Annotated in this window: 40 protein-coding genes and 1 pseudogene (2 of these 41 running past the window's edge); 23 read left to right on the top strand and 18 right to left on the bottom strand. The window is 69.8% G+C overall.

Annotation, left to right across the window (positions count from 1 at the left end):
* From K8625_RS02585 to K8625_RS02575, 3 genes are all read left to right on the top strand, one after another.
* Positions 1-95: the 3' end of an EI24 domain-containing protein gene (locus tag K8625_RS02585; RefSeq protein WP_223748104.1), read on the top strand. It extends 721 nt beyond the left edge of the window; only the last 95 of its 816 coding nucleotides appear in the window; the start codon falls outside the window, past its left edge; its stop codon occupies positions 93-95.
* Between the two features lie 218 nt (positions 96-313).
* Positions 314-3,553, top strand: coding sequence for an MXAN_5808 family serine peptidase (locus K8625_RS02580; RefSeq protein ID WP_223781736.1), 3,240 nt, complete (start codon positions 314-316; stop codon positions 3,551-3,553).
* A gap of 174 nt (positions 3,554-3,727) precedes the next feature.
* A complete protein-coding gene (locus K8625_RS02575; protein WP_223748102.1) occupies positions 3,728-4,615 on the top strand; it encodes a hypothetical protein in 888 nt (295 codons plus the stop codon).
* Positions 4,616-4,624: 9 nt separating this feature from the next.
* On the opposite strand, the gene K8625_RS02570 is transcribed toward K8625_RS02575, so the two are convergent.
* Positions 4,625-5,350 carry a glycerophosphodiester phosphodiesterase gene (locus K8625_RS02570; RefSeq protein ID WP_223781735.1) on the bottom strand — a complete coding sequence of 242 codons (726 nt, stop codon included), beginning with the start codon at positions 5,348-5,350 and terminating at the stop codon, positions 4,625-4,627.
* A 113-nt stretch (positions 5,351-5,463) separates the two neighbouring features.
* Between K8625_RS02570 and K8625_RS02565 the strand changes: the two genes are divergently transcribed.
* Positions 5,464-5,688 (top strand): twin-arginine translocase TatA/TatE family subunit, encoded by a 225-nt coding sequence (locus K8625_RS02565; protein WP_141329496.1) that lies wholly within the window; start codon positions 5,464-5,466, stop codon positions 5,686-5,688.
* 109 nt (positions 5,689-5,797) lie between these two features.
* Here the strand turns inward: K8625_RS02565 and K8625_RS02560 are convergent, their stop codons facing one another.
* The 3 genes and pseudogenes from K8625_RS02560 to K8625_RS02550 form a co-directional block, all read right to left on the bottom strand.
* On the bottom strand, positions 5,798-6,613 hold the full coding sequence (locus K8625_RS02560) for a hypothetical protein (protein WP_223748100.1): 816 nt from the start codon (positions 6,611-6,613) through the stop codon (positions 5,798-5,800).
* Positions 6,614-6,619: 6 nt separating this feature from the next.
* Positions 6,620-7,717: a hypothetical protein gene (locus tag K8625_RS02555; protein ID WP_223782050.1), complete on the bottom strand. Its 1,098-nt coding sequence runs from the start codon at positions 7,715-7,717 to the stop codon at positions 6,620-6,622.
* Between the two features lie 1,656 nt (positions 7,718-9,373).
* Positions 9,374-9,472 (bottom strand): annotated as a pseudogene (locus K8625_RS02550) (zinc-ribbon domain-containing protein); the annotation flags it as partial.
* A gap of 165 nt (positions 9,473-9,637) precedes the next feature.
* On the opposite strand from K8625_RS02550, the gene K8625_RS02545 reads away from it, so the two are divergent.
* Positions 9,638-10,297, top strand: a complete 660-nt coding sequence (locus tag K8625_RS02545; protein WP_141332526.1) for a polyhydroxyalkanoate synthesis regulator DNA-binding domain-containing protein — start codon at positions 9,638-9,640, stop codon at positions 10,295-10,297.
* Positions 10,298-10,300: 3 nt separating this feature from the next.
* On the opposite strand, the gene K8625_RS02540 is transcribed toward K8625_RS02545, so the two are convergent.
* Both K8625_RS02540 and K8625_RS02535 read right to left on the bottom strand, forming a co-directional pair.
* Complete coding sequence (locus tag K8625_RS02540; RefSeq protein ID WP_223748098.1) at positions 10,301-11,104, bottom strand: ParA family protein; 804 nt, start codon at positions 11,102-11,104, stop codon at positions 10,301-10,303.
* Between the two features lie 35 nt (positions 11,105-11,139).
* Positions 11,140-11,448 (bottom strand): hypothetical protein, encoded by a 309-nt coding sequence (locus K8625_RS02535; protein WP_141332524.1) that lies wholly within the window; start codon positions 11,446-11,448, stop codon positions 11,140-11,142.
* Between the two features lie 165 nt (positions 11,449-11,613).
* On the opposite strand from K8625_RS02535, the gene K8625_RS02530 reads away from it, so the two are divergent.
* From K8625_RS02530 to K8625_RS02515, 4 genes are all read left to right on the top strand, one after another.
* On the top strand, positions 11,614-12,528 hold the full coding sequence (locus tag K8625_RS02530; RefSeq protein ID WP_223748097.1) for an ArsA family ATPase: 915 nt from the start codon (positions 11,614-11,616) through the stop codon (positions 12,526-12,528).
* Positions 12,525-13,637, top strand: coding sequence for an ArsA family ATPase (locus K8625_RS02525; RefSeq protein WP_223781734.1), 1,113 nt, complete (start codon positions 12,525-12,527; stop codon positions 13,635-13,637). Before K8625_RS02530 ends, K8625_RS02525 begins: the two co-directional genes overlap by 4 nt.
* Before the next feature lie 196 nt (positions 13,638-13,833).
* Positions 13,834-14,973, top strand: a complete 1,140-nt coding sequence (locus K8625_RS02520) for a tol-pal system YbgF family protein (protein WP_223781733.1) — start codon at positions 13,834-13,836, stop codon at positions 14,971-14,973.
* A gap of 74 nt (positions 14,974-15,047) precedes the next feature.
* Positions 15,048-16,241, top strand: a complete 1,194-nt coding sequence (locus tag K8625_RS02515) for a M48 family metalloprotease (protein WP_223781732.1) — start codon at positions 15,048-15,050, stop codon at positions 16,239-16,241.
* 130 nt (positions 16,242-16,371) lie between these two features.
* Here the strand turns inward: K8625_RS02515 and K8625_RS02510 are convergent, their stop codons facing one another.
* The gene (locus tag K8625_RS02510) at positions 16,372-16,896 is read right to left on the bottom strand and encodes a tetratricopeptide repeat protein (protein ID WP_141332029.1); all 525 of its coding nucleotides are present in this window, start codon (positions 16,894-16,896) and stop codon (positions 16,372-16,374) included.
* 4 nt (positions 16,897-16,900) lie between these two features.
* A complete protein-coding gene (locus K8625_RS02505) occupies positions 16,901-18,391 on the bottom strand; it encodes a hypothetical protein (RefSeq protein WP_223748093.1) in 1,491 nt (496 codons plus the stop codon).
* Between the two features lie 190 nt (positions 18,392-18,581).
* On the opposite strand from K8625_RS02505, the gene ruvX reads away from it, so the two are divergent.
* Positions 18,582-19,052, top strand: coding sequence for a Holliday junction resolvase RuvX (ruvX, locus tag K8625_RS02500; RefSeq protein ID WP_223748092.1), 471 nt, complete (start codon positions 18,582-18,584; stop codon positions 19,050-19,052).
* Positions 19,053-19,062: 10 nt separating this feature from the next.
* Here the strand turns inward: ruvX and K8625_RS02495 are convergent, their stop codons facing one another.
* On the bottom strand, positions 19,063-20,646 hold the full coding sequence (locus K8625_RS02495) for a glycosyltransferase family 39 protein (RefSeq protein WP_223748091.1): 1,584 nt from the start codon (positions 20,644-20,646) through the stop codon (positions 19,063-19,065).
* A gap of 615 nt (positions 20,647-21,261) precedes the next feature.
* Here K8625_RS02495 and K8625_RS02490 point away from each other — a divergent pair.
* The 3 genes from K8625_RS02490 to K8625_RS02480 are packed head-to-tail and all read left to right on the top strand — an operon-like array spanning position 21,262 to position 25,995.
* The gene (locus K8625_RS02490; protein WP_141332033.1) at positions 21,262-23,325 is read left to right on the top strand and encodes a PrkA family serine protein kinase; all 2,064 of its coding nucleotides are present in this window, start codon (positions 21,262-21,264) and stop codon (positions 23,323-23,325) included.
* A gap of 26 nt (positions 23,326-23,351) precedes the next feature.
* The gene (locus K8625_RS02485) at positions 23,352-24,461 is read left to right on the top strand and encodes a DUF444 family protein (RefSeq protein WP_141332034.1); all 1,110 of its coding nucleotides are present in this window, start codon (positions 23,352-23,354) and stop codon (positions 24,459-24,461) included.
* 40 nt (positions 24,462-24,501) lie between these two features.
* On the top strand, positions 24,502-25,995 hold the full coding sequence (locus K8625_RS02480; protein WP_223748090.1) for a SpoVR family protein: 1,494 nt from the start codon (positions 24,502-24,504) through the stop codon (positions 25,993-25,995).
* A 24-nt stretch (positions 25,996-26,019) separates the two neighbouring features.
* Here the strand turns inward: K8625_RS02480 and K8625_RS02475 are convergent, their stop codons facing one another.
* Positions 26,020-27,054, bottom strand: a complete 1,035-nt coding sequence (locus K8625_RS02475; RefSeq protein ID WP_194869484.1) for a serine/threonine-protein kinase — start codon at positions 27,052-27,054, stop codon at positions 26,020-26,022.
* 206 nt (positions 27,055-27,260) lie between these two features.
* On the opposite strand from K8625_RS02475, the gene K8625_RS02470 reads away from it, so the two are divergent.
* The 6 genes from K8625_RS02470 to K8625_RS02445 all read left to right on the top strand — a co-directional run bounded on the left by K8625_RS02470 (position 27,261) and on the right by K8625_RS02445 (position 40,936).
* Positions 27,261-28,157, top strand: a complete 897-nt coding sequence (locus K8625_RS02470; protein WP_223748089.1) for a sigma-70 family RNA polymerase sigma factor — start codon at positions 27,261-27,263, stop codon at positions 28,155-28,157.
* A 250-nt stretch (positions 28,158-28,407) separates the two neighbouring features.
* Entirely contained in the window at positions 28,408-29,757 is a 1,350-nt protein-coding gene (locus K8625_RS02465) for a S8 family serine peptidase (RefSeq protein ID WP_223748088.1), read from the top strand.
* Between the two features lie 29 nt (positions 29,758-29,786).
* Positions 29,787-31,643: a Hint domain-containing protein gene (locus tag K8625_RS02460; protein WP_223748087.1), complete on the top strand. Its 1,857-nt coding sequence runs from the start codon at positions 29,787-29,789 to the stop codon at positions 31,641-31,643.
* Positions 31,644-31,805: 162 nt separating this feature from the next.
* Positions 31,806-35,546, top strand: coding sequence for a choice-of-anchor A family protein (locus K8625_RS02455; protein WP_223781731.1), 3,741 nt, complete (start codon positions 31,806-31,808; stop codon positions 35,544-35,546).
* Between the two features lie 192 nt (positions 35,547-35,738).
* Positions 35,739-39,659, top strand: a complete 3,921-nt coding sequence (locus tag K8625_RS44090; protein WP_370641869.1) for a M36 family metallopeptidase — start codon at positions 35,739-35,741, stop codon at positions 39,657-39,659.
* 98 nt (positions 39,660-39,757) lie between these two features.
* A complete protein-coding gene (locus K8625_RS02445; RefSeq protein ID WP_141325769.1) occupies positions 39,758-40,936 on the top strand; it encodes a M23 family metallopeptidase in 1,179 nt (392 codons plus the stop codon).
* A gap of 15 nt (positions 40,937-40,951) precedes the next feature.
* Here K8625_RS02445 and K8625_RS02440 read toward each other — a convergent pair whose 3' ends face one another.
* Positions 40,952-41,545, bottom strand: a complete 594-nt coding sequence (locus K8625_RS02440) for a TIGR02265 family protein (RefSeq protein ID WP_223748084.1) — start codon at positions 41,543-41,545, stop codon at positions 40,952-40,954.
* A 253-nt stretch (positions 41,546-41,798) separates the two neighbouring features.
* Between K8625_RS02440 and K8625_RS02435 the strand changes: the two genes are divergently transcribed.
* The 3 genes from K8625_RS02435 (at position 41,799) to K8625_RS02425 (ending at position 46,944) form a co-directional block, all read left to right on the top strand.
* Positions 41,799-44,309, top strand: a complete 2,511-nt coding sequence (locus K8625_RS02435; RefSeq protein WP_223781730.1) for a glycogen/starch/alpha-glucan phosphorylase — start codon at positions 41,799-41,801, stop codon at positions 44,307-44,309.
* Positions 44,310-44,697: 388 nt separating this feature from the next.
* Positions 44,698-45,807 carry a triacylglycerol lipase gene (locus K8625_RS02430; RefSeq protein ID WP_223781729.1) on the top strand — a complete coding sequence of 370 codons (1,110 nt, stop codon included), beginning with the start codon at positions 44,698-44,700 and terminating at the stop codon, positions 45,805-45,807.
* Positions 45,808-45,876: 69 nt separating this feature from the next.
* Positions 45,877-46,944, top strand: coding sequence for a hypothetical protein (locus tag K8625_RS02425; protein WP_223781728.1), 1,068 nt, complete (start codon positions 45,877-45,879; stop codon positions 46,942-46,944).
* Between the two features lie 66 nt (positions 46,945-47,010).
* Here the strand turns inward: K8625_RS02425 and K8625_RS02420 are convergent, their stop codons facing one another.
* The 7 genes from K8625_RS02420 to K8625_RS02390 form a co-directional block, all read right to left on the bottom strand.
* Positions 47,011-47,769 carry an ABC transporter ATP-binding protein gene (locus K8625_RS02420; protein WP_223781727.1) on the bottom strand — a complete coding sequence of 253 codons (759 nt, stop codon included), beginning with the start codon at positions 47,767-47,769 and terminating at the stop codon, positions 47,011-47,013.
* Positions 47,766-48,740, bottom strand: a complete 975-nt coding sequence (locus K8625_RS02415) for an iron chelate uptake ABC transporter family permease subunit (protein WP_223781726.1) — start codon at positions 48,738-48,740, stop codon at positions 47,766-47,768. Before K8625_RS02415 ends, K8625_RS02420 begins: the two co-directional genes overlap by 4 nt.
* Positions 48,730-49,689, bottom strand: a complete 960-nt coding sequence (locus K8625_RS02410) for an ABC transporter permease (RefSeq protein ID WP_223748078.1) — start codon at positions 49,687-49,689, stop codon at positions 48,730-48,732. The genes K8625_RS02415 and K8625_RS02410 overlap by 11 nt, the downstream gene beginning before the upstream one ends.
* On the bottom strand, positions 49,689-50,690 hold the full coding sequence (locus K8625_RS02405; RefSeq protein ID WP_223781725.1) for a siderophore ABC transporter substrate-binding protein: 1,002 nt from the start codon (positions 50,688-50,690) through the stop codon (positions 49,689-49,691). Before K8625_RS02405 ends, K8625_RS02410 begins: the two co-directional genes overlap by 1 nt.
* 224 nt (positions 50,691-50,914) lie before the next feature.
* Entirely contained in the window at positions 50,915-52,867 is a 1,953-nt protein-coding gene (locus K8625_RS02400) for a M3 family metallopeptidase (RefSeq protein ID WP_223748076.1), read from the bottom strand.
* A 205-nt stretch (positions 52,868-53,072) separates the two neighbouring features.
* Positions 53,073-56,000, bottom strand: coding sequence for an Ig-like domain-containing protein (locus K8625_RS02395; RefSeq protein WP_223781724.1), 2,928 nt, complete (start codon positions 55,998-56,000; stop codon positions 53,073-53,075).
* A gap of 94 nt (positions 56,001-56,094) precedes the next feature.
* Positions 56,095-56,898 (bottom strand): SDR family oxidoreductase, encoded by an 804-nt coding sequence (locus tag K8625_RS02390; protein WP_046715710.1) that lies wholly within the window; start codon positions 56,896-56,898, stop codon positions 56,095-56,097.
* A 115-nt stretch (positions 56,899-57,013) separates the two neighbouring features.
* On the opposite strand from K8625_RS02390, the gene K8625_RS02385 reads away from it, so the two are divergent.
* On the top strand, positions 57,014-57,671 hold the 5' end (the start) of the coding sequence (locus tag K8625_RS02385; RefSeq protein ID WP_223748073.1) for a U32 family peptidase. It continues 1,964 nt past the right edge of the window; only the first 658 of its 2,622 coding nucleotides appear in the window; it begins with the start codon at positions 57,014-57,016; the stop codon falls past the right edge of the window.

Genomic DNA, 57,671 nt, shown 5'->3' with positions numbered 1-57,671 from the left:
TGGCCATCGTCGCGGGCACCCTCCTCTACCGGGGGTTCCTGAAGGCGGGCCTCCTGCCGCCCCCTCCCGGGGCCAGCCGGGGGGCGCTGCCCTGAAATAAACGCCTCCACCGGCTGTCGGAGCCAGCAGGGCGGGAACGCAGTGCCCGCCAGGGACGTTCTGCCTCTTCAGCGGAGAGTCGACGCCTTGAAGCACCAGAAAGCCGTGATTAGGCTTGCCCGGCCGCTTCAATGCCCAGCTACCGTTTCAAGGGTTCGGATTTTCTAGGCATTTCACGTCACACCCCGGAGTGCCGCACGGTGCTCCAGCTTGGATGAATCACATGCCGCGTTTTCTCCGCCGCATCTCCGCCGTAGCCGTGCTCCTCGGAGCATGGGCCCTCGTGGGCAGCCATCGCGCGCCGATACCGCTGATGATGGGCGCGGCGGAGGCCGGGCAGGGGCAGGGCACCTGGGACGGCAGCCTGCCCTCCGCCAAGGGCGAGAAGGCGCCTCATGACCTCAACAGCCTTCGCGTGCTGACCAAGGTCATCCTCTACGTGAAGGAGAACTACGTCGACCCCAAGCGCATCAAGCCGAAGGAGATGATGATCTCCTCGCTCGAGTACGTGGAGAAGAGCGTCCCGGACGTGCTGGTGGACGGCAACCCGGAGACGGGCAAGCTGGCGGTCAACGTCAACGGCAAGTCGCGCGAGTTCGACATCGCGCACGTCGACTCGCTGTGGAAGATGTCGTTCGCGCTCAAGGACGTCTTCGATTTCCTGTCGAAGAACATGCGCCCCATCGAGGACACGCGCGACATCGAGTACGCGGCCGTCAACGGCATGCTGTCCACCCTGGATCCGCACTCGGTGCTGCTGCGCCCGGAGCTGTACCGGGAGATGAAGCTGTCCACCAAGGGCGAGTTCGGCGGCCTGGGCTTCGTCATCCAGATGCGCGAGGGCAACCTCACCGTCGTCAAGGTGCTGCCCAAGACGCCCGCGCACCGCGCCGGCATCCAGAAGGATGACCGCATCAAGAAGATTGGCGAGGAGTCCACCGTCAACATGGACCTCAACGAGGCCGTGTCCAAGCTGCGCGGCCCGGTGGACAGCCGCATCACCATCACCGTGGAGCGCGACGGCTGGGAGAAGCCGCGCGTGATGACGGTGGCGCGCGCCATGATCTCCATCGAGAGCGTGCAGCACAAGATGCTCTCCGGGAACGTCGGCTACATCCGGCTGAAGAACTTCCAGGGCAACACCACGCGCGACCTGGAGGCGGCGCTGGGCGAGCTGCGCAAGCAGGCGGACACCAAGGGCGGCTTCAAGGGCCTGGTGCTCGATTTGCGCGGCAACCCGGGCGGGCTCCTGGAGCAGGCCATCCAGGTGTCGGACACGTTCCTGTCGAGCGGCACCATCGTCGCGACGGTGGGCCTGTCGGACAAGCTGCGCGAGGAGAAGCGCGCGCGTCCCACGGAGGGCGAGGACGCCTACCCCATCGCGGTGCTGGTGAACGCGGGCAGCGCGTCGGCGTCCGAAATCGTGGCGGGCGCGCTCAAGAACCTGAACCGCGGCGTCATCATCGGCCGGCAGACGTTCGGCAAGGGCAGCGTGCAGGTGCTGTACGACTTCCCGGACGACAGCGCGCTGAAGCTGACCATCGCGAAGTACCTGACGCCCGGCGACGTCTCCATCCAGGAGGTCGGCATCGTCCCGGACATCCAGCTGGTGCCCACCCGCGTCACCGACGAGCGCGTGGACGTGTTCGCGTCGCGCCGCTCCATGGGCGAGGCGGACCTGGACCAGCACTTCGGCAACCCGGACTCCACCACCGTCGCCAAGAAGCGCGAGGACGTGCTGGACCGCGAGAAGCCGCGCGAGAGCCTCAAGTACCTGAAGGTGGACCCCAAGCAGCAGGAGAAGCTGGCCGCCGCCGCCAAGGAGGAGCCCAAGCCCAAGGCCGCCGCCACCGAGAAGGTGGACAAGAAGCCCCACGGCGAGAACGACCCGCTGCTGGACGTGGCGGGCCAGGGCGAGGACCTGGACGACCAGCTCGACGCGGAGTCCCAGGATGAGATCAAGGAGGACTTCGAGGTGCAGTTCGCGCGCGACTACGTGCTGCGCGCGCCGGCCACCACCCGCCAGAAGATGCTGGAGCAGGGCAAGTCCTTCATCGAGCAGAAGCGCCGCGAGGAGGAGACGCGCATCAACAACGCCATCGCCGCGCTGGGGGTGGACTGGAGCGCCGGTCCCACGCCGAAGAACGTGCAGCTGACCGGCACGCTGACGCCGTCCCCGGACGCGAAGATCATGGCCGGCGAGCTGCTGGAGATGGTGGTGACGGCGGAGAACAAGGGCGGCGAGCCGCTCAAGCGCGTTCGCGCCTGGACCGAGAGCGACAACGCGTTCCTGGACCGCCGCGAGTTCATCTTCGGCGCGCTCAACCCGGGCGAGAAGAAGTCCTGGAAGGTGAAGGTGCGCCTGCCCAAGGACCTGACCAGCCGCCGCGACGACGTGACGGTGCGCTTCTTCGACGACCAGGGCGCGCTGCCGGAGACGCGCGTGTCGGAGCTGAACTTCGCCGAGCTGCCGCGTCCGTCCTTCGCGTTCAACTGGCAGGTCATCGACGACTGCGCCGCCTGCAACGGCGACGGCGTGGTGCAGCGCGGTGAGTCGGTGGCGGTGCTGCTGGACGTGACGAACGTGGGTCCGGGCACGGCGCTGGACTCGTTCACGCAGATCAAGAACGGCGGCGACGCGAACATCTTCATCGAGAAGGGCCGCTTCAAACTCGGCGAGCTGAAGTCGGGTGAGACGAAGTCCGCGCGCTTCCAGGTGGAGGTGAAGAAGGGCTACAAGGGCGACACCTTCCCGCTGAAGCTGGCCATCATCGACGAGCCCCTCGAGGAGTTCGTGATGGAGAAGATGGAGCTGCCGGTGAAGGACGCGGCGGTGGCCACGATGGAGCCCAGGAAGGGCTCGGTGCGCATCGCGGAGAAGGTGGAGCTGTTCGGCTCGCCGGTGGAGAACGCCCGCCCGGTGGCGAAGCTGAACGCCGCCGCGGTGCTGCCGGTGGAGGCCTCGACGAAGGGCTTCCTGCGCGTGGAGCTGGAGAAGAACCGCTTCGCCTTCGTGCGCGCCCAGGATGCTCGCGAGGTGAAGGCCGGCAAGCCCGTGGCGCCCAAGATGGCCTGGACGACGACGCGCCGTCCGCCGGACATCAAGCTGGACGCGGACCCGTCCTCGGGCGGCCTGGTGGCCAACGGGGAGAAGTTCACCCTGTCCGGCGTGGTGACGGACCCCAACGGCCTGTTGGACGTCTACGTGCTGGTGAATGACCAGAAGGTCTTCTTCAAGGGCGTGGACCCGGCCAAGGGCGAGCCCAACACGTTGAAGTTCTCCACCGAGTTCACGCTCAAGGAGGGCAACAACAACGTGCTGGTGGTGGCGCGCGAGAGCACCGACTTCGCCAGCCGCCGCACCCTGGTCATCCGCCGCCGTCCGGCGGAGGTCGCCCAGACGGTGCCCGCGCCGGGTCAGCCGGCCGGGACGGTGAAGCCTCGGCAGCAGTAGTCCTCCGGCCCACGGGCCGGACGCAGCCTTCCGGGCGGTCCGTTCCGCCAGTCCTCCTCACGGAGACTGGCGGGAGGGGCCGCCCGTTTTGTTGACGCTCCTCGCGAGCAGGCGTTAGCGTCCGACGCCGTGGGGCGCCCCCGGCCGGCGGGTGCTCGGGAGGCGGTGACTCGAATGCGGACGTTCAGTCGGTGGCTCGCCCTGGCGGCGTGTGTCTCGGGAGCGACCGCGTACGCGGACCAGAACGACCTGCGCATCTCCGAGTTCGGGGACCCGACGACGGCGAACTCCTCCGCCAACGCGGACTTCCAGGCCTTCGCGCGCATCATGGGCGCCGCCATCACCTCGGCGAACCTGATGCCGCCGGAGACGACGGGGCACTCGGCCTGGGCCATCAACGCGGAGCTGTCCGTGGTGTCGCTTCCGGACAGCGTGCGCATCCCCACCGAGAACCCGGAGCAGCCCTCCACGGTGCTCATCCCCTCCTTCCACGTGCGCAAGGGCCTGCCCTTCTCGCTGGAGCTGGGTGGGCGCGTGGGCTGGGTGGAGAAGAGCAGCCAGGTGGTGGCCACCGGCGAGGTGAAGTGGGCCGTCAACGAGGGCTTCACGTGGCTGCCGGACGTGGGCGTGCGCGGCCACGTCACCAAGCTGTTCGGCACCAGGGACTTGAGCCTCACGGTGATGGGCCTGGACCTGGGCGTGGGCAAGCAGTTCCCCCTGGGCGGCATGGTGACGCTGACGCCCTACGGCGGTCTGGACCTGGGCTTCGTGGGCGCCACCAGCAGCCGCATCGACTTCCAGCCGAACCGCTCCTACGAGGACTCCACCGGGAACGACTCACGCGCGGCGCTGGAGGGTACGGCGCCGTACCGGAAGGTGTCCTTCGGCGACAACGTGAACCAGCGCTTCTACGGCGGCGTGCGCTTCATCGGCGGCGTGCTGCAGTTGGGCGCGGAGCTGTCGATCACCCGCACGGGCAGCGTCGAGGACCCGGGCGCGAGCGAGGACCGGGGCCTGCCGGGTGTCTTCGCGTTCAGCACCACGCTGGGCCTGGACTTCTGAGCGGCGCCCTCAGGCCGCGGCGCGCAGGGCTTCGCGCACCGCGCCCGGCCTGTTGGTGATGAGGTAGCTGACGCCCATGCGCTCGAGCTCGCTCGCGCGGGCGGCGTCATCCACGGTCCACGCGGCCACGCGCAGCCCCGCGGCTCGCCAGGTGGCCACCCGCTCCGGCGTGCAGTCCACGTGGTACGGGTGCACCGAGTGCGAGGACACCAGCGGGCTCACCGCGTAGGCCTGCACGCCCCAGCGCCGGTCCGGGTCGATGAGGTAGCCCCGGCGCAGCTCGGGCGCGACGGCGAGCAGTCGGAAGAGGCACAGCGGGTTGAAGCTGGAGATGACCACGCGCTCGGCCATGTCCAGGTCGCGCACGAGCCGGGCCACCTTGCGCGCCAGGCCGTCGTCATCGAAGCGCTCGCACTTGAGCTCGATGTTGACGATGAACTGTGGGGGCAGTGACAGCAGCACCTCCTCCAGCAGGGGAATGCGGGCCGGAGCGAAGCCGAGGGGTGAGCCCACGTCGGCCTTCTGGAGCTTCCACCAGGGGGTGGTGCGCACCTCCCAGGGCAGGCGGGCCAGGCGCTCCAGGCGCTCGTCGTGACAGACGACGACCTCGCCCGAGCCGCACACCATGGCGTCCAGCTCCACGCCGTCGGCGCCCTGACGGGCGGCCTCGGTGAAGGCTTCCAGGGTGTTCTCGGGGGCGTCGGCGGAGGCGCCTCGGTGGGCAAGCAGGAGCATGGGCGCAGTGTGCGACGGAAGCGGCCGCCGCGTGCAGCCGAAGTGCGGGCAGGCGTCCACGGCTGGACGCGCGGCTTGCCTCCCCCGCCCCTTTGCTGCACTGTGCCCTCATCATGGGCCTCGGCCTCGGAGAATTCATCGTCCTCGGCTTCATCCTGCTGGTGGTCTTCTCGGCCGCCCGGATGGGTCAGCTCGGCAACGCGGTGGGCAAGTTCGTCTACTCGTTCCGCAAGGCGTCCAAGGGCGAGGACCTCATCGACGCCAAGTCGCTGCCGTCCTCACGTCGGGGCTCCACCGACGCCGAGTACACCGAGCAGGACGCCCCGCGCCGCCGCTAGGTCGGCCGCCCCTCCCCGCTGCTTCTCGACTGTCCGCGCGGGCCCGCGCCGTCGTGTCCAACGTGGGTTCCCGGCGCTCGGGGCCTCGTGAAGCGGAAGGCGCCTCGATTCAGTCCGGACCGTGGTGCCCGATGCGAGTTCCGGGGACTTCCGTCGCGCGAGGGCTCGCGGGGCGGAGGGACTCGGGGCCCTCGGCCAGGAGCCGGGAGGCCTGCTCGCGCAGCGAGGCGTGCACGGCGTTGTCCGAGATGAGCTCGCGCAGGTCCCCCGTGTTGAGCAGCGGGACGATTTTCGCGCCCACCTCGGGAGGCAGGTACGGGTTGAAGACGAGCGCCCGGCGCACCGCGTGGCGCACGGACCAGCGCGGGGACCTCCAGATTTCGAGCAGCGGCTCGGGACGCGCGGGACGGCGCGCGGCCACGCGCACCACCAGCTCCTCGGTGAGGCGGGGGTTGATGAGGACGTTGCGCAGGACGGAGGGGTTGCTCACCGTGGCCAGGCGCGACAGCGTGTCCGGATCCCTCGTCAGTCGGGCCTGCTGCTTGAGGTGCCCGAGCGACTGCGAGAAGGCGTTGGCGTCCGCGCGCGCCGCGGCATCGGGGTTCATCTCGCGCTTCGCGGGGCCCTGCGCGAACAGGTCCGCCACGGTGTCGAGCGACTGCACATGCGCGAGCCTGCGCAGCGCGCCCACGTGGGGGATGTGCTCGGCCTCCTGCGCGAGCGCGGCCATGAAGTCGGACAGCACGCAGGTGGCGGGCTCCCAGCCCTGACGGGCCAGGGAGATGAGGTGCCCTACCAGTTCATTCGCGTCGAGCGGGTCTCCGCGCGACAGCTCCCTCGCGGCCGCCTTGCGACGCACCGACGCACCGCCACCGAGCGCGTGGAGGAATCGGGCGACGTTGCGAGCTTCCTCCAGCGAGGGCATGGCGGCTCACTCCGTGGGCTTGGCCTGGGCCGGCGCGGTGGGCTCGGCGGGAGGAGGAGTGGCCGCAGCGGGCGCGGGGACGGCCTCCACCGTGACTTCGAGGCGGAAGCCATCGAGGGCGGCCGGGTACTCGTGGAAGACGAGCAGGAAGGGCGCCCTGGCGCCGGGGGCCACGGAGACGGCGGAGGAGTCCATGCGTTGGCGCAGGGCCTGGGCCGACTCGGTGTTGCCCACCGCGAAGAGTTCCTCGGGCGTGGCCACCGAGCCCGCGAGGCCCTCGACGGAGCGCACGCGCTGGTTCCCATCGAAGAGGGCGCCGCGCACGCGCAGGTGCGTCGCCGAGCCGGTGCGGTTCTCCGCGTCCCCTCGGATGAAGAAGAGCGGCTTGCCGGACTGCGTCTCGTACAGGCCGTTGGACACGTCGAGAGCCACCAGCGGCGTGGGCGCGGGGACGACGAGTGAGCGCAGGCGCTCGGGAGAGAGGACGGAGAAGTCCACCCGGCCCTCGTGCAGGTAGACCCAGCCCAGCGCGCCCAGACCCACCACGAGGGCGGCGGCGACCACCAGGTTGACGAACAGGGCCGTCACCTTGCGCGCGCGACTGGGCGGGCGGGCCTGGGGGATTCCGACGTCCTCGGGCCGGGCCGTGGGCTTGGCCACGGAGACCACGGGCGCGGAGGACATGCTCGGGTCCAGCTCCAGCACCTCGCGCTGCCCCACCCCGCTCCCCACGCGTCCCAGGGTGACGCCTCCACCCTGGCCCGCGTCCACGGGAGGCACGTCGTCCAGGAGCGAGCCCAACGAACCGCCGTGCGAGCCATCGTGGTCGAGAGCGCCTGGTGACACGTCACCGAACAGCGCCGCGCGCCCGGTGTCCGAGGCCTCGAGCCCCGCGTGCTCGCCGAAGGCCTCGCCACCGTCCGAGTTCAGGTCGAACAGGTCCTGCGCGCCGGGAGGCGACGAAGGGGGATGTCCCGGTGACGCGGCGGTGGGCGAATGGCCTGGGTGCGTCGCGTCACCCAGGTCGAGGGAAGCAAACGGGTCTGCGGCCGAGGAAGGACGCCCCGGGAGCGTCGCGTCGCTCGGGGCGAGGAAGGGGTCCACGGGAGCAGGAGCAGCAGGTGGACGGCTCGGCTGCGTCGCATCGCGCGGGTTGAGCGGCGCGGCCCCGCGAGCAGCCGCGGCGGGAGGCTGCCCGGCTTGCGTCGCATCACTCGGATTGAGCGGCGCGCCGCCTCCACGAGCAGCCGAGGCGGGAGGCTGCCCGGCCTGCGTCGCATCATTCGGATTGAGTGGCGCGGCACCCCCGCGAGCAGCCGAGGCGGGAGGCCGTCCGGCCTGCGTCGCATCACTCGAGTTGAGCGGCGCGGCCCCGCGAGCAACCGTGGCGGGAGGCCGTCCGGCCTGCGTCGCATCACTCGGATTGAGCGGCGCGCCTCCTGCGCGAGCGGGCGCCGGGGGCGGACGCCCGGCCTGCGTCGCTTCGTTCGGAGCCAGGGCCGCGAAGAGCTCCACGCGACCAGGAGCAGCAGGCGGACGACCCGACTGCGTCGCGTCGCTCGAGTCAAGGGCCGCGAACGGGTCCGGCGGCTGCCCCGCCTGCGTCGCATCACCCAGGTCGAGCGAAGCGAACGGGTCCGCCGGAGAAGCCGGAGGTCGACCCGCCTGCGTTACATCCAGGTCGAGCGAGGCGAACGGATCCGACGGTGGAGCCGGAGGACGCCCCGGAAGCGTCGCCTCCTCGGGCGCCGTGAACGGCGAGGCACCCGCCGCCCCATGCGCGGGGGGCCGCCCTGCCGCTGGCGCACCAGCACGCGGGGCGCCAGGTGCCCCCGCCTGAGGAGCCCGAGGAGGCGGCTGCCCCGTCACGCCACGAGGAGCAGCGTTCTGCCCCGCCACCGGAGCACTCGCCGGAGCGAACGGAGGCGGCGCCGACATCGTCGTGTCGTCGATGTCGATAGACGCGAACGGGTCATCCTCGGCCGCGGGAGGAGCGGCGGTCCGAGGCGCAGGCAGCGCGTCATCGATGTCGATGGACGCGAACGGATCCGCATCGACCGGAGGCGCGGGAGGCTTCGCGCCAGGCCCCACGGGCGCAGGCAACGCACCGAACGGATCCGCCCCACCCACCGCCCCAACGGGCGCGGCGAGGAAATCAGCGAACGGGTCCGCGCCTCGCGACGCGGCGCTTCCCGCCCCGGGAGGCGGAGGCGGCGCGGTGCGGGCTGGCGCCCCCCGAGGCGCCGCGACTCCCGGAGGCTGCCGGGACGCGATTCCGGGCAGGGGCACGGGCCCCGATTGCCGCGATGCGGCGGCCTCATCGACCGGCGGAGGCACCGCGCCACCGTACAAGCCCGAGGAAGTGTCGACTGGCGGACGAACGGGCTGCGCGGCCCCGGGCAGTGGAACCGCGCCAGCGTTGCGCACCGCGGCGACGCCAGGAGCCCCGGCCACGGGAGGGCCCGAGGACTGCGCCGGCGGCAGCGGGATGGGACCCACGCGGGTGGGCTCGCGGAAGACGCCGTCCTCCGTGTCGAGGTCCCCATCCATGCTGTTCCACGAGCCACCCCCAGGGGGGCCCGCGGGGGCTGTTCGCGTCGCCGCGACGCCCTGGGCGAAGAAGCCGGGCCGCGTGATTTCAACGCCTTTGGGGTCGGCAGCGGCCCCGAAGGCGGCGAAGGGGTCGGCCTGCCCGGCCGACGAGGAAGGCGAGGACGCACCGGCATCCTCCCCGCCTGATTCACGGGTGACGCGGAACGTGTTCTGACATTTGGTGCAGCGGACCTTGACCCCCTTCTCGGTCACCTTCTCGTCGGGGATCTTGAACCGCGTCTGGCACCGCGCGCACTTGACGATCATTCAGCAGGCCTGGGGCAGGCACGAGTATAGAGGCACCGGGCGGGTCCGGCGAGACGGGTTCTCGCTGCTTGCTCGCCTCCAACCCCTCTGGTACGAGGTTCGCCCCTGCGAGACTCAGGCATGGAAGCTGGCTTGGAGTCGAGCCCAAAAGGGGCGGAGAAACCGATGAGCGAGGCCGAGCAAGCAGGCGCTCCCAGCAGCAAGGAGCCGAAGATCATCAAGCGGTACACGAACCGGAAGCTCTACGACACCGTGGAGAGCCGGTACGTCACCCTCGATGAGATCGCCGCGATGATCAAGGAGGGCACCGAGGTGCGGATTGTCGACAACCGCACGAAAGAAGACCTGACCTCGGTCACCCTCGCGCAAATCATCTTCGAGGAGGAGAAGAAGAAGAACCAGATGCCGCTGTCGGTGCTGCGGGAGATCATCCGCCACCCCGGCGAGTCCATCTCGGGCTTCATCCAGAAGGAGGTCAGCCCTCGCGTCGCCTCCATCCGCGAGGAGGCCGAGTCCCGCCTCGACAAGCTCCTGCGCCGCGAAGAGGCCGTGAAGGCCGGCCTGGAGGTTCCTCCCGAGGAGCCCCAGCAGGCCGCGGACGCCAACCTGCCCGCCGGTGGCCTGTCCCCCGCCGACCTGCTCAAGGCCAGCCAGCGTGCCTTCGAGGACTGGCAGAAGAAGATCGACGAGCGCGTGAAGCACGTCGTCGAGAACCTCACCGGCAACCTCCCCGCCCTGGGCCGCGACATGCAGTCGCTCACCCAGCGCCTCGAGGAGCTGGAGAAGAAGCTCGAGCAGCTCGAGCAGTCCAAGAAGTCCGAGTAGCCGTCAGGCCCTGGGCGCCGCCCGCTTCCGCTTCCGGGGAGCGGGCCCGCCGTGAATCTCCGAGGCGATGGCCGCCAGCATCTGCGCGCCCCGGCTGCGGGGCGCGTACTCGAAGATGGTCTTCCCGTGGCTCTGGGCCTCGTCCACCTTCACGTCGTAGCCCAGCGGCGTCGTGGCGAGTGACTCCGGGAAGTACGCCCTGAGCCGCTCCAGGATGGCCGTGGCCAGCGCCGTCTTGCGGTACAGCGTGGGCACCACCTTGGTGACGCTCAGGTCCGAGCGGCCCTCGGCCTCGCCCACCTGCCGCACCGTGTCCGCCACCTCGGCGCAGCCATCCAGCGCCAGGTACGTCAGCGCCACCGGCACCACCACCTCCGTCGCGGCCACCAGGATGTTGCGCGTGGTGAGCCCCATGGACGGCGGCGAGTCGAAGACGACGGCGTCGTAGCCCGCGTCCTTCGCCGCCTCCAGGCGGTCCGCCAGCCGGTGCGAGCGCCGCGCGTGGGACGCCACCACCACCGGGAAGTCCGCCATCTCCTTGTACGAGGGCAGCACGTCCAGGCCGGCCACGGCCGACGGCCGCACCACGTCCGCCAGGGCGACGGTGTCGTCGGTCAGCAGGTGGAAGACGTTGCGAGGAAGCGTGCGCACGTCCAGGCCGAGCGCCTTGCTCGCATGGCCCTGCGTGTCCAGGTCCGCCAGCAGCACGCGCAGGCCGCGCTCCCTGACGAGCCAGGCGGCGGTGTTCACCGCCAGCGTCGTCTTGCAGGTGCCGCCCTTCTCGTTGATGAAGGCGATGCGCCGCATGGTGGCCTCGGGCTCCCCCGGACCTGTCCGGGTGCTTACTTCTTCGACGGCGCCTTCTGCGCCACCAGGGTGTCCACCTTGCTCTCCACCGACGCCAAGAGCCGCTCCAGGTCATCCACCTTCGAGCGCAGCTGCTCCAGGTCCGCCGTGGAAGGCAGGTTCATGGCCGACAGCGCCGAGCGCAGCGCGCTGTCCAGCGTGCCCTTGGCCGACAGCGAGCGCGACACCAGCGTCTGCACCGCCGCCACGAACTTCTCGTTGGAGAGCAGCTGCTGCGCCAGCTTGCCGACGCGCTCCTCGCCCGTCTCCACGAGCTTCTTCATCACCGGGTTGTTCTTCAGCATGGGACGCCTGGTTTTCACCCGCCCGGTGGAACCCCACCGTCGGGACGTCGGGAAAAAGACGCCGCACTCTGCGAGGGGGCAACGCGACGTGTCAAGCAAGGCAACAACCCCGGGCCAAACGCGTTGACTCCTGGAGACTCGATTCCTACGGTTCGCCGCTCGCTTATGGCAGGGCTCCTGGACAAGCGGTTGTGGGTGGTCTCCGGCAAGGGCGGCGTGGGCAAGAGCACCGTCGCCGCGGCGCTCGCCCTGCGCTCGGCGCGCGCAGGGCGTCGGACGCTGGTGTGCGAGGTGAACACGCAGGAGCGCATCAGCCGCTTCCTCGAGCACCCTCCCGCCGGCCCCGAGGTGAAGCTGTTGGAGGAGAACCTCTGGGCCGTGGACGTGCGCCCGCAGGAGGCCATGCGCGAGTACGGGCTGATGGTCCTGCGCTTCGAGGCCCTCTACAAGACGGTCTTCGAGAACAAGCTGGTGCGCTACTTCCTGCGCTTCGTGCCGTCCCTGCAGGAGCTCGTCCTGCTGGGGAAGATCATGTACCACCTGCAGGAGAAGCTGCCGGACGGGCGCTGGCGCTTCGACACCATCGTCCTGGACGCGCCCGCCACCGGCCACGCCATCTCCTTCCTGAGCGTGCCCCAGGTGCTCGTGCAGACGGTGCCCCCGGGCCCCATGTCGCGCGAGGCCCAGAAGATGCGCGACCTGCTGGTGGACCCCTCCGTGACGGCCGCCATCCTGGTGGCGCTCCCGGAGGAGATGCCGGTGAACGAGGCGCTGGAGCTGCACGCCGCGCTCACGGACCGGGTGAACCTCCGCACGCACGCGGCGGTGCTCAACCAGGCCATCCCCGAGCGCTTCACGGAGGCCGATTTGGAGGCCCTGGCGGGCCACCCCGAATTGCACCACGTGGCCCAGGCGCACCATGACCGCGCGGCGCTGACGGTGCTCGCGGGCACCAAGCTGGAGCGCAACCTTCACACGCCGGTGTTCAACATCCCCCGGCTGTTCCTCCCCGCCTTCGGGCGGGACGCCATCGAGCAGGTCATGGGTCACCTCGAAACACTGGTGATGGGGGAGCGGTGAGCACCACGGCCCTCGCGCCCGCGCTCGCGAACAAGCGCGTCCTCATCTGTGTCGGCTCCGGCGGTGTCGGGAAGACGACGGTGGCCGCCACCCTGGCCCTGCGCGCGGCGGTGGAGGGCCGTCAGAGCCTGGTGTGCACCATCGACCCGGCGAAGCGGCTGGCCAACTCGCTGGGCCTGTCCGCGCTCGGCAACGCGGAGACGCAGGTGCCGGCCTCCGCGCTGCAGCCGCTGGGCGTCACGCCGCGCGCGGCGCTGTACGCGATGATGCTGGACATGAAGCAGACGTGGGATGACCTCATCACCCGCGTCGCGCCTCCGGAGCAGCGCGAGCGCATCCTCGCCAATCGCTTCTACCAGTCGCTCTCCACGGCCCTGGCGGGCAGCCAGGAATACATCGCCATGGAGAAGGTGTGGGAGCTGCGCCGCAAGGGCGAGTACGAGCTCGTCGTGCTGGACACGCCACCCACCGCGCACGCGCTGGACTTCCTGGACGCGCCCAACCGCGTGCTGGACTTCCTGGACAACGAGGCGGCGAAGTGGCTGCTGGCGCCCGCGCTGAAGGCGGGCAAGCTGGGCCTGTCGCTCTTCAACCGCAGCGGCTACGTGCTGCGCGCGCTGTCCAAGTTCACCGGCACGGAGATGCTCCAGGAGCTCTCCAGCTTCATGCTGTCCCTGTCGGGCATGAACGAGGGCTTCCGCGAGCGGGCGCGCGGCGTGCGCTCGCTCCTGGAGGACAAGACGACGGGCTTCGTGCTCGTGACCAGCCCCCACCCCGAGCGCATGGACGAGGCCATCCACTTCAACAGCCTCCTCAAGCAGCACCGCATGGAGGTGGTGTCCCTGGTGGTGAACCGCGTGCACCCGCTGCCCACCGAGGCCATGTGGGCGGACGCGGCCACGCTGACGCCCACCCGCCGCGCCAAGGTGGAGGAGACGCTGCGCGAGCTCCAGGTCCTGGCCGAGCAGGACCAGAAGGGCATCGCCCAGTTGCAGGCCGCCTGCCCGGGCATCCCCCTCATCCGGGTGCCGCGTTTCGGGCTGGACGTCCACGACATCACCAGCCTGTGGCAGACCGGACGCTACCTGCTGGGAGACGACACCTTCTGAGCGGGCCCGGGCTCACCCCTCGTCGCGGCCAGCAGCCGCCCGGGGGCCGGACAGGCGGGACGGCGGCGCGCGCGCCCCGGACGCATTAAACTGGGCGCGCCCACCCTCGGCGGTGGGAACTCCAGGGCACGGCGCGTTGTCCGGAGACGGCAGGGCCAGGAGGACGCATTCCGTGACGCGGAACGAGCGAACGTACATGTCGGTCAGTCGCTGGGGCTGGGTGTTGGCGCTGGGCCTGGGTGTCGCCGGATGTCGGACGACGGGCGCGGCGGGCAGTTCGGACACCGCCCAGGTGGTCCCGGCCAAGCAGGAGATTGAGTTCGACGCGGTGACGGTGACCGCGGACCTGGAGCTGGACAAGCTCAACGACGAGGAGCTCTTCGCCGGGGGCACGTCCGCCTTCGCGGCCAACGACTTCAAGCAGGCGGCGCGCTTCTTCGGGCGGCTGGTGGACTTCCACCCGAAGAGCCAGCACCGTCGCGCGGCGCTCTACAACGCGGGGCTCGCCCACCAGCGCCTCAAGGAGTGGGAGGAGGCGTGGCTGCGCTTCTCCGAGCTGGCGGACGCGAAGGCGGGCCAGGGGGACGCGCTGGACGCGTCCTTCCGCGTGGCGGAGACGCAGTACCACCTGGAGCGCTACGACGAGGCCGTGGCCCTTCTGGCCACGCTCGCCGCGCGCGAGGACATCCCGGTCAACCGCCGCATCGAGGCGCGCGTGCAGCAGGGCGTGTGTGAGCTGGAGGCGGGCCGCACCGACGCCGCCGAGGCCACGCTGCGCAAGGCCCTGTCCGCCTACGAGGCCCTGTCCGACAAGGACGAGGTGGACGACTACTTCCCCGCGCAGGCGCACTTCTTCGTGGGAGAGCTGTACCGGCTGGACTACGAGGACGTGAAGCTGGACCCCTCCAAGGGCGCGGACAAGCTGGCCGAGGACCTCAACTACAAGGCGGAGCTGCTGCTCTCCTCGCAGGGCCACTACCTGCGCTCCATCCGCGTGGGCAACGGCTACTGGGCCACCGCGTCGGGCTCACGCATCGGCGCGATGTACGAGGACCTCTACGCGCAGATGGTGAGCTCGCCCGCCCCCGCGGAGCTCAACGCGGAAGAGGCCGTCGTCTACCGGCAGGAGCTGCGAAAGAAGATTCGCGTGCTGCTCACCAAGTCCATCAACATCTACGAGCGCACCCTGGAGACGGCCGAGCGCATCGGCTCGCAGAGCAGCTTCGTGGACCGCACGCGCGAGAGCCTCGCCAAGGTGAAGGCCCTGCTGCTGGCGGACGCGGAGGGCGAGCCCCTTCCCGAGCCTCCCGCGTCGAAGGACGAGCCCCACACGTGAGCCGCGGCTGAAGTCGCCCGGAGGCCGCCCCACTGGGCAGCCCCGGGCCGGGCGGCGTAGCCTGGGGCCCTGCCATGGAGCCCCTCTTCACGCCCGAGCAGCTCGCGGAGATTCACGCCTACCACCTGCCCCACTACATCCGCGCGGCGGTGAACCCCTTCGCACGGTTCGCCCTGCTGGCGCTGATGTTGGGCGTGCTGGTGCGGCCCTTCTTCCGCATGGCCACGGCGGCCGCTGCGGGGCTGGAGCGCCGCTTCGGCATCCTGCGCACCGCGCCCGTCAGCCGCGCCTTCTTCAGCGCCATGGACCGGCTGTGGGGTGAGTCCGGCTGGGGCGCGGCCGTCCTCTTCGCGCTGATGACGGACCTGTTCGTGAAGCTGGTCTACGCCCCCGTGGACATCTGGTTCGCGTACACGCTGGAGCACCAGCACGGCATGTCCAACTACACCCCGGCCGCCTTCGCCCGGGACATGCTCAAGGGACACCTGCTGGGCGGGTTCGCCATCGCCGCGCTCGTCATCGGCCTGTATGGACTGGCCCGTCGCACGCGCCACTGGTGGTGGGTGCTGGGCGTGCCCGTGGCCCTGCTGATGCTCGTCTCCTCCGCGCTGGACACGTACCGGGGCCGGCTCTACTTCGAGCAGGAGCCGCTGCCCCCGGGGCCTTTGCGCACGCGGATGACGGCGCTGATGGCCCAGGCAAACATCACCTTCTCCGACGTGCTGGTGGAGAAGACCTCCGTGGCCTCGCGGCGCATCCAGGCGTACTTCGCGGGCCAGGGCCCCACGCGCGCCATCGTCCTCAACGACGTCATCCTCCAGGAACTCTCCGAGGACGAGGTGCTCGCGGCCGTGGCCCACGAGGCCGGCCATGTGCAGGAGCAGAAGTGGCCGGGCCGCATCGCCTCCTCCCTGGCTGTCGTCGCGCTCCTCTTCGCCATCGACCGGATGCTGCGCGTCGCGGCGGCGCGGAGCTGGTTCGGCACCTCGCGCTTCGCGGACATCCGCACCCTGCCGCTGCTCTCGCTGCTCCTGTCGCTCGTGCTGCTGCTGGGCGCGCCCATCGCCGGAGCCTTCTCCCGCGAGCGCGAGCGCACGGCGGACCGCTTCGCCCTCAACCTCACCCACGACGTCGACGCGTTCCGCCGAATGCTGGTGAAGGCCGCGCGCGTCAACAAGATGGACCCCGACCCTCCGCGCTGGGTCGTCCTCAAGGGCATGAGCCATCCCCCCGTGGGCGAGCGCCTGGCCGACCTGCCCGCGCCCTGACGTGAAAAAGCGGCCGGCAGGTGGGCTCTCCCCTTCCCCTCCCCTCTCCACCCGAGCCCACCCGCCGACAGCCGCCGCCGGGCCACTCCCCCGAGCGCCAGCGGCACTTCCTCCCCCCCACGCCACCCAGCTACGGCTGCTGGGCGTCCTGCTTGAGCTTCTCCACCGCGACCAGCGTGATGGCCTTCACCAGCGCCCGCGCCCTGCGCCCCGCCGCCGTCTCACCGTGCGGGTCCACCTCCACCGCCTTCGACAGGTCCGTGAAGCCCTGCCGCTCCCCCTTGCGCAGGTACAGCTCCCCCCGGTTCGCCAGCGCCACCGGATGCCCCGCGTCCCGCGCCAGCGCCGCGCTGAACTCCGCGATGGCCTCCTCCAGCCGCCCGAGCTTCTGGTACACGGTGCCCAGCGCCGCGTGAGCGCCCGCGTCCCGAGGATTCCCGGCCACCAGCCCCTCGAAGAGGATGCGCGCCTCCTCCAGCCGCCCCGCGGCCGCCAGGTCACACCCCACCTGCGCAATCGCCTTCGCCTCCTCGAAGGTCATCCCCTCCACCTCCGCCCACGTCGCCTCGCCCCGCGCGAAGGACCGCATCCTGTGCACCGCCCCGGTCTCCATCCGCATGCCCTCGACTCCCTCGTGTTTGATGACGCGGCCCATGGACTCAGGCTCCGCGCAGGTTGGAGATGGCCGTCTTCGCCATCTCGTTGAACTTGGCGGACATGTTGCTCATCAGGTCGAACATGGCCTTGCGCTTCTCCAGCAGCCGCTGCAGCCGCAGCTCCAGCTCGCGCATGTCCCCGTCGAGCTTCGCCGCCTTCTTCTTGTCCACGTCCGTGGTGCCCAGCGTCGCGCGGTCCTCGCCCGCGGTCGCCATCTGCTCCATCACCTCCATGATTTCGGTGTCCGTGTCGCTGGAGATGGCGCCGAGGATCGCCTGCACCTTGTCCTCGATGCTCATGCGCGGGTTGTCGACGATGCCGCGAACACTCGAGCTCGCCTTGCTCGGCGTGTTCGTCTTCACGTCCTTCGACTGCTCCAGCTCCGCCTTCACATCCAACCAGCCGATGATGCCGTCGCGCCCGTCGATGCCCGCCGCCATCTCCAGCCGGTCGAAGTACTCCGGGTGGTCCTTGAAGAACTGCGCGGCCTTCTTCAGCGTCGAGGACGCTCCCTGATTGTTCAGCAGCGCCAGCATGTCCGCGCGAGTCACGCGGTCATCCTTCACGCCCGACGCCGTGTCGAACGTCCCCCAGTTGTCGCGCAGCACCGCCACCGCCTCGAGGTACTCGCGGAAGTCCGGGTCCTTCGACGTGGGCGGCTTGCCGCCCCCCACCGGCCCCGCGCCGCCCGAGCCATTCGAACCACCCGTGCCACCGGTGCCTCCCGTACCGCCCGTGCCACCTCCGGTCCCCGGTGACGGATTGCCCGGCGGGGTGGGACGCGGCCCCGGGGACGGCCCACCGGTGGTGGGCGGAGGCGTCGTGCCGGGCGGGCAGTCCTCCTGCTTGGGCGGGGACACCGGCGGCGCCGTCGGCCGGCCATAACGGGCGAACTCCTCCCCCACCCGCTTGAGCTCCGCGCGGACGCCCGACAGCTTGATGCGGTCGTCGTTGTAGATGCTCCCCAGGACCGGCATCAGCGACGAGAGCAGCCCCCGCGAGTCCACCCGCTCGAACAGCGCCGCGTTCTGCGTGAGGAACCGGGCCGCGTCGCGAAGCTGCGGGGACAGGCTGGCGTCGTTGGCCGCGCGCCGCAGCTCCTCCTTCGACAGCGAGCCGGACTTCTTCCCGTCCGCGAGGTCCAGCTGCTCGAAGTTCGCCTCCAGCACCTTCAGCGCGGCCTCGTACTCCAGCATCTTCGGGTCCAACGCGCTGGTGCTCGCGGGCAGCAGCGGGGCATAGCCCTGGGTCTTCCCGGCGGCCCCCGCCGAGGTCGCGTACTCCGTCTTCGCCGCCGGGTTCTTCTTCAGCTCCTCCGCCACGCCCGCCACGCCCGTCCCCGCCTGCAGCACGTTGCCCGTCATGACGCCCGTGGCGGCCTTGATGGAGCTGGAGACGAGCGGAGAGAGAGTCCCCGCGTCCCCCGCCCCCTCCATCGCCGTGCCCTCCGGGCGGGCCAGCAGGTTCGTCGCGCTCTTCAAGAAGTCCACCATGAGTCCTCCCACGCGGCGGGTTGATGGAGTGCCGCGCGATGACTCGTGGGGGTTGCAGCGACGGTGCCGGCAGGCGGCCCGGCGACCACGCGAGCGAATTCCGTCGGTTAGCCGGACTGACAACCCGGGCACGTCCCCGTCAACGGACGGCGCGGTCCGTGAGGGAGGATGCGGTTAAGTTGCGCCACGCATGCGAACCCTGGGTTTGGACTTCGGAACCAAGACCATCGGCGTGGCAGTCTCGGATGGCCTGGGCCTCACCGCCCAGGGCGTCACCACCATTCGCCGCACGTCCCTCAAGGCGGACCTGGCCGCCCTCGGCGCCCTGGCGCGCGAGCACGAGGCGGACCGCTTCGTCCTCGGCCTGCCGCTCAACATGGACGGCTCGGAGGGCCCCCGCGCGGAGGCCTCGCGCAAGTTCGCGGACGCCCTGACGCAGGCGCTCGGCATCCCGGTGGAGCTCTGGGACGAGCGGCTGTCCACCGTGGCCGCCACGCGCACGCTCCTGGAAGCGGACGTCAGCCGCGCCCGCCGCAAGGAGGTCATCGACCAGGTGGCCGCCCAGTTCATCCTCCAGGGCTGGCTGGACGCGCGCCGCCCCAGGGACACCGACTACCACCCGGACGACTACGACGACGACGAGCCCGGACACTCCGGGTGACGCCGGGCGGCTACGGCCGGCGCCGGTAGACGTGCAGCGGAGCGGTGAAGCCGTCCAGCTCCTCGTAGGCGACGCCGTCCAACGTCAGCGTGCGCCCCTCCAGCCTCACCCCGGGGTCCTTCGCCAGCGAGCCCTGGTCGAAGCGCACCAGCACCTCCGGCCGTGCCTCCCCCAGGAGCTTGCGGAAGGTGTCCCAACGCACGCGCGCGATGCGCTCCTCGGGCAGCCCGGAGAAGAAGGCCACCTGCAGGTCCATGTAGTTGGGGTCCGTATCCAGCGCGAGCGCCCCGCCCTTCTCGGCCACCTCCGCCTTCACGAAGTCCGCCACGCGCATCACCGGCACGGGGTTGGTCGACGTGGGGCTCACCGGCCGCAGCGACGTCTGCAGGCGCCCGTCGTCGCGGAACGTGTACAGGCCCAGCGCCACCGGCAGCACCACCGCGAGCAGCGCGGACACCCCCGCCACCGCCTTGCGCGCGCCCTCGCCGCGCGAGCCCATCAGCGCCCAGAAGCCGAACGCGACGAACACCGGCACCACCGCCAGCTGCGTCACCGTGAAGCGCCCCAGCGGCACGAAGTTGAGCAGCACCACCGCGCGGAACGTGAAGTACGCCGCGGGCACCGCCGCCGCCGCCACCAGCCAGCGCGTGTCCGGCCGCGCCTTCCACGCCTTCACCATGCCCCACAGACCGAGCAGCCCCACGCCCGGCGTCAGGGTGAAGAGCGCCACGCCCGGCCAGAAGAACAGCTGCTGCGCGCGCCAGCCGATGGCCGCCCCCGAGCCCGCCGAGGAGAGCACCCAGTCCCGGTGGAAGTCCTCCACCGCCTTCACCGGGTAGAACGGGTCGCCGTGCATCAGCTCGTTGCCCTGCATCCACAACAGGGGGAACGGCAGGCACGCCAGGCCGAAGCCCACCGCGCGCGTCACCGCCGCCACCTTGTCCTGGCTGCTGAAGAACAGCCCCAGGCACAACAGCGGGATGTACATCCACGCGTCGTAGCGCAGCGCGCACGCCAGGTTGAGCATCAGCGCGGCCTGGAACAGCGGCGCGAAGCGGTTCTCGTCCACCCCCTCCGCGTAGAACGCGAACGCGGCCAGCATGAAGAACAGCGACACCGCCTCGCTGCCCGCGGTGGTGGAGAACTGCAGGTGCATGCCCCACGCGCTGAACACCAGCGCTGCCACCACGCCCGCACGCCAGTCGAACAGCCGCCGCGTCAGCGCGAACAACGGCACCACCGACAGCACGCCGAACAGCAGGCTCACCACGCGCCCGGCCACCTCCCGGTCGAACACCGACAGCGCGATGCCCACCAGGTACAGGTGCAGCGGCCCGAACTGGTACGCGCCATCACCGTACGCGGTGATGAGGTGCGGGGCGCGCAGCCACCGCTCCGCCAGCTCCGTGCGCACCACCGCGTCGCCGTACAGGTTCTCGTTCACGAAGAAGACGAGCAGCCGGGGCACCAGCGCCACCGCCAACAGCACTCCGATGAGGAGGCGCGTGCTCGGCTCGGGCGCGGGGGACGGGACCGCCGCGAGACTCGGCACGGAGGACGGAGGGTGGGAGACAGAGGTAGGTGCGGTCGCCATGACGCGCGGCAGGATACGCAGGCACGGCCCAAAGCCAAGCCGGCGACCCCGTCTTCTCCAGCCTCCCCGCAGCCGACTTCACCCTCAGCGAACCGCGCGCCGGAGCGAGCACACCGCCGCCCTCGCGCGCCCCGGAGGCACAGCGGGCCCGAGCCAACGTGTACCGCGTGGCGAATGTATCACCCTTCGGTGCAGGCACGCCCGCCTGGCTGCTGTCAGGGATGTCTTGGCGCCCCTCACCTGCACCGCCGACATGTGGAAGGAACACAGACGCCGCCCCACAGCCAGCCAACAGTCCGCCTCCGGCAAGGCCGTCAGGCGTTCAATACCCCTCGCGTTCCGGGGGGGCACCTACCCCGTTGCACGCGCCGCCCTATAATCACCCTTGCCTCTTCACCCCGTGGAGGGGGCGCGCCTGTTCCGGCGTCCTGCCCCTGACACGAGCGTAACGCGCGGTCCCATTCCGCGGCGGGGTCCCGAATTGGCTGCAGGGCTGTCGTGCCTGGGACCTCGGCGGGATGGTTGTGGAATGGCAATCCAGCCCTCCAGGTTCACCATTCTGGCCCCCTAGGGCGCGAGTGCCTCGCACCCCAGGCCGGCTTCCGAGGGAGAGACATGAGGGACGCTGAGAAGGGTTCGTGGGTCTCCAAAATCGCCGCGCTCCAGGACGCGAAGACCTACGCGGAGCTCAACTGGGAAGGCAACTTCGAGGAGTACCTCGAAATCGTCCGGAAGAACCCCAAGGTGACACGCACCGCCTTCCAGAGGATCTACGACATGATCCTCAGCCACGGGAAGACGGAGTACATCGACAACAAGAAGAAGCTCATCCGCTACCACTTCTTCAGCGACGAGAAGTTCGGCGGCAAGGACGCCATCTTCGGCCTGGATGTGCCGCTGATGAAGCTGGTGAACGTCTTCAAGTCCGCCGCCCAGGGCTACGGCACCGAGAAACGCGTCATCCTGCTGCACGGCCCCGTGGGCTCGTCCAAGTCCACCATCGCGCGGCTGCTCAAGAAGGGCACCGAGGACTACTCGAAGACGCCCGAGGGCGCCGCGTACACCTTCTCCTGGACCACCGACAAGAAGCTGCCGGACGGAACCGTCGTGAAGGAGAAGATGAAGTGCCCCATGAACGAGGAGCCGCTCAACCTGGTTCCCCGCGAGTGGCGCGCCAAGGTCTACCAGGAGCTGTCGCCGCCGGACTCCGGCTACACCATCCCGGACGGCTCGGAGCTGTGCCCCGCCTGCCGCTTCGTCTTCAAGGACCTGATGACCCAGTACCACGGTGACTTCGCGCGGGTGATGGACCACGTGCGCGTCAACCGCCTGGTCTTCAGCGAGAAGGACCGCGTGGGCATCGGCACCTTCCAGCCCAAGGACGAGAAGAACCAGGACTCCACCGAGCTCACCGGTGACATCAACTACCGGAAGATCGCCGAGTACGGCTCGGACTCCGACCCGCGCGCGTTCAACTTCGACGGCGAGTTCAACATCGCCAACCGCGGCATCATCGAGTTCGTCGAGGTGCTCAAGCTGGACGTCGCCTTCCTCTACGACCTGCTCGGCGCGTCGCAGGAGCACAAAATCAAGCCGAAGAAGTTCCCGCAGACGGACATCGACGAGGTCATCCTCGGCCACACCAACGAGCCCGAGTACAAGAAGCTCGAGAACAACGAGTTCATGGAGGCCCTGCGCGACCGCACGGTGAAGATCGACGTGCCGTACATCACCAAGCTCGCCGAGGAGGTGAAGATCTACGAGAAGGACTTCAACTCCCGCGCCATCAAGGGCAAGCACATCGCGCCGCACACGCTGGAGATGGCGGCCATGTGGGCGGTGCTCACGCGCCTGGAGGAGCCCAAGAAGCACAACCTGTCGCTCCTGCAGAAGCTCAAGCTCTACAACGGCAAGACGCTCCCCAACTTCACCGAGGACAACATCAAGGAGCTGCGCAAGGAGAGCATCCGCGAGGGCCTGGAGGGCATCTCCCCGCGCTACATCCAGGATAAAATCTCCAACGCGCTGGTGAGCGACAAGGGCGAGGGCTGCATCAACCCCTTCATGGTCCTCAACGAGCTGGAGGCGGGCCTCAAGACGCACTCGCTCATCAACAACGAGGACGCGCGCAAGCGGATGAAGGAGCTGCTCACCTCCGTGAAGCAGGAGTACGAGGACATCGTCAAGAACGAGGTCCAGCGCGCCATCAGCGCCGACGAGGACGCCATCGGCAAACTGTGCGGCAACTACATCGACAACATCAAGGCCTACACCCAGAAGGAGAAGGTCAAGAACAAGTACACCGGCCTCTACGAGGAGCCGGACGAGCGGCTGATGCGGGCCATCGAAGAGAAGATCGACATCCCCGACAGCCGCAAGGACGACTTCCGGCGCGAAATCATGAACTACATCGGCGCGCTGGCGGTGGAGGGGAAGACCTTCAACTACCGGACCAACGAGCGGCTGCACAAGGCGCTCGAGCTGAAGCTGTTCGAGGACCAGAAGGACAGCATCAAGCTCAAGAACCTCGTCTCCTCCGTCGTGGACAAGGAGACCCAGGAGAAGATCGACCTGGTGAAGGACCGGATGATGAAGAACTACGGCTACTGCGAGATCTGCTCCACCGACGTGTTGAACTTCGTGGCGAGCATCTTCGCCCGCGGCGACGCGAAGGAGTAACCACCTCAGGAGAAGGGCGAGCCGTCGTGACCTTGAAGATCCACCAGGACCACTCCCGCTTCAAACAGATCGTCCGCGGGAAGATCAAAGCCAACCTGCGCAAGTACGTGCAGAAGGGCGAGATGATTGGGAAGAAGGGCAAGGATGCCATCAGCATCCCCATCCCCTTCATCGACATCCCCCGCTTCAAGTACGGCCACAAGGAGCAGGGCGGCGTCGGACAGGGTGACGGCGAGGTGGGCCAGCAGCTCGGCCCCGGGGCGGTGGAGCCCGGGGACGGGCACCAGGCCGGCCAGGGTGAGGGAGACCACGCCCTGGAGGTGGATGTCACGCTCGAGGAGCTGGCGCAGATACTGGGCGAGGAGCTGCAGCTGCCCCACATCGAGCGGCGCCAGAACGAGAAGATCATCACCCAGAAGATTCGCTACACCGGCATCAACACCACCGGCCCCGAATCCCTGCGCCACTTCAAGCGCACCTTCAAGCAGGCCCTGCGCAGACAAATCGCCGCCGGCACCTACGACGCCGCCAGGCCCGTCATCATCCCCACCCGCGAGGACCGCCGCTACCGCAGCTACAAGCTGCAGGACCTCCCGGAGACCAACGCCGTCATCATCTACATGATGGACGTGTCCGGCTCCATGGGTGACGAGCAGAAGGAGATCGTCCGCATCGAGAGCTTCTGGCTCGATACGTGGCTGCGCCACCAATACAAGGGCCTGGAGGCGCGCTACATCATCCACGACGCGGTGGCGCGCGAGGTGGACCGCGACACGTTCTTCCATACCCGCGAGTCCGGCGGGACGATGATCTCCAGCGCCTACAAGCTCTGCCGCGACATCATCCTGGCCGACTACCCGAAGAGCGCCTGGAACGTCTATCCGTTCCACTTCAGCGACGGGGACAACTGGAGCGCGGACGACACGCGCCAGTGCATCGAGATGCTGCGCAACGACGTGCTGCCCAACGTCAACCAGTTCGCCTACGGACAGGTGGAGTCCCCCTACGGCAGCGGTCAGTTCATCAAGGACCTTCGCGAGGCGGTGGGTGACACCCCCAACGTCGCGCTCAGCGAAATCGCGGACAAGGACGCCATCTACGCGTCCATCAAGGACTTCCTCGGCAAGGGACGCTGAAGAGCCAGCGCCCCCACCTGTCCTCCGGAGAGACTTCCCGATGCCCAAGAGCCTTACGCCCCGTCTCGCCGCGCTGAGGGATGAGATCCACGGCTACGCGAAGGAGTTCGGACTCGACTTCTTCGACACCGTCTTCGAGATGGTGTCCTACGACGAGATGAACATGGTCGCCGCCTACGGCGGCTTCCCCACCCGCTACCCGCACTGGCGCTGGGGCATGGAGTACGAGCAGCTCTCCAAGGGCTACGAGTACGGCCTGAGCAAGATCTACGAGCTCGTCATCAACAACGACCCCTGCTACGCGTACTTGATGGAGAGCAACCCGGAGGTGGACCAGAAGCTGGTCATGGCCCACGTCTACGGTCACTGCGACTTCTTCAAGAACAACTTCTCCTTCCGCCACACCAACCGGCGGATGATCGACGAGATGGCCAACCACGCCACGCGGGTGCGCCGCTGGGTGGACAAGATCGGCGTGGAGAAGGTCGAGGACTTCATCGACCGGACCCTGAGCCTGGAGAACCTCATCGACCAGCACTCGCCCCACATCCGGCGCAACCCGGACCCCAGGCGCGCCGAGGACGAGCTCAAGTCCAACGAGCGCGTGGAGGGCTTCAAGGTCGGCCGCGAGTACATGCGCGGCTACATCAACCCGTCCGAGTTCCTCGACTCTCAGCGCAAGAAGGTGGAGGACGAGAAGCAGCGGGCCAAGAAGTTCCCCGAGCGCCCCCAGCGCGACGTGCTGCTCTTCCTCCTGGAGGAAGCGCCGCTGGAGCCGTGGGAGTCGGACATCCTGGCCATCCTCCGCGAGGAGGCCTACTACTTCGCGCCCCAGGGCCAGACCAAGATCATGAACGAGGGGTGGGCCAGCTACTGGCACTCCACCATCATGACCCGCAGGGCGCTGCGCGACGACGAAATCATCGACTACGCGGACCACCACTCCGGCACCATGGGGACGCGCCCCGGCGCCATCAATCCCTACAAGCTGGGCATCGAGCTGTGGCGGGACATCGAGGAGCGCTGGAACAAGGGCCGCTTCGGCAAGGAGTGGGACGAGTGTGATGACCTGCGCGCCCGCCGCAACTGGGACAAGAAGCTGGGCGCCGGACGCGAGAAGATCTTCGAGGTCCGCAAGCACTACAACGACATCACCTTCATCGACACGTTCCTGACGCCCGAGTTCGCGATGGAGCAGAAGCTCTTCGTGTATGGCTTCAACGACAAGCGCAACTCGTGGGAGATCCTCGACCGCGAGTTCCGCAAGGTGAAGAGCAAGCTGTTGCAGGGGCTCACCAACTTCGGCCAGCCCATCATCGAGGTGGTGGACGGCAACCACGAGAACCGCGGGGAGCTGTTGCTCGCGCACAAGCACGACGGCCAGGACCTCAAGGGTGACTACGCCCGCGAGACGCTGCGCAACCTCCAGTCCCTGTGGCGCCGCCCCGTCAACATCATCACCCGCTACGACAACAAGGGCGTGATGCTGCGCTTCGACGGGACGAACCAGACGGAGAAGAAGGTGGAGCTGTAGCGCCCCAAGCAGCCGGAGACCCGCTCACGGGCGGGTCTCCGCGATGGCGGCGGACCGCACGGGCGCGAAGCCTGCGGCCGGCCCCTGCGACACCAGACGCTCCAGCGCGGTGCACAGCGCATCCACGCGGCCGAAGCGCGCGGACGGGTCCTCCTCCAGACAGCGCTCGACGGCCTCCGCGAAGTCCAGGTCGATTCCCGGCACCAGGTCCACCAGCGGCACCAGCGCGGCCGCCACCCGGCCCGCCTCCAGGTCCGCACCGGAGGCGCGCACATGCGGGACACGCCCCGTGCACAGCTCGTACACGAGCAGCCCCAGGGCATACAAATCACTCTGCGGCGTGGCCGGCGCCCCCAGGCGCACCTCGGGCGCCATGTAGCGCGGCGTGCCGACGACGCCCGGCACGGCCCACGGCTTCGAGCGGTCCGTCCCCACGAAGGCCGCGAGCCCGAAGTCGAGCAGCTTGATGCTGCCATCCGCGTCCAGGATGGCGTTGCCCGGCTTCACGTCCCGGTGGAGCACCCCGCGCTGATGCGCGGCCCTCAAGCCCCGCGAAAGCCCCAGCGCGATGTCCAGCACGTACCGCCACGGCAGGGGCGGCGCCAGCTCCGCCAGGCTCTTGCCGTCCACGTACTCGTACACCAGATACGGCCGCCCCTCGACCTGCCCCGCCCGGAACACGGTGACGACGTTGGGGTGCTTGATGCGGGCGATGGCGCGCGCCTCGATGGCGAAGCTGTCCAACGTGCTGGTGTCCGGCTCCAGCGCGACGCTCAGCTTGAGCGCGACGAGCCGGTCCAACGACGTGTCATGCGCCAGGTACACCGCGCCCATGCCCCCCCGCCCCAACAGCCGCACCAGGTGGAACTCGTCCAGCACCCCGGGCGGCACCCAGGTCCGCGCCACCGTGGGCCCCCAGGCAGGCGCGGGCGCGTCCACGCTCCCCGTCTGGCTGCGCATGACGGCGACCAGCAGTTCCCGACACGCGGGGCACTCGGCGGCGTGGCGATGGACGCGCCCCCTCGCCGCGCCGTCCAGCCGCTCCTCGACGAGCGCCACCACGTCTTCCTCGCACAGGCAGCCGGATGTAAGGATTTGACACCCCCCTGTATGCCCCCGGTCAGAGCCTCTCACAAAACGGACTTCATCCGGTAAAGCGAGAAACTCTCCCCTTTCATGCCCAAAGACGACCTTCACTCAGATTAACCCGCACTCAGAGTAAGTCAGGCTCCATCGGTTATAATGGCGGCATGGAGGAGGGGGGCTTGGCATTCGCACCGTTATTCCTGGCGCATGCGGGCGTCCCGCCGGAGGACGTCACGCCCGAGGTGTTGGAGCCGTGGCTGTCACGGCTCTGGAACGAAGGCCGGGAGCACTGGCCGGACATCCCGTTGGGCGCCGAGAGCTTCATGCGACACCTGGCCCTCCACCTCCCGCGCCTGGCGCCGGGCGAGGACTGGGGGACGGCGCTGGAGCGGCTCGAGGCCGGCGACCTCTATCTGGCGTGCGGCTGCGTGCAGGGACTGGGCACGGCGCTCGCCGCCTTCGAGCGGCACCACATGGCCAGCGTGCCGACGGTGCTCGCGCACATGCGGCTGCCGGCGGCGATGGTGGACGAGGTGCGTCAGCAGGTCCGTGAGCGGCTGCTGGTGCGCACCGCCGCCGCGCCCCGCATCGCCGAGTACTCCGGCCGGGGCACCCTGGCCAACTGGGTGCGGGTGGTGGCCCTGCGCACGGCCCTGAGCCTGCTGCGCAAGTCCCAGGAGCCCTGCCCGTCGAGCGACACCGTCCTGGAGCTGCTGCCCACGCCCGCGCCCGACCCCGAGCTGGAGGCCATCCAACGCCGGTACCACGACGCGTTCCGGAAGGCCTTGGAGGACGCCTTCGCCATCCTCCCCGGAGAGCACCGCTACCTGCTGCGCCTCCACTTCGTGGACCGCCTCTCCACCCCGAAGCTCGGCACCCTCTTCGGCGTCAACCAGTCCACCGTCTCGCGCTGGCTGCACAGCGCCCAGCAGGCCGTGCACGACGAGACGCGGCGCCTGCTCAAGGAACGCCTGGACCTCTCCTCCCAGGAGTTCACCAGCGTCCTGCGCAGCGTGGAGAGCCATCTGCATCTCAGCCTCACGCGCATCCTCGATGAAACAATTCACCCAAAGTGAATATCGAGAATTGATGCATAGGTTGATTCGGGCGTGCGTCTTCAAGACGCGAACGTCGCTCGGGCCCGCCTGGGGCTCGCGCTCACGCCATCCACGTCCACGCCTCCCCCCGCGGTAGCGGAAGCCCTCCGCCGCCGCGGACATCCCCCGTCCATCCCGAGAGGCCCCGTGTCGGCGCGGGCGTCGCTCGGCCCACCCAGACCGAGACACCATGCGGCCCCTGCCCCGACGTGCCCATCCCTTGCTTGGAATGAAGCTTGAGGCCCTGCCCTTGTTGGGGGCGCTCGTCCTGGGATTCATCGCCTGCGAGGAGCGCCCGCCCCAGGGCGCCTCCGCCCAGGGGCCCGGTTCGGCTCCGAAGCTGGCGCCGTTGGGCCGCGCCCCCGAGGCGCGGCGCGTCCCCGACGAGTACATCGTCGTCTTCTCCGAGGGCATCACGGGGCAGGCCATCGACTCGGCTGTGGGCCGGGTGGCGCGCGCGGGCGGCATCAATCAGGTGCGGCACCGCTACCAGCTCATCCCCGGGTTCGCGGCGCGCCTGGACAGCGCCCAGGTGGAGCGGCTGCGCGCCGAGCCGGGCGTGGCCCTCATCGAGGAGGACCAGCAGGTCACCCTCAGCGCCACGGTGCCCAGCCCCGCGGACGGCATCGACCGGGTGGACCAGCGCCAGGGGCGCGACGGCCAGTACAACGACTTCGACAACACGGGCGCCGGGGTGCACGTGTACGTGCTCGACACGGGGCTCAACACGGAGCACTCGGAGTTCACCGGACGGGTGGGCTCGTCACAGAGCTTCGTGCCGGATGGCCGGGGCATCGAGGACTGCCACGGCCATGGCACCCATGTGGCCAGCACCGCCGTGGGCACGCTCTATGGCATGGCCAAGGAGGCCACCGTGCACCCGGTGCGGGTGCTGCGGTGCAACGGCCTGGGGACCTGGGGGGCCATCATCGCGGGCATGGACTTCGTGCGCGCCGACTGTCCCCGGCAGGACGGGCCCTGCGTCGCGAACGTGAGCATCACCGGGCCGCTGTACGTGCCGGCGAACCTGGCCGCCGCGGCGCTGGTCAACGCGGGCATCCCGGTGGTGGTGGCCGCGGGCAATGACGACCTGAACGCCTGCACCCAGTCCCCCGCGAGCGAGCCCCTGGTCATCACCGTGGGCGCCGTCGACGACGCGGACGTCCGGGCGACGTTCTCCAACTGGGGCCCGTGCGTGGACATCTTCGCGCCGGGGGTGAGCATCCTCGGCGCCTGGATGGGCGACGCGGTGGCGAGCGTCGTCGACGAGGGCACGTCCATGGCCAGCCCCCACGTCGCCGGCGCGGTGGCGCAATACCTGGGCACCCACCGCACCGCCACGCCCGCGCAAATCGTCGCCAACCTGCGCGACTCCGCCACGCTCGAGTGCGTGGAGGACCTGAAGGGCTCGCCCGACTCGCTGCTCTTCAGCGACCTGACGCAGGGCAACGGCTTCTGCGTGGGCGAAGCCAACAGCTGCGTGGGCCTGTGCGGCGTGGGCGCGGAGGGCTGCTTCTGCGACCCGAGCTGCCTGGAGTTCAACGACTGCTGCCCCGACTTCCAGCAAGTCTGCATGTGAGAGCCGTTCCAAGCGGAGGAGGAAACACCATGTCACGAGCACGTCGTTTTCTGGTGATGGGTAGCACCGCCTGCCTGGCCCTGCTGTCGGGCTGCACCTCCAGTCCCCACGAGCAGCAGGTGGCGGACTTCGGCCGCACGCTGCGCGGGCTCGGCGACGCCACCCGGCTGAGCCAGGCCGAGTGGACCACGTACCGGGCGGACGAGGCCTACCTGCATTCCATCGCCAAGCCGGACGTGCGCGTCCGGTTGAACCTGGCGGACCCGGCCCAGTACCGCTTCGCGAAGGCGCGCCTGAAGCTGGCGGGCAAGACGCCGGAGAACTCGCCGTACCTGTTCGAGGCGCTGGCCGCGCGCCAGAAGGAGCACGTGTCGCGGGGCTTCGCGCCGGGCCAGCTGTCGTCGGAGGACGCCGGGCTGGCGACGTCCGCCGAGCGCAAGGAGATGCACGCCATCGAGTCGGCCAACGCGGGTGAGACCACGCGCGAGGAGAACGACGGGCAGGGCGTGTCCACGTCCACCTTCCCGGGCGGCACGTACTACACGTACACGGACACCAACTTCACCGACCAGACGGGCCACCCGCTCACCCAGCTCGCCTGGGCGGAGGAGTACGACCAGGGCACCAACCTCACCGTCCCGACCACCGCGAACCTGGGGCTCACCCAGCTGGGCCGCTACCGGGTCTCCTCGTACAAGGTCGAGGACTCCGTCGAGGGGTTCAAGGACTCGTACCTCTACTCGGAGTTCGGCTCGCCGCCGGGCACCACCTCCACGCGCCCCACGTACTCCGCGCTCACCGTCCAGGCGCCCGTGGACACGGTGCTCAACGACAACCTCATCTCCGTGTGCCTCAACCGCACGTGGACCCAGGACTGCGACTACGACCTGACCGGCACCCCGCAGGCCATCAAGCTGCCCCTCAAGGGGCAGCTGTCGCTCACCTCCGCGCCCCACACCTTCGACCAGGCGAAGATCAACCAGTTCAAGGCGGACCTGGCCCTGGGGACGCCGACGTATGAGGTGGGCCACCTCAAGCTCATCCTCACCAACGCGGGCGGCGGCTGCGACGTGACGGACGGCAACCTCATCGAGGCGAGGATGGGGCAGTTCTGGGACCGCGCCTCCCTCAGCGCCGACAAGAAGACCTTCTCCTGGGATTTGACGGGCGCCCACGCGGCCTTCTTCGACGACGGCTGCCGCCAGGTGCAGGACGAGGTGAAGCTCACGTTGAAGATCGTCCTGCCCGTCGTCGGGACGGGCGGCGCCACGTACCAGTCCTCCGTGACGCTGAGCAACGACCGCGCCGTGCCGCGCCCGGACTACACCTTCAAGAAGATCACCGTCACCAACAGCTGCCTGGCGGCGGGGACGCAGATCGCGCTGGCCGAGGGCAAGGTGGCGCCCGTGGAGTCGCTCAAGGCCGGCGACAAGGTGAAGAACCCGCACCAGCCCACGCTCACCGTCATGGACACGGCCGTGGGCACCGAGACGGTGCCCATGGTGCGCATCCGCAGCGCGGCGGGCCACAGCCTGTTGATGACGGAGATGCACCCCATCCAGGTCCTGGCGCGCGGCATGGTGCAGGCCCGCGCCCTCAAGCAGGGCGACGTGGTGATGACCCAGGCGGGCCCCAGCAGGCTCGTCGAGGTCAGCCGCGAGCCGTACGCCGGCAAGGTGTACAACGTGAAGGTCGGCTCGGACGCGGAGAAGCTCGCGCTCGCCCAGGACCAGACGGTGGTCTACGCCAACGGCTTCGTCGTGGGTGACGGGCAGATCCAGCAGAAGTACGAGTCCATCGCCCAGACGCAGAAGAGCGCCGACGTGCTGGCCTCGCTGCCGTCCCGGTGGCACCGCGACTACAAGCTGGCCGCCCGGCGCCAGTAGCCGCCCAGCAGCGAGGGCGCGGCCCCGAAGGCCTCCGCGCCCCTCGCCCGACGTCATCACCCTTCCAGACCGCCGGCCATCCAGTGGAAGTCCGCTGGATGGCCGTGCCCGTTGCCGCCCCGCCGTTCGCCTCCCGCCGCCCCAGACCTCGGAGTGAACCTGATGCAGCCTCGCAACGTCCCCCTGCTCCCGCTCGTCCTCGCGCTGGCCCTGGCATGTGGCGACGCCAGCCCTCCCGAAGCCTCACCGCCCCAACAGCAATCCCAAGCGACGCTCCGGGAGGAGGCGCAGCGCGCGGAGCGGCGGCGCATCGCGAGCCGCCAGGTCGTGCAACCCGCGGCCCAGCTCGCGCAGGCCACCGCGCCCGACCTGGCCGCGGCGCTGGACATCCCCGCGGGCATGCTGGTGAGCAGCCAGCTCACCGCGCCCGCGCCCGACCAGACGACGAAGGTCATGTCCAACTACGGCATCATCACCCCGCGCAAGGGCCCCTCGCTCATCGTGCTGGGCACCGGCTACGTCAATGACCGCGCCCGGCTGCCCGAGCCCGGCACCGACTTCGCCCCCGAGGGGGCCGAGGGGGACGTCGTCACCCTGCGGCTCACCCTGAACGTGCCCGCGGGCATGACGCGGCTGTCGTTCGACTACCGCTTCCTGAGCGCCGAGTCGCCCGACTTCGTGGGCAGCGAGTACAACGACCAGTTCACCGCGCACGTGCAGGACGCGCAGGGCACGCGCCTGGCCGAGCAGACCTCGGTCAACAGCGCGCACTTCTTCGACGCCTCCGCCACGCGCGCCAAGGACACCCAGTTCGACGTGCTGCTCGCGGACGACCCCTCGGGCGTGGACTTCTTCCCGGCGACCTACCCGGACGGCATCCAGCTCTTCCCGGACGCGGGCATCACCGACTTCAAGACGGTCAACGTGGCCATCGCCGGCGGCGGGCCGGTGACGCTCGTCTTCGAGATCCGCGACCTGGGCGACGGCATCCTGGACTCCAGCGTGGTCATCGACAACGTGAGCATCTCCAGCCTGGAGAAGATCGACCCCAACCCCATCCTCATCGACCCGCTGCTGCGCAAGGTGGAGACCAACCCGGGCCGGCTCGCCACGCTGGGCACGCCCGCCAGCGGCGTCGCCGCCGACGGCGTCAGCGTCATCCTGCTGCGCGCGCGGCTGCCGGGCCCCGGCACCCTGCGCTTCAAGCTGGGCGACACGCACCTGCCCGCCAACGGAGGGCTCAGCCTGGTGGGCTCCTCGGACGCCCCCACCAACGTCATCGACGCGACCGCCCAGCAGGTCGCGACCAACCAGTACTACGCCTTCGCGCTCTACACCGCGCCCGAGGACTTCATCCGCCCGGGCCAGGAGACCGCCGACAGGCTGCTCAAGAAGCGCGCCGTGACGCTCTCCACCCTCTACACCCCGGCCAATGGGACGCCCTTCCCGGACACCCACGAAATCGAGGTGGTCCGTCCGCCCATCGTGGCCATCCATGACCTGTGGTCCGACTGCCAGTACTGGGAGTGGCACGCGGGAATCTCCTCCAACATCCTGTTCGACGTGACGTGCGCCGACTACTCGACGACCAGCTCGGAGAGCATCGACTCGGAGGCGAACCGCGCCGCGCTCGGCAAGGCCATCCGGGAGGCGCTGCTGGAGATGCGCCTGCGCTACATCGCCGTCACCCAGGTGGACGCGCTCGCCCACGGCATGGGCGGCATCATGGCGCGCAGGTTCGCCGCGAGGAGCGACTACCTGCGCGCCGACAACTTCAACAAGGGAGACCTCAACCGGCTCATCCTGCTGAACACGCCCCACGCGGGCAGCGCCATCGCCAAGGCCATCGTCGACACCCGCAACCACATGAAGGGGACGGCCAGCTACCAGGTCGCCTGGGACGAGCTGAAGCTGGAGATGCTCCGGGACTTCAACGTCTCGCTCGAGGTGAACTCGGGCACCACGTCCTTCGAGGACCTGCAGCCGGGCAACCCCCTGCTCACCTCCGTGGGCGTGACGAACGTGCCCACCCACGTGCTGGTGAGCCTCAACGGGAAGAACATCGAGCGTCCCCAGGGACAGGGCATGCTCTTCGACCACATCAAGGTCCTCTACACCAACATGGAGGCGTACCACCCGCTGGTGGACAAGCTCACGCCCCCCGCGAACTGGAACCTCATCATGCGCGCGAAGACCTCGCGCAACCCGCAGCAGGCCGCGCAGCCCAGCCGGCTGTTCTGCGACAAGGACTACGACATGTTCGCCTCGGAGGCGGACCAGCGCGGAGGCGCGCCCACCACCGCCACGACGTCCTTCGCCATGGACGCGAGCGTGCCGGACCTCGAGCACTTCAAGACGCCCTCCAACACCAGCTACTACGCGAGCATCGTCAACCTGCTCAACAGCCCCGTGGCCAGTGACAGCTTCGCCCCGTCCCTCCCCGCCCCCGTCGCGGCCACCAACTGCCCGCCGCCGGACGCGGGAGGCGGCGGCGCGTGGATGCCCGACGACGAGCAGCTCGCGCCGGAAGAGGAGCCGCTGCCCGTCATCACCGGGTGGGAGCGCCCCTCGCCCCTGCTGGCCTCCGGCGGGATGCGCATCGTGTCCCCCGCGCCCGGCACGGCGGTGAGCCCCGGGAGCACCCTCACCGTGGTGACCGAGGGCACCGGCGGCTTCGCGCCCCACCTGGTCTATGTCTCGAGCACCGACAAGGCGGTCGTCATCCCCGAGGCGCCCTTCACCACCACGTTCCAGGTGCCACCCCACGCCATCGGCACGGTGCAGCTGGTCGCCACGGGCATCGACGACGCGCGCCAGCGCAGGTCGTCGCCGCCCGTGTCCCTGCAGGTCGTCTCCTCCGCGCAGCTCAACCTCATCTCCGTGCTCAACGGCGATGGCGTCCTGCACGGGGTGGGCTCCACGCGCAACCTGGTGGTGACGGGCCTCTACAACGACGGAATCAAGCGCGACATCACCTCCCAGGCGGTGGGGACGGTGTACTCGTCATCGAACGAGGCCATCGCCACGGTGTCGACCGCGGGCGTCGTCACCGCGCAGGGGCCTGGCATCGCCACCATCGTCATCCGCAACGGGCCGGCCGTCACCAGCATCTCCGTCACCGTCGTGGAGCAGCGCGTGGAGCACTGCATCCAGGTCCGCCTGGCTGACTACAACCTCCTCGTCGCGGAGGACTACCGACAGGGCAATGACGTGGCGGGCCGCGTCGCCGCCGGCGGCAGCATCTTCCTCAAGGACTTCCGCGTGGGCTGGAACCTGCCCGACACCGACACCGACAACCTCCTGGTCGCCGGGAGGGACCTGAACCTGAACAACGGCACCGTCTGGGGTCACGCCCGGTTCGGCGACCGCTACCTGCCCGCGGGCACCCTCACCTTCCCGCGCGGCTCGGTCACCCGCGGCACGCCCATCCCCTTCACCGACGTCCTCGGCTCGCTGCGCAAGCTCTCCGCGGACCTGGCCGCCCTGCCCCAGCAGGGCACCACCACCCTCGAGCCCTGGGGTGGAATCTTCCTGCGGGGCACCCACCCCAAGGTGAATGTCTTCCACGTCCAGGCCAGCGCCATCGCCAGCGCGGCGCTGCTCACCATCGAAGCCCCCGCCACCTCGCTCGTCGTCATCAACGTCCGAGGCACCTCCCCCCTGTTCACCAACTTCGGACATGTCTTCGCCGGCGGCATCGACGAGCACGGCGTGCTCTTCAACCTCCCGGAGGCCACCACGCTCACCGCGTTTGACTATGGCTTCTACGGAACAGTCCTTGCACCCCATGCCCACGTCTCCTTCAGTGATGGAGCCTGGGTGGGCGGCCTCTACGCGCGCTCGATGACAGGCAATGCGGTTGGCCATCTGGGCCAGCTGCGGGATAGTGATATCTGTCGATGAAGGCTTCGGGTCCCCTCGCGGGGACTCGCGCGACATTTCGTGGGGGGTCAAGTGCCCAAGCGTCCAGGGAGCGGTGTCTCCGTCGTGGTACTGGCCCTCGCCTGCTGGGGCGGGTGCGCGGTGGAGCCCCCCACGCCAGGCCCCGTCGACTCGCGCTCGCGGGCCGACGGGGCGGCGGAAAAACCTCACATCGTGACAGTGCTGTCGCGGGACGAGGCGCGGGGCCACCCCACGGTGGTGTGGGCCGGGCAGCGTGGCGCGGCGCCAGGCCTGCGTGTCCATGACACCCCGGAGGCCGCGGCCCGCGTCTATCTGGAACAACAAGCGTCACTGTATGGTTTGAGTGCCGCTGATCTGGCGTCGGTGTATGTCCATCGGGTCCACGACACGGGCCGGGGCGGCATCATCGTGTTCTTCCGCCAGCGGGTGGCGGGCCTGGAGGTGGGGCGCACCGAGCTGAAGGTGCTGCTGGACCGGGGGCTGGAGCTGGTGGGGCTCACGGGGAACCTGCACGGCGGCGTGGCGGCGATGCACGCGGACGCGACGCGGCTGACGCGGGGCGGAGGCTTCACGCTGCCCGCGTCCGAGGCGGTGCTGCGGGCCCTGGGGGATGTGCATGGGCTGTCGCTGGTGGGCGAGGTGGTGGCCGCCGGCTTCGCGCACGCGGACGCGCCCCGCTTCGACCTGGCGCCCGGCGGCACGCTCCAACGCGCGGGCCTGCGGCTGGTGGAGCCCGCGCGCGTCACGCGGCTGTACTTCCCCTCCGGGGGCCGGCTGGTGCCCGCCTACGCCGTGGACGCGCTCTCCACGCGGGCCGGGGACGCCCCCGCGCGCGGCTTCCTGCACGTGCTCGACGCGGCCACGGGCCAGGTGCTGCTGCGCGAGGACCGGGTGGCGCAGGACGCCTATTCGTATCGCGTCTGGGCGGATGCGGACGGCACGCCCGCGGACAACCCCCACGAGGACTACTCGCCGCACCGCACGGGCAACCCCGAGACGGCCGAGCCCGGCTTCGTCGCGCCCCGACAGCTCACGCACGAGGGGCGGGTGCACGCGCAGTCGGGTCGCGTGTTCCCGTGGCTCCCCCAGGGCGCCACGACCACCTGGGGCAACAACGTCCACGCCTACGCGGACCACTTCGACCCGGATGGCTACACCGAGGGCCAGGACCGACGCGCGCAGGTGACGCCCGGCACGCGCGACTTCCCCCACGTCTACGACCCGGAAGCCGCGCCCCTCGACAGCGTGGAGCAGGTGTCCGCCTCGGTGGTGCAACTGTTCTACACCACCAACTGGCTGCACGATTACTTCTACGACTCGGGCTTCGACGAGGCGGCGGGCAACGCACAGGACGTGAGTCACGCTCCGGGAGGGCTGGGGGGAGACCCCGTGCTGGCCGAGGCGCAGAACCTGGGCCCGGACGCGCAGGCGCGAAACCTGGCCAGCGCGTACGTGCCCCGGGACGGGCTGTCGCCCCGGTTGGAGTTCTCGCTCTGGGACACGGAGGAGGCGCGCGCGTTCACCGTGGGCGGTACGCGCTACGTCACGGGCAAGGCCGAGTTCGGCCCGCAGCGCATCCAGCAGTCCCAGCATCCGCTGGCCCTGGCGGAGGACGGCACGGGCGCGGGCACCGACGCGTGCGAGCCGCTCCAGAACGACGTCACCGGGGCCATCGTCCTGGCGGACCGGGGCGGCTGCATCTACGAGCTCAAGGCGGTGAACGCGGAGAACGCGGGGGCCGCCGGGCTGGTCGTCATCAACCATGTCCCCGGCGAGCCGCCTCCGGAGATGCTCGACGTGGACGCGACGCTCACCACGGGCCTGGCCACGCTCTCCATCACGCTCGAGGACGGCCTGGCGCTCAAGGAGCTGCTGTCGCGCGGCTCGCTGACCGGCGCCATGACGCGCGCGCCCGTGCCCCTGCGCGACGCCTCGCTGGACAACACCATCGTCGCCCACGAGTGGGGGCACATCCTGTCCCGCCGCCTGACGCTCTGCGCGGAGCCGCAGTGCCGGGCCATGGGCGAGGGCTGGAGCGACTTCCTGGCCCTGCTCATGATGGTGCGGGAGACGGACGCGCCCCAGGGCACGTACGCGGTGGGCGCCCATGCGGCGCAGGCCTTCGGCCAGAGCACGTACTTCGGGGTGCGTCGCACGCCCTACTCCACGAACCTCGACCTCAACGGGCTGCGGCTGCGCCACATCGCCAACGACGCGGGCCTGCCCGACCAGGACTATCTGCGCGACAACGGCCTGGAGAACGCGCAGATGCACAACGCGGGCGAGGTCTGGGCCACCCTGCTCTTCGAGGCCTACCAGGCGCTGCTCGACGAGGGGCGCAAGAACGCCCGCCCCTTCGCGGAGACGCGGCGTCGCATGGCGGACTACGTCGTGGACGCGCTGCAGCTCGCGCCCGCGGACGCCACCTTCACCGAGCAGCGGGACGCGCTGCTGATGGCGGCCCGGGCCCGTGGGCGGCGGGACGACCTGGAGGCGATGGCCCGGGCCTTCGCGCGACGGGGCGCTGGCACGTGCGCGGTCTCCCCGCCCCGGGACTCCACCGAGCACAACGCGGTGGTGGAGGACGGCGAGGCCCACTCGGACCTCCGGTTGGCGGCCGTGCGCATCGTGGACGGGCGGCGCTCGTGCGACGCGGACGGCGTGCTCGACGCCTCGGAAGAGGGGCTCGTTCGCGTGGAGGTCCAGAACCACGGGCCCCTCCCCGCGCAGCGCGCGACGGTGCGGGTGGTCAGCGACGACGCGCTGCTGACGTTCCCCCGGGGGGCCTCCTTCACCGTGGCCGAGGTCGCGGCCTTCGGCACGGGCGTGGTCGAGGTCCCCATCGCGCTCGCCGCGTCGCTGTCGTCGGCGCGAAGCGCCAGCTACCGCGTCACCCTGGAGAGCAGCGAGGCGTGTCAGCGAAGCGTCGAGCAGGCCCACTCCGTGCTGCTCCACTATGACCTGGCGCCCGCCATGACCGACACGGTCGAGGGCCTGCGCACGACGTGGACCTCCACCGTGCTGGGCGGCACCGAGGAGCAGCGCTGGCGCGTCGTCCCCTCACCGCTCGACGCCCGGGACCAGGTCTGGTTCGCGCCGGACGTCTACGAGTTCTCCGACACGGCGCTGCAGACGCCCGTGCTGAGCATCCCCTCGGGGAACACGTTCGTCCTGTCGTTCGACCATCGGCATGGGTTCGACTTCCGGCACAACCCGGGGCCGAACACCTTCGACTACTGGAACGGCGGCGTCATCGAGCTCACCGAGGTGGTGGCGAACCAGCCGGACGACTGGAAGGACGTCACCGCCTGGGTGACGCCGGGCTACACCGGCACGCTCGACACCCGGACCGGGAACAGTCTGGGTGGCCGTCCCGCCTACGCCGCGAGGAACCCGCGCTGGCCGCAGCGGGAGCGCGTCACGCTGGACTTCGGCACCGCGCTGCAGGGCAAGACGGTGAAGCTGCGCTTCCGCGCGGCCTCGTCGCTCGTCTTCCGGGCCCACGGCTGGGAGGTCGACAACATCACCGTGCAGGGCACGGCCACGCCCCCCTTCCTCGAGCGCGTCGCGGAGTCCACCGCCCCCTGCCGTCCGCTCGCCGAGGCGGGCGTGGACCAGCGCGTGATTGCCGACGCCACGGTGACACTCGATGGCTCGGGCAGCTCGGACCGGGGCTCGGTGCCGCTCGCGTTCTCCTGGCGGCAGGTGGGCGGCGCCGCCGTGGCGCTGCGCGACGCGGACACGGCGGCCCCCAGCTTCACCGCCCCGGACGTGGGACCGGAGCAGGAGCTCCAGCTCGACTTCGAGCTGACCGTCCGCGTGGCCGATGTCGCCGCCACGGACAGGGTGACCGTCACCGTGAGGCCCAAGCCGACGGACCCGGACGCGGGCACTCCGGACGCGGGCACCCCGGACGCGGGCACCCCGGACGCGGGCACGCCAGATGCCGGTCCTCCCCCACCCGACGCGGGTGAGGAGCCGGATGGGGGCCCCCCCTTCGAGCCGCCCCAGCGCCCCGGGATGCACAGCTGCGCCTCGGCGGGAGGGGGCGCGCCCCTGGGCCTCGTGGGCGCGCTGATGCTCCTCGCGGCCCGTCGCCGACGGCCGGCCTGAGGCCCCGCTTCCCGAAGCAGCCGAGCAGCCGAGCGCGGGATTTCCCGAGCCGTCGATTGGGCAGGGGCGGGGGTGTCCACTACACTCGCGCCCGCCCCATGCGATTCTCCCCCCTCTGTGCCCTGGCCGCCCTGCTGGCGGTGACCTCCTCGGAGGCCGCTGTCCGGTATGAAATCAAGAACCGCCGCATCGAACCGCGCCAGACGCTGGCGGGCGCGCTGCACGAGGCGCAGTTGCCGGACGCGCAGGTGACGGCCGTCATCTCCGCGCTCGAGGGCGTGTTCGACTTCCGCCGCTCCCGCGTGGGGGACCAGTTCCGCATCGTCCTGCGCGACGGGGAGCTGGACTTCTTCGACTACCGCCAGAGCCTCGTGGACGAGTGGCAGGTGCGCCGCGACGGCGAGAAGTTCGTCGGCAGCAAGCGCGCGATCGAGGTGGAGAAGCAGGTGTCGGTGGTGTCGCTCGAAATCCAGACGTCGCTCTACGAGGCGGCGGTGGACTCGGGCGAGGACCCGGCCATCGGCATGGTGCTGGCGGACGTGTTCGCCTGGGACATCGACTTCTACCGCGACGTGCGCAAGGGCGACACGGCGAAGGCGCTGGTGGAGAAGTTCGTCTCCAAGGGCCGCGTGCTGCGCTACGGCGAGGTGCTCGCCGCGCAGTACCAGGGGGGCCTGGTCGGCCCCAAGAAGGTCTACCGGTACGTGCTGCCGGACGGCCAGCCCAACTACTTCCAGGAGGACGGCGCCAGCGCGAAGAAGACCTTCCTCAAGAGCCCGCTGAAGTACGCGCACGTCACCAGCAAGTTCGGCTCGCGCTTCCACCCGGTGCTCCAGTACCTGAAGAACCACAACGGCGTGGACTACGGCACGCCCATCGGCACGCCGGTGTGGGCGGTGGCGGACGGCACCGTGACGCAGGCCGGGTGGGCCGGCGCCGCGGGCAACATGGTGGTGCTGCGCCACGCCAACGGCTTCGAGACCCAGTACATGCACCTGTCCAAGCTGGGCGAGGGCGTGCGCGTGGGGGCCCGCGTCAGCCAGAAGCAGGTCATCGCCTACTCGGGCAACACCGGCCGCTCCACCGGGCCGCACCTGCACTTCGGCATGAAGCGCGGCGGCAGCTACACCAACCCGCTCAACCAGCAGTTCCCCCGCGCGGACCCGCTGCCCAAGCAGCTGCTCCCGGACTTCCTCGCCAAGGCGCAGGAGCTGGCCTCGCAGATGGAGGCCGTCTCCGTGGCCGCCGTCGCGGGGCAGGCCCCGGCCGCGCCCTGAGGCGGTACCGGCGGGCTACGACTCCCAGGTGATGTCGTAGTCCGCCGCGAAGTAGCCGTGGGGCGTGCCCACGACGCGGCCGTTGCACTGGATGGCCTTGAGGGCCTCCTGCAGCACGCCCTCGTGGAACTGCACCGGCTGCATGTCGCCCTGGAAGGACAGGCGCACGTGGCGCTCGTGCAACACGCTGTATTCCCGGCGCCCGTAGCTGACCAGGGTGGAGTAGGCCGTGGGCGCGTTGGACAACAGGCGCTTGGGGTCCCCCTTGCCAATCAGCCGCGTGAGCGTCTGGCCCACCGTGGAGGAGAAGAACCCGGTGACGGCCGCGGCGCCGCACGCGCGCACCGCGTCCTCCTGCGTGGGGTAGCGCCCCGCCCGCTCCAGCGCCTCCGACGTGGCGTACAGCAACCGGATGGCGTCCACCGCGGAGTAGGAGAAGAAGTCCACCGGTGAGCGCTTGAAGAGCGGCTCGCGCAGGCGCGCGGCGGAGTCCGGGCCCAGCTGCCGCTCGGCGAGCATCAACACCGCGTTGAAGATGAGGCCGCGGACCGTGTCTTCCGGCCGCACCAGCGCCAAGCGCTGGTCCAAGTCATTCTTCGGGAAGGCCATGAGCGTTGATTTCTACATCAAACGGCGCCCCGGAGGGCGGCCCTTCCACGAGGGCCGTGTGGGAAAGCGAGCGGATGGGCGCGCGTGTCACATCGTCCCTGGACGTCCCAGGTCCTTGCCAGGGAGCATCCTCCCCCTCCCTGGCTCCGCGCTTTCCGCATGTGCCGGGCCTTCCGGCTGCGCTACCCTGACCGCCCTCTGCGTTCGTTGCATCCCACTCGACGACACACCTCGGATGGAGACCTCTCGCGACATGGCCTCTCCCGCCTCTTCCTCCTCGCAGCGCCCCGCCGCCCCGTCCACGTCCACGTCGGACGATGGGGGCCGCACCGGGCGCGACGCTTCGTCCATGCGCCGCTCGTTCCTGGACCACGTGCGCTACTCGCGCGGGAAGAACTACGAGACGTCCACCGCGCATGACCGCTTCATGGCGCTGTCGCTGGCGGTGCGTGACAGGCTGGCGGACCGCTGGGTGCGCACGGCCCGCACGTACTACGAGAAGGACGCCAAGCGCGCCTACTACCTGTCCGCGGAGTACCTGCTGGGTCGGGCGCTGGGCAACAACCTGCTGAACCTGGGCATGCACGACGCGGCCGCCGAGGCCATGCGGGAGGTGGGGGTGGACCTCACCAACCTGCTGGAGATGGAGCCGGACGCGGGCCTGGGCAACGGCGGCCTGGGGCGGCTGGCGGCGTGCTTCCTGGACTCGCTGGCGACGCTCGGCTACCCCGGCATGGGGTACGGCATCCGCTACGAGTTCGGCATCTTCACGCAGGACATCGTGGACGGCTACCAGGTGGAGCGCGCCGACGAGTGGCTGAAGTTCGGCAACCCGTGGGAGATCGTGCGGCCGGAGAAGGCGGTGCCGGTGCGCTTCTTCGGGCGCGTGGAGCACCACCAGGGGCCGGACGGCAAGCCGGTGGCGCGCTGGGTGGGCGGCAAGACGGTGGTGGGCGTGCCGTACGACACGCCCATCGCGGGCTACCACAACGACACGGTGAACACGCTGCGACTGTGGCAGGCGCGGGCGTCCGAGGAGTTCGACCTGCTGCTCTTCAACGCGGGCGACTACGAGCGCTCCGTGGTGGAGAAGAACGACTCGGAGGTCATCTCCAAGGTCCTCTACCCCAATGACGCGTTCCAGGCGGGCAAGGAGCTGCGGCTCAAGCAGCAGTACTTCTTCGTCGCGTGCTCCATCGCGGACATCGTCCGGCGCTACCTGAAGAACCACACCGACTTCAGGGACTTCCCGAAGAAGGCGGCCATCCAGCTCAACGACACGCACCCGGCCATCGGCGTGGCGGAGCTGATGCGCGTGCTGGTGGACGAGAAGCGGCTGGGCTGGGAGGAGGCCTGGTCGATTACGCAGGCGGTGTTCGGATACACCAACCACACGCTGCTGGCGGAGGCGATGGAGAAGTGGCCGGCGACGCTGTTCGAGCGGCTGCTGCCGCGCCACCTGGAGCTCATCTACGAAATCAACCAGCGCTTCCTGCGCCAGGTGCAGATCCGCTACCCCTATGACCAGGAGAAGCTGCGGCGGATGAGCCTGGTGGAGGAGGGGCCGGAGAAGAAGATTCGCATGGCCCACCTGGCGGTGGTGGGCAGCCACAGCATCAACGGCGTCGCGGCGCTGCACACGGACCTGTTGCGCCGGGACGTGCTGCCGGACTTCGCGGCGATGTACCCGGAGCGTTTCAACAACAAGACCAACGGCGTGACGCCGCGCCGGTGGCTGGCGTGGTGCAACCCGCGCCTGTCCAAGCTGATCACCTCCCGCATCGGCGAGGGCTGGGCCACCAACCTGGACAAGCTGCGCGAGCTGGAGCCGCACGCGGAGGACCCCGCGTTCCGCAAGGCGTTCCGCGAGGTGAAGCGCGCCAACAAGGAGGACCTGTCCAGGCACATCCAGGACCTCCGCTCGGTGCGGCTCAACCCGGAGGCCATCTTCGACGTGCAGATCAAGCGCCTGCACGAGTACAAGCGCCAGCTGTTGGACGCGGTGCACATCGTCGCGCTGTGGATGCGGGCGCGCAGGGACCCGGGCACCATCATCCACCCGCGCGCGTTCCTGTTCGGCGCCAAGGCGGCGCCGGGCTACCACCTGGCCAAGCTGACCATCCGGCTCATCAACGGCATCGCCGAGGTGGTCAACAGCGACGCGGGGACGACGGGGCTGCAGGTCGTCTTCGCGCCCAACTACCGGGTGAGCCTGGCCGAGCGCATCATCCCGGCCGCGGACGTGTCCGAGCAGATTTCGACGGCGGGCATGGAGGCGTCCGGCACGGGCAACATGAAGCTGATGCTCAACGGCGCGCTGACGCTGGGCACGCTGGACGGCGCCAACGTGGAGATTCGCGAGGCGGTGGGCGACGAGAACTTCTTCCTCTTCGGCCTCACCGCGGACGAGGTCATCGCCAGGAAGCGCGCCGGCTACCGGCCGCGCGATGAGTACGAGAAGAACCTGGAGCTGCGCGAGGCGCTGGACCTCATCTCCACCGGCTTCTTCTCCCCGGAGGACCGCAGCCTCTACAAGCCCCTGGTGGACAGCCTCCTGGAGGAGGATCGCTACCTGGTGCTGGCGGACTTCGCGTCCTACGCGGCCAAGCAGGACGAGGTGGTGCGCGCCTACCAGGACGCGGACACCTGGGCGCGCAAGTGCATCATCAACGTCGCCCGCGCCGGCATCTTCTCCTCCGACCGCACCATCAAGCAGTACGCGGAGGAGATCTGGCGCATCCAGCAGACCCCCGTCGAGCCGTAGTCACGGGTGTCCGCCCCGCCCCGCCGCTCGAGTGACGGGACGGGGCCCCGCGCTCCCCCTCCATCCTGGGAGGGGTGAGCGGGACGGTCCCGGCGTCGACACGGCGCGACAGAAGTCAACGCACCAGGACGGCGCGTCGCGCAATCACAGACAACGCAGTGCACCACAGAACGTCCGTCTCGTCCGGCGGGGCTGACGCGGCGCGATGTATTGACTCGCGAATCAACCCTGGTGCACTGATACGCCCGGAGTTCGGGACTCGCCTGGTCGTGGGGAAGGTCTGGGCCGTACCGGTGGGGGCCTTCGCAGTGTCCGAAGGCTGGCGTCCCGGTTCCGGGTCCGACGTGCATCGGTTGCAGCAGGCAATCCTCACCAGCAAGGAGTCCCCATGAAGCAACAGCCGCCGCTGTTCCTGGCAGTCCTGGCCGTGGGTGTACTGGGCGTGGCCGCACCCGCCCTCGCCGCGGAGAAGACGACGTACCCCGTGGTGTTCGCGCACGGGCTGGGCGGGTTCGACGACATCCTCGGGTACGACTACTGGGGTGACGACTACGGCGTGTTCGTGGGCGACCCGTGCGACGAGTTCCTGGAGGTGAGCTGCAACGGGGACCTGAACAGCAAGCAGAAGGCGTTCGCCGCCGCGGTGCAGCCGCTGCAGAGCTCCGACGTGCGCGGCCTGGACCTGGCCAACGACGTGGAGGGCTACATGGCCTCCACGGGCTCGGCCTACGTGAACCTGGTGGGCCACTCGCAGGGCGGCATCGACGCGCGCAAGGCGGCGAAGGTGCTGCGCGAGCGCAAGGGCTACACGGCGGTGAAGGCGCTGGTGAGCGTGTCCTCGCCGCACCGGGGCTCGCCGGTGGCGAAGTACGTCCTGGAACTGGGCCCGGGCGTCACCAGTGTGCTGGACGCGCTGTTCCGCATCTACGGTGACGTCGTCTACGGGCCGGGCAATGACGGCTACGCGGCGCTCAAGGCGCTCATCTACAACGACGCGGACGCGAACGACGGCAAGACGACGGGCGCCAAGGCCTTCAACGTGGCCAACCCCATCAACGCCTCGTACGCGGCGCACTACGCCTCGCTGGTGACGGCGCAGAGCGGCCTGAGCGTCAACCCGGCGCTGTGGCTGGTGCGTCAGTTCTTCTTCGACATCGACGGGGACGGCGCGTGCGCGGACGACTGCGACAACGACGGCGCCGCCGGCAAGGGTGACGGCATCCGCAACGAGCAGGACGACGACGGCCTGGTCGGCATCAACTCGCAGCAGATGGGCTACCGCCTGCGCTACACGGAGCGCCTGGGCGCGGACCTGGTCGCGCAGGACTCGGCGCTGGGCTACGTCAGCAACATCAACGCCCCCAGCGCGCTCCAGCAGACCTCCATGTCCAGCGTCATCAACCAGGACCACGTGGACGTCATCGGCATCGGCCCCGACACGTTCAGCGAGATGGAGTTCTACGCGGCCATCATCGACTACATCGCCAAGGTCGACTGACGCGCCGCACACCGGGAGGCCGCGGTGCAGGGCCTCCCGGTTCCCCACGCCCTGCCCGGAGACATGGCCATGCGACGGAGCTTGAAGGTCTTGCTGGTGGGCGCGGGGGTGCTGCTCCTCGCGGGGCTCGGGGTGACGCTCCTGCGGGAGGACGCGCTGGAGGCGACGCCCGTGCAGCCGCCGGGTGTATCCGTCGCGGGCGTGGCACCCACGGTGCCGGGCGGCGCGGTGCCTCCTGTGACGACGAGCGTCGCACGGCCCTCCCCCACTCCGGTGCCGGAGCCCACGGACACGGAGCTGGAGGAGCTGGCCGCGTCGCTCAAGCAGCGCTACGGGAAGAATCTGAGCGAGCCGCACGCGCAGATACGCCTCGTCGAGGACCTGATGCGCTTCTTCCAGCAGCGCTATCCGGACCGCTGGCGGGAGGAGCTGCTGGCCTTCCTGAAGGCGCACTTCCCGGAGCACTACGACGCGCTGGCGGCGATGCTGCGCAACCGCGAGGACTACGAGAAGTGGGTCCGCGACAATGACCACTACCTCAAGGGCCTGAGCGAGCAGGAGCGGCGGGCGGCCATCCGCGACGCGCGCAACCGGCTGTTCGGCAAGGACGTGGCGGACCGCATCTGGGCGGCGGAGCTGAAGAACCAGGCCATCGGCGACACGCTGCGCTCGCTCGACTCGCTCCAGGGCAAGAGCGTGGAGGAGAAGCTCTCCACCTTCAAGCAGCGGCTCCAGGAGGTGCACGGGGAGCAGCTCGGGGCCGTGCTCGAGCGGCACCAGCAGGAGCTGATGAACCGCTTCCTCGACGTGTCCTCGGTGCAGACCGATTTGGGCGCCATGTCCGCGGAGGAGCGCTCGCGCAACCTGCGCGCCATCCGTCGGGAGCTGGGATTGGACGAAGAGGCGCTGAAGCGCTGGGACACGCTGGACCAGAGTCGCGATGCGCGGTGGGACGCGGGCATGAAGTACATGGCGGAGCGTCAGACGCTCGCGAAGGAGCTCTCCGGTGAGGAGCTGGAGGCGCGCCTCGTCGAAATCCGCTCGCGCTACTTCGGCGCCGAGGCGGAGAGCATCGGCCAGGAGGAGGCCAGCGGCTTCTTCCGCTTCGAGCGCCCTCGTCGGTGGGGACGCAACTGAGGGTCAGAGCGGAGTCTCGCCACCGACGCCCGCCACGGGGGGCTCCACGGGCAGGGGCAGCGGGCGTCAGCGGTAGTGCGTGGCAATCCAGTCGCCGTCGATGCACTGGATGGAGATGTCCAGGTCGTACACGGCCTTCAGGATGTCGGGACGCATGATGTCCTGGGGGCGTCCCTGGAAGGCCACCTTGCCGTCGCGCATGGCGATGAGGTGGTCCGAGTAGCAGGACGCGAAGTTGAGGTCGTGCAGCACCATGACGATGCTCTTCTTCAGCGAATCCACCGCGGTGCGCAGCTGCTTCATCATCGCCACCGAGTGCTTCAAGTCCAGGCCGTTGAGCGGCTCGTCCAGCAGCACATGGTCCGTGTCCTGGCACAACACCATGGCCACGAAGGCACGCTGGCGCTGGCCTCCGGACAGCTCGTCCAGAAACCGCTCGGAGAGCGTCTCCAGGCCCATGTGCTGGATGGCCCGCTCCACGTGCTCGCGGTCCACCACCGTGGGCCGGCCCTTCGAGTGTGGATAGCGGCCGAACGTCACCAGCTCCCGCACCGTGAGCCGCGACGTCAGGTGGTTGTCCTGGCGCAGGATGGCCAGCTTCCGGGCGAGCACGTCCCCCGGCGTGGTGCGCACATCCAGCCCGTCCACCAGCACCACGCCCGAGGACATGGGCATCACCCGGCTGATCATCGACAGCAGCGTGGACTTGCCCGCGCCGTTGGGCCCGATGATGGAGGTGATTCCGCCCACGGGCAGCGTCAGCGTCACGTCATCGACGACGAGCGAGCCGCCGTAGCGCTTGGTGACGTTCCTGGCCTCGATCATACCGGCGCCCTCCTCATCAACATCCCGATGAACACCAGCCCGCCCACGAAGTCGATGATGACGCGGGGGCTGGTGTTGAACGCGAAGACCTGCTCCAGCACGAACTGCCCAGCCACCAGACACACCCCCGCGATGAGCGCCGCGGCGGGCAGCACCAGCGCGTGACGGTATGTGCGCACCAGCGTGTGGGCCAGGTTGGAGACCAGCAGGCCGAAGAACGTGACGGGCCCCACCAGCGCGCTCGACACCGACACCAGGATGGCCACCAGCACCAGGATGATGGCCGCCGTGCGCTGGTGGTCCACGCCCAGGTTGATGGCCGTCTCCCGCCCCAGCACCAGCACGTCGAACGTCTTGAGCATCCGCAAGCCCACCACGGACACGCCCAGCGTCAGCGCGAAGGCGACGACGAGCAGCTCCTGGTCCGGGTTGTTGAAGCTCGCGAAGAAGCGGTCCTGGAGGAAGATGAACTCGTTGGGGTCGATGAGCCGCTGCAGGAAGGACGCGAGGCTGCGGAAGAGCACGCCCAGCACCACGCCCGTCAGCAGCACCAGGTGCAGGCTGCGCCCTCCCCCACCGAAGAGCCCCCAGAACAGGACGGCCGAGAAGGCCACCATGATGAGGACCTCCACGCCGAACCGCAGCCTCGGGTCCAGGCTCGACGCCTTGCCGGAGCCCAGGAAGTAGAGCAGGCACGTCTGGATGAAGACGTAGAGGTTGTCGAACCCGAGGATGGCGGGCGTCAGCACCCGGTTGCCCGACACCGTCTGGAACAGCACCGTGGAGACCGCGATGGCGTAGCCCACCAGCAGCGCCGTCGCCAGCTTGCGCCCGCGAAAGGGCAGCACGAAGTCCCACTGGCCGCTCGCGCCAAAGAGCAGGAACAGCACGGCCACGCCCACCATCACCCCGCCCAGGATGAACAGCGTGCGCTCCGGGCGCCGCTCCACCATCAGGCTCTCAACCGACACGGGCGTCCCGCCTCAACAGCACGGAGAGGAAGAGCACGCTGCCCAGCACCCCGGCGATGGTGGCCCCCGGGATTTCATACGGGAAGCGCACCACCCGGCCGAGGATGTCGCACAGGAGCACGAAGCCCGCGCCCCCCACCGCCACCCAGGGAATCGCCTTCCGCGCGTTGTCCCCCGTGAACAGGCTGACCAGGTTGGGGACCAGCAGGCCCAGGAACGGCACCATGCCCACCGTGACGACCACCATGGCGGTGACGAGCGAGACGATGAGCAGCCCCAGCCCCATGATGCGCGTGTAGTTCATCCCCAGGTTGGTGGTGAACGACTCGCCCATGCCCGCGACGGTGAAGCGGTCCGCCGCGACATACGCGCAGCACGTCAGCCCCAAGGTCAGCCAGAGCAATTCGTAGCGCCCGCGCAGGATGGTGGAGAAGTCCCCCGTCTTCCACGCGTTGACCGACTGGAGCAGGTCCAACCGGTACGCATAGAAGGTCGTGACGGAGTCGAAGACGCTGCCCAGCACCAGCCCCACCAGCGGGACGATGAGCACCGAGCGCAGCGGAATCCGGCGCAGGATGAGCAGGAACAGCGCGGTGCCCCCCATCGCGAACAGGGCCGCCACCAGCATCTTGCCCACCACGGGGAGCTGCGGCGCCAGGACGGCGGCGACCATCAACCCCAGGCTGGCGGACTCGGCGGAGCCGGCGGTGGAGGGCTCCACGAAGCGGTTGCGCACGAGCATCTGCAACAGCAGCCCCGCCACGCCCAGCGACGTGCCCACCAGCATCACCGCCAGCAGCCGGGGGATGCGGCTGATGACCAGCAGTTGGAGCGCCTGTTCGTCGGCGCTCGGCGTGACGAGCGCATGCCACGACACGTCGCCGACGCCGATGAGCAGGCTGCCCAGCGCCAGGAGGAGGATGACGATGCCGGCGACGAAGAGGCGCATCAGGGAGCGGGCGTGGCGTACGCCTGGGCCACCTGGTCTCGCAGCAGGCCCACCGCCTGGATGCCACCGCCGATGAGGTACGCGTTGAGCGGGTCCAGGTAGACGACCTGCCCCTTCGTCCAGGCCGTCGTCTGGCGCACCAGCTCGTTGTCGAGCACCTGCTTCGCCCCGCCCTGCTGCCCCATGCTCGCGTCGCGGTCGATGACGAAGAGCCAGTCCGGGTTCTTCTCGCGGATGAACTCCGAGCCGATGGCCTCGCCGTGCAGCGACGCCTTGAGCCCGTCCGCGGCCACGGGCACGCCGAAGTCCTCGTGCACCACGCCGAAGCGCGAGCCCGGCCCATAGGCGCTGATGCGGCCACCGGTGACGAGCACCACCAGGCCCTTGCCCCGGCTGGCCGTCGTCTCCTTCAGCTTCGCGAGCGACTGGCGCAGGCCATCCACCAGCTCGCGCGCCTTCTCCTCCTTGCCGAAGATGCGCGCGAGCAGCTCGGTGTTGGCGACCACGGTGTCGATGTAGCGCGCGCCGCCCATGGGCACGTCCACCGTGGGGGCGATGCGCGACAGGCTGTCGTACTTCGCGCTGGAGCGGCCGCCGGTGATGATGAGCTCCGGGCGCACGGCGTTGATGGCCTCGTAGTTCGGCTCGAACAGCGTGCCGATGCGCGGGTACTTCGCGTCCGCGAACGGGGCCAGGTGCAGCGGGAACTGGTCCCCCGCCACGCCCACCACCGCGTCCACGCCCAGCGCCTGGAGGATGTCCAGGGCCGCCAGGTCGAACACCACCACCCGCCGCGGATTCAAGGGGACCACCGACTCCCCTTGCGCATGCTGGATGGTGACGGTGGCCGCCTTCGCGCCGGACGCGGGCTCCACCGCCGGCGCCGTGACGACCTCCGCCGGGGGCTGCTGGAGCTTCACCACCACGCCGATGACGGCCAGCATGGCCACGACACCGAGAATCGCGAAGGGAAGGAACGAACGCTTGTCAGAAGTGCTCACGGTTTCATCCAGCCGGTGCGCTCGCATGTGAACGCAAGAGGTCGCTCGGGAAGCGCGGCCCCACATACCAGCCTGGGCGTGAAGTCGCACTATTTGATTGTGCGACTCATTATCATTATCGCGCACAACGCGTCAAACGAAGCTCCGGCGAGGGGTGCGTGCGCGGAAACGAGAATGGGGTGCCCCATCAGCGGAGCACCCCACCCGTCAGCCCGGCGTCACGCTCACGCGGCCTTGTTCAGCCAGGCCTCGTAGGCGGTGTAGTCGTAGTCGCGGCCCAGGAAGGCATGGACCAGCCGGGCCGCGTCGTCGGAGCCACCCGGCTCCAGCACCGCGCGGCGGTAGGCCTTCGCGGGCTCCGGAGACAGCAGGCCCTGCTTCTGGAACACCGTGAAGAGGTCCTTCGCGATGACCAGCGACCACATATACGTGTAGTAGTTCGACGAGTACCCCTCCAGGTGCCCGAAGGACAGGTGGAAGTACGTCCCCTCCACGTAGGGGAACGGCGTGTACTTGCCCTGCAGCTCGCGCACGAGCGCGGTGGCGTCCAGGCCCTTCGGCTCCCGCCGGTAAATCTCCAGGCTGAGCGCCGCGTAGAACATCTGCTGGCGCACCCACAGGCCCTTGCCGAACTCCTCCGCGCGGCGCATCCGCGTCACCAGCTCCGCGGGCAGCGGCTCGCCCGTCTGATAGTGCTTCGCGAAGGTCTGCAGGCTCGGCGCGTCGCGCGCCCACTCCTCCAGCATCTGCGACGGCGCCTCCACGAAGTCCCACTCCGTGCGCACGCCCGACACGCCGGCCCAGCGCGTGTGGCCACCGAAGATGTGGTGCAAGAGGTGGCCGAACTCGTGGAGGAACGTCTCCACGTCGTCATGCTGGAGCAGCGCGGGCTCGGCGCCGGGCTTGGGGAAGTTGCACATCAGCACGCCCTCGGGCAGCCGGCGTCCGGCCTTGCCGCTGGTGAGGGTGAACTGGGCCGCGTGCTTGTACTTGTCCGCGCGCGGGTGCATGTCCAGGTAGAAGCGCCCCTTGACGGCGCCGTCCTCCAGCACGTCGTAGGCCTCCACGTCCGGGTGCCACACCGTGGCGTCGGTGATGCGCCGGTAGGTGACGCCGAACATCTTCGCCGTCAAATCCAACATGCCCTGCTTCACGCGCGAGTACTCGAAGTACGGACGCACCGCCTGCGAGTCGAACGCGTACTGCTCCGCCTTGATGCGGTCCTCCAGGTAGGCCTGGTCCCACGGGTCCACGCGCGCCGCGTCCGGCACGTCGCGGCGCTTGCGCTCGAGCAGCAGCGCGTAGTCCCGCTGCATCCGCGCGCCGGACGCCTGGGAAATCCGCTCGATGAAGTCCGCGGCGGCCTGCTCGTCGCGAATCATCTTGTCCTCGGTCGCGAAGGCCGCCCAGTTGCGGAAGCCCAGGAGCGTCGCCAGCTCGTGGCGGCGGGCCACCATGCGCTCGAGCACGTCGGTGTTGCTCGGGTGGCCGCGCAGCCGGAAGGCGCGCCACATCTGCTCGCGGGCCTTGGCGTCGCGCGAGTACGTCATGAACGGGATGATGTCCGGGTAGTCGGTGGTGATGACCACCTGTCCGTCGGCGCCCGGCGGATGCGCGCGGACGTAGTCTTCCGGCAGGCCGTCCAGCGCCGCGGGCGGCAGGGACACGGTGCGCGTGTCCTGGAGCATGTTGCGGCTGAACTCCTGGCCAATCTTCACCAGCTCGTCGTTGAGCGCCTTCACGCGCGCGCGGGTGGCGTCGTCGCGGTCCACGCCGGAGCGGCGGAAGTCGCGCAGCACCTTCTCCACCCACTTGCGCGTCTGCGCGTCCTGGCCGGACACATCCAGCGAGGCGAGGACGTCATAGACGCCCCGGTCCATGCGGATGTCGGTGGCGAGCGTCTCCAGCTCCTGCTCCGCGGCCTCGGCGGCGTCGCGCATGGCGGCCTCCGGGTGAGAGTGCCGGGCGACGCTCGCGCGGGCAGCCGCGTCGTCGAGCGAGGCCATGGCCTCGTCGTAGAGCTCCAGCACCTGGACCACGTCGTAGGGGGCCTTGAGGCCCTTGAGGCGGGCGATGCCGGCGCGCGTGGCCTCCATGGCGGCCTCTCCGGAGCGCCGGAACTCGGCGGGCGGACAGGTGATGAGGCGGACAGCGTCGGTGACGGGCGTTTCAGACACGGGCTGCTCTCCTGAGCGTGCTGACGGGTTTCACCCACGCTCCTCGCGTTCTTCCGAGGAGCGACGGAAGGATGCGGGGCAAAGGTAATCCGCCCGCCGCTCACGAGCAGCAGCCTTTCACGGCCGGACGGCACGCTGGCCGACAGTGGGCCGCCCCCACCCCACCCCGGGAGGGCACGTGGGCCCTCCCCGGCTGTCGGCTGGACTACCGACGAGGGGGCGTCCGGACCGGCAGCGCCGGAGACGGCGGGGCGTCCAGCACGTTCACCTCCTGGGACGCGGTCAGCGCCGGGTCCTCGGTGTCCTCGGCCAGGACGGTCATGGTGTCCGACTCGGAGAACGTCACGCTGAAGACGTGCACGCCCGCGCTGGCCTCGGTGAAGGTGAAGGGGGCCGGGAGGGTGGCCCCCGGGTCCTGGGCCACTCGCACCTCCACGGTGCCCCGGTAGCCCGAGGCCGGGTTCTCGTACGCATCCTGGAGCGTCACCGTGACGTCGACCGGCTGACCTACCGTGGGCATCGGTGTCGCGACCGACAGGAGCATCGACACCGCCGGCCCTGGCGTCACCTCCGCCTGGACCTCGACCGACAGCCCGCCCCCCGCCTCCGACACGGTGAGGGTGTGCGTGCCCGTGCTCTTCAGGGCCGCGGTGAAGGTGAGCTGCCCCGCGTTCGGGGCCGCGAAGTCGAGCGTCAAGGGGAACTCAGCCTGCGCATCACTCGACTCGAGCTCCACGATGCCCATGTAGTCGGTGACGACGTTGTCGAACGCATCCCTCATGCTGAGGGTGAGCACGTGCTCGGAGCCCGCCTCCACCTCGGCGGGGAGCCCCTCGAGCGTCAAGTGGTGGGGTACCCCGCTTGTGACCTGCGCCTCGACCGAGCCGGTGAGCTGCGAGGGGCCCGTGGCCGTCACGCGCTGCAGGCCCGTGGTGACCAGCACCACCGGACTGCCGAAGACGTGCACGCCCTCGTCCTGTGTCGTGAAGGTGTGGCTCGCGGGGAGCACCGCGTCCGGGTCCGTGGAGGTGAGCGCCACGGCGCCCGTGAAGTTCCGCACGGGGTTGCCGAACGCGTCCACCACCGTCACCGTCACCGCGGACTCGTCTCCCGCGGTGACGGTGGAGGCGAGCCCCGTGAGCACCAGCTCGGCGGGCGCGGCCGCGTCGATGTCGAACTCCTCGCTCTGCACGGTCAGCCCGTTCGCGGTGGCGACGAAGCGGTACGTGCCCGCCTCCTCGAGGACCAGGTTCGTGAAGCGCGCCACGCCGGCCACCGCGGAGACCTGCACCGGCTCGAAGTCCGCGCCGCCGACGAGCGACAGCGTGACGGGCAGCGTGGACGCGGTGACGACGTCGCCCTGCGGATTCAGGAGGGAGACGACCACCTCCGCCAGCGGCTGCCCCGCGGTGCCCGACGCGGGCTGCGGGGTGAAGGCCACCTGCGTCACGTCGTTGCTCTGCGTCTGGAAGGCCAGGCTGTTGGAGAGCGTGGTGTTGCCGCGGTTGTCCGTCACGCGCAGCGCCGCGTGGTAGGTCTGCTGCGGCGTCAGGTCCCCGATGGTCGCGGACTCGGCGGTTCCAGGCTCCGCGGGAGCCCCCACACCGCCCACGGGCGTGGCCCCGTCGAAGTCCGCGGCGGTGACGATGGGCGACATCGAGTAGCGCAGCGACTGCGCCGTGGCCCGGCCCAGGAGGCCATCGTCTCCGACGGCGGTCCACGTCAGCGTCACCGAGTCGGTGCCCGGCGTCCCGAGCGCGAGCGTGGGCTGCGCCGGCGGGAGGTCATCGATGATGGAGAGCGTCTGGCTCCGGGCCTGCGCGAGCCCGCTCGCCGTGGCGAGCAGGTGATGGTCGCCATCCGAGTCCACGCGCAGGCCGGTGAAGCGGGCCACGCCGTCCACCGGCGCCAGCTGGGTGACGCCCACGAGCGGGATGCCCTCCTCCAGCGCCAGCGTCACCTGGGGGGCGCCCACCAGCGCGACGTTGCCGTGGGCATCGTGGAGCTCCACCGTCACTTGCGACAGCTCGCCGCGCACGGAGGCCGCGGGAGGCGCGCGGGTGATGGCGAGCACCGACGCGGCGCCGGCCACCACGCCCACCGTCCGCCGCGTGCTGAGCACCGCCACGTCCACGTCGCGCACGGTGAGCTGGTGGCTGCCCGCGCGGTTCAGCGTGATGCCGGTGAAGGTGAAGCGGCCCATGTCCTGTGGGGTGAAGGCATGGGACGGGGGCAGCGAGGCCGAGTCATCCGTGGCGAGCAGCCCGAGCGTGCCCCGGTAGGTCGTGACCACGTTGCCGGAGGCATCGCGCACCGTCACCTGCGCGGAGCGCTGCGTGCCGGCGACGGCGACGGCCTCGAGCCCCTCGACCTCCAGGGATGCGGGCACCCCCGGGAGCACGTTGAACGAGTCCAGGATGGCGTCCGCCACCCCCGGAGCGCTCGCCACCAGCCTGCGTCCCACCACCGCCTTGCGGACCAGCAGGTCGTCGAACCGCGCGACGCCGTTCACCGGCGTCACGGTGAGCGTCCCCTCCAGGACCGCGCCCTCGGGGTTGACGGGGAGCGACAGCGTCACGGGGGACGTGGCATCCGCGACGAGCCGTCCGTCCTCGTCCACGAAGCGGACTCCCAATGTCGGAAGCCGCGCGCCCGCCGAGCCATCCACCACGGACGTGGAGAACTCCAGTCGCGTGGCCACCGATGAGACGAAGGTGAAGGTGGGCTGGGACACGAGCACCACCGAGCCGCCCTCGGCCGCGACGGAGGCCGTCACCCGCTTGACGCCGCCGCGCGTGGAGACCACGAAGCCGACCGCCACCCCCGCTGCATCCGTCCGGCCCGGCTGCGTCACCACGTTGCCCTCACCCGACACCGCCACCGCCACGGTGCGGCCGGCCATGGGCGCGCCGTCCTCGTCCTTCACGAAGACGGTGATTTCGCCCCGGTCCTCACCATTCGCGACGAGCTGCCACGCCGGCGTCAGGAGGACCGTGGAGGCGACGGCGTCCGGCAGCAGCGGCGGGGGCGCGAACTGCTGGGGCGGTGAGTCCTCGCCACAACCGAGCAACAGACCGAGGCACAGCAGGACCCACCCGAGGAGCCGGGGTGACGGACGAAGGCTGACGGACATGCGGTTCTCCGGAACGCGAGCGGCCCCCCCCAGGGAAGGTACCGCTCGCGTCGCCTTCTATCAGACCTACCCCCGAAGACGTACCCGCGCGGGGCTACATGCCCAGGGCGCCCATCAGCGCGGCGCCGCCCAGCAGGGACTGGCCGCCGTCACAGACCATGATGGAGCCGGTGATGTAGGACGCGGCATCCGACGACAGGAAGAGCGCCAGGCGCGCGATGTCCGCCTTGGTGCCGAAGCGCTGCAGCGGCAGCAGCTGCGCGAGCTTCTGGGTGCCCTCCTCGCTGGGGGCGAGGCGCCGCATGCCCTCGGTGTCCTCGATGGGGCCAGGCGTGATGGCGTTGACGCGCACACCGGCGCCGCCCCACTCGAGCGCCAGCACGCGGGTGAGCATGTCCACGCCCGCCTTGGCGGCGCAGACGTGGGCCTGCATGGCCATGGGCAGGTAGGCCTGGGGCGCGGAGATGTTGATGACGGAGGCGCCGGGCTTGCGCAGGTGCTCGAAGCCCGCGCGGCACAGGTTGAAGGTGCCCAGCACGTCGATGTCCATCACGGCCTTGAAGCCGTTGGAGGACATGCCCAGGGCGGGCGCGGGGAAGTTGCCGGCGGCGCCACAGATGAGGATGTCCAGCTCGCCGTACGCGTCGCGCACCGTCTGGAGCGCCTTCTCCACGGAGGCGTAGTCACGCACGTCCGCGGGCACGCCCATCGCGGTGCCGTGGGCCTGCAGGCCCTTCACCGCGCCCTCGAGCTTCTCCACGTTGCGGCCATTGATGGCCACCTTGGCCCCGGCCTTCACGAACGCCTCGGCGATGCCGAGGTTGATGCCGCTGCTGCCGCCCGAGATGAAGGCCACCTTGCCCGCGAGCAGCCCGTCCTTGAAAACGCCATCCGCCATGACTCGTCTCCTGTGGAAGCAACCGGGCGGCGACTTGACCAGAACCTGCCGCACCGCGTCCACGAGCGATTGAGGACGGACGCGGGCAGAGGCCCTCTGTGTTAGAGGTCCCGACATGCGCCGTCGTCCTGAAATCCTCGCTCCCGCTGGTGACCTCGACTCCATGAAGGCCGCGCTGGCCAGCGGCGCGGACGCCATCTATTTCGGCCTGGACGAGGGCTTCAACGCCCGCGCCCGAGCGGAGAACTTCTCGCTCGCCCGCCTGCCGGAGACGCTGGCGATGGTGCACCGCGCGGGCGCCCGGGCGTACCTGACCTTGAACACGCTGGTGTTCGAGCCGGAGCTGCCGGTGGTGGAGGACATCCTGCGGCGCGTGGCCGCGGCGGGCGTGGACGCGCTCATCGTGCAGGACCCGGCGGTGGCGCTGGTGGCGCGCGCGGTGTGTCCGCAGATGGAGGTGCATGCCTCCACGCAGATGACGATTTCGAGCGCGGAGGGCGCGCGCTTCGCCCGGGGCCTGGGCGCCACGCGCGTGGTGGTGCCGCGCGAGCTGTCGGTGGCGGAGATTGCGCGGCTGGCGTCGGAGACGGACATCGAGCTGGAGGTCTTCATCCACGGCGCGCTGTGCATGTCGTGGAGCGGCCAGTGCCTCACCAGCGAGGCGTGGGGTGGACGCTCGGCGAACCGGGGACAGTGCGCGCAGTCGTGCCGGCTGCCGTACGACCTGGTGGTGGACGGGGAGACGAAGGACTTGGGCGACGTGCGCTACCTGC

Origin of the sequence: Myxococcus sp. AS-1-15 (genome assembly GCF_020037055.1) — a bacterium.
Taxonomy (GTDB): domain Bacteria; phylum Myxococcota; class Myxococcia; order Myxococcales; family Myxococcaceae; genus Myxococcus; species Myxococcus fulvus.
The sequence above is the reverse complement of the archived record's forward strand: the minus strand, read 5'-3'. Positions and strand labels throughout refer to the sequence as shown.

Excerpts from the sequence above, each read along its gene's own strand:
- K8625_RS02430 (WP_223781729.1), top strand. The coding sequence starts at position 44,698 with ATGAAGCAACAGCCGCCGCTGTTCCTGGCAGTCCTGGCCGTGGGTGTA.
- K8625_RS02465 (WP_223748088.1), top strand. The coding sequence starts at position 28,408 with ATGAAGCTTGAGGCCCTGCCCTTGTTGGGGGCGCTCGTCCTGGGATTC.
- K8625_RS02495 (WP_223748091.1), bottom strand. The coding sequence starts at position 20,646 with ATGGCGACCGCACCTACCTCTGTCTCCCACCCTCCGTCCTCCGTGCCG.
- K8625_RS02520 (WP_223781733.1), top strand. The coding sequence starts at position 13,834 with ATGTCGGTCAGTCGCTGGGGCTGGGTGTTGGCGCTGGGCCTGGGTGTC.
- ruvX (WP_223748092.1), top strand. The coding sequence starts at position 18,582 with ATGCGAACCCTGGGTTTGGACTTCGGAACCAAGACCATCGGCGTGGCA.
- K8625_RS02440 (WP_223748084.1), bottom strand. The coding sequence starts at position 41,545 with ATGGCCTTCCCGAAGAATGACTTGGACCAGCGCTTGGCGCTGGTGCGG.
- K8625_RS02580 (WP_223781736.1), top strand. The coding sequence starts at position 314 with ATGAATCACATGCCGCGTTTTCTCCGCCGCATCTCCGCCGTAGCCGTG.
- K8625_RS02420 (WP_223781727.1), bottom strand. The coding sequence starts at position 47,769 with ATGATCGAGGCCAGGAACGTCACCAAGCGCTACGGCGGCTCGCTCGTC.
- K8625_RS02575 (WP_223748102.1), top strand. The coding sequence starts at position 3,728 with ATGCGGACGTTCAGTCGGTGGCTCGCCCTGGCGGCGTGTGTCTCGGGA.
- K8625_RS02455 (WP_223781731.1), top strand. The coding sequence starts at position 31,806 with ATGCAGCCTCGCAACGTCCCCCTGCTCCCGCTCGTCCTCGCGCTGGCC.
- K8625_RS02560 (WP_223748100.1), bottom strand. The coding sequence starts at position 6,613 with ATGCCCTCGCTGGAGGAAGCTCGCAACGTCGCCCGATTCCTCCACGCG.
- K8625_RS02435 (WP_223781730.1), top strand. The coding sequence starts at position 41,799 with ATGGCCTCTCCCGCCTCTTCCTCCTCGCAGCGCCCCGCCGCCCCGTCC.
- K8625_RS02515 (WP_223781732.1), top strand. The coding sequence starts at position 15,048 with ATGGAGCCCCTCTTCACGCCCGAGCAGCTCGCGGAGATTCACGCCTAC.
- K8625_RS02545 (WP_141332526.1), top strand. The coding sequence starts at position 9,638 with ATGAGCGAGGCCGAGCAAGCAGGCGCTCCCAGCAGCAAGGAGCCGAAG.
- K8625_RS02395 (WP_223781724.1), bottom strand. The coding sequence starts at position 56,000 with ATGTCCGTCAGCCTTCGTCCGTCACCCCGGCTCCTCGGGTGGGTCCTG.
- K8625_RS02510 (WP_141332029.1), bottom strand. The coding sequence starts at position 16,896 with ATGGGCCGCGTCATCAAACACGAGGGAGTCGAGGGCATGCGGATGGAG.
- K8625_RS02480 (WP_223748090.1), top strand. The coding sequence starts at position 24,502 with ATGCCCAAGAGCCTTACGCCCCGTCTCGCCGCGCTGAGGGATGAGATC.
- K8625_RS02505 (WP_223748093.1), bottom strand. The coding sequence starts at position 18,391 with ATGGTGGACTTCTTGAAGAGCGCGACGAACCTGCTGGCCCGCCCGGAG.
- K8625_RS02535 (WP_141332524.1), bottom strand. The coding sequence starts at position 11,448 with ATGCTGAAGAACAACCCGGTGATGAAGAAGCTCGTGGAGACGGGCGAG.
- K8625_RS02490 (WP_141332033.1), top strand. The coding sequence starts at position 21,262 with ATGAGGGACGCTGAGAAGGGTTCGTGGGTCTCCAAAATCGCCGCGCTC.
- K8625_RS02460 (WP_223748087.1), top strand. The coding sequence starts at position 29,787 with ATGTCACGAGCACGTCGTTTTCTGGTGATGGGTAGCACCGCCTGCCTG.
- K8625_RS02570 (WP_223781735.1), bottom strand. The coding sequence starts at position 5,350 with ATGCTCCTGCTTGCCCACCGAGGCGCCTCCGCCGACGCCCCCGAGAAC.
- K8625_RS02390 (WP_046715710.1), bottom strand. The coding sequence starts at position 56,898 with ATGGCGGATGGCGTTTTCAAGGACGGGCTGCTCGCGGGCAAGGTGGCC.
- K8625_RS02410 (WP_223748078.1), bottom strand. The coding sequence starts at position 49,689 with ATGCGCCTCTTCGTCGCCGGCATCGTCATCCTCCTCCTGGCGCTGGGC.
- K8625_RS02425 (WP_223781728.1), top strand. The coding sequence starts at position 45,877 with ATGCGACGGAGCTTGAAGGTCTTGCTGGTGGGCGCGGGGGTGCTGCTC.
- K8625_RS02565 (WP_141329496.1), top strand. The coding sequence starts at position 5,464 with ATGGGCCTCGGCCTCGGAGAATTCATCGTCCTCGGCTTCATCCTGCTG.
- K8625_RS02530 (WP_223748097.1), top strand. The coding sequence starts at position 11,614 with ATGGCAGGGCTCCTGGACAAGCGGTTGTGGGTGGTCTCCGGCAAGGGC.
- K8625_RS02540 (WP_223748098.1), bottom strand. The coding sequence starts at position 11,104 with ATGCGGCGCATCGCCTTCATCAACGAGAAGGGCGGCACCTGCAAGACG.
- K8625_RS02445 (WP_141325769.1), top strand. The coding sequence starts at position 39,758 with ATGCGATTCTCCCCCCTCTGTGCCCTGGCCGCCCTGCTGGCGGTGACC.